A 45,554-nucleotide genomic window follows, 5' to 3' on the forward strand; every position below is an offset into this window, starting at 1 on the left:
TGGGAGGATGCAAACTATTTATTCGATTAAATAGATTCATTAATAAAATTTTTCGGTACTGCTTCTGTTGCTTTATCAATAAAAGCAGCAACTTTACTGGAACTTTCCTTCATACCACTATTAACCCAATTTTTTATTACGGCTATACTGCCATATGCGGTAAACGTATACCAATTATCAAATAACTTTTGATCTATATTTTTTACTTCCTTTTTCCATTTTTCAATATTAAAATCATGGCTGATATAAATAATACGTTCTAATAAATCCTTATCCCCATTTTCTGAAAATAATACTTCGCATATATTTCTATTTGCTTTTATATACTTACAAATTTCATATGAAAGTTTTCCACAAACTTCAAGATTTATGGTATGATCCACAACCCGCCTGATTTCTTCATATAACTCATCTTCAATACTTGATAAAAGTTCAAACTGATTCGCATAATGTGAATAAAAAGTATTGCGATTTATATCTGCTTTCTTACATATATCTGTCACTGTAATTTTGCTGATAGGACGCTCTCTCATAAGTTCCAGTAAACTGTTTTTTATAACCATCTTTGTATATCTTACTCGTTGGTCTGTTTTTTTCGTATGCCATTATATTCTCCCTAAATAAATCAGTAAACGAACAATTAATATATAATTTGTAAGATATCGAACGCATTGTTATCGAACTGACTGTTGATTAAGTAACACTGTATCAGTATAATATATTTGAACGTTCGACTCAATCATAATTTTAGCTGGAGGTAAAACAATGGGAAATATTACAATAGTTCCTGTATGGATAATTCAAGATATTTTAGTTTTAATTATTGCCACTTTAATGATTTTTTATATAATAGAGAATGAAGAGCGTCCGAAGATTGTATTAATGCAATTTATATGCTTTGTCTTTTTATACGCCTCGGCCTTTGAAAATGTTGCTGTATTTATGGGATCTATAGGGAAAGAAGGTTTTTACTCCTATGGGCGCAGTATCCTAATGATATTCAATGTACCATTAACAGTTCCAATTATCGAGTTTCTTATCGTTTACTCAACGTTACGTGTTTTGAAGACGATAAATATACCGTCATGGACGAAACCATTCATTGCTGGACTTAGTGCTATGATTTTTGATTTTTCACTGGATCCGGTCGCAGTAAAACAGATTTTTCAAACTACAGAAGGAATCATTGGCAGGTGGAGTTATTACCCACTCCCTGGTGAACCTGTCATTTATGGGGAACCTGTTATGAATTTTACAGGATGGATCTATATAGCCGGATACTGGACTGCATTTATCTTAATCGGTGAATGGTGGCATAAACAGAGTGGTTACAGTAGGCTAATTGGTTATCTATATCCGGTTTTGGCTTCCATTCTTTCTCTGATTTGTTTGGTTTCACCTATATCCAATTTCTTTAATTATATGGGACCATTTTTCACCAGAACTTCTAATATGCAATGGGTAATGTTGATTGCTCTTTCTGTAATTTCAGTGGGAATTTTAACGTTAGCATTCATCAAACTCTGGGATCGCAAGGTTGTTAGTTCTTTGAATTACAAAAAAGATTTTCCAATTATGTTTACTTTCCTGGGTTTTCCTCTGGTTAATACCTTATTTTGTGTCATTGGTGGGTACATGGAGATACTATGGCTTGTTGTCCTGGCAGAATTGTTATTATTGATAGGCTGGTGTGGAATTTATATTCTGAGTAATAAAGTAATTCCCAAAAGAATAAAGGGCTCCAAACAAGTTGGCTAAATATTCAATAAGCAACCGTAAGGGCTCGCTGCCTGTGTTGAATGTGTAGTGTGTGTGAAGCCTTTAATAGGTATCAAGATTAGAGTATGCCCCCCCTCCTTACCTTTCGGGTTAGGAGGGGGGGCATCACGCTAATAACGCTTATTTTATTCTATGATTACTTTCAGACTGTTTTCAAAACAATAATTAGATAATTCATTCCCTATACCGGGTAAATCTGGTATTGATATAGATCCATCTATTGGCTGATAATCGTGAATACACAGCTTTTTATTATATGGATGCAGATTGTAAACATGATGCTCGTGGATTGTAAAATTAGGTATTGCTGCCTCTAAATGGAGTGCTACCGCTGTAGAAAGAGGACTGGCACAAACATGAGCTTGTATCCCAATATCATATATATACGCCATATCACATATTTTTTTTGCTTCGGTTAAACCTCCGCAATTTCCAATATCAGGCTGAGCTATTTGTATGGAATTATCCTTAAAATATTGCTCAAATCCCCATCTTGTGTAAATCCTTTCACCATGAGCAATTGGAATATTAATATTTTTACTAACATAATTATTTAATGAAGGACTTGGTGTTGTTGGCTCTTCATACATAAAAATATGATATCTCTCAACCAGCTTCCCAAGCTGTACCGCAGACTGAGCATCAAGATACGAATGGTTTTCCATAATAATATCTACATCATCACCCACAGCATTTCGAACTGCTTCGATTCTTTCTGTTACCATTTTTATTTTATTTGGTGGAAGCAAACCTGTGGTATCTTCACTGGTTAACCTGTTTCCATACTCATCAAATGTAAAGAAATCTATTTTTATAGCATCATAGCCCTCAGATATGGCTTTTTTAGAATATTCCACATATTCTCTCGTTGAAGCTGCTGATAATTTCGTATCACCCCAGCCAAATTGAAGCTGACTGGCATAGCACCTTAGTTTATTTCTCAACTTTCCACCTAAAAGTTTGTAAATTGGAACTTCAAAGTATTTACCTTTAATATCCCATAGTGCAATATCAATTGCAGATATACCACTGAAAATTACTGGCCCCCCATTTTGCCCCCAAAATGTTGACCTATATAATTTATTCCAAATCACTTCATGGTCAAGAGGATCCATGCCTATTATAAGTTTTGCTAAATCTTGTATCATTCCATATGCTGCTGTTGAGCCAACCCCATATGCCATGGCCGCTTCACCATCTCCATAAATTCCTTTATCCGTATATATTCTGCAGACGATAGGTCTCCACCCTGGGTTATCTATGGACTTTACATCAACTTGCATCACTTCAACTTTTATGATCTTCATACTTATCTCCCAGCTCCTTTTTTAGAATCCCGGTACATAACAACCTTTGAATATATTATTTATTTCATCTCTCATTCCATCTGATGTATATGCCTTTATTAAGGCAGCCACCCACGGTTCATTTTTTCTATCCGGATTTATAACAAACCCAACCCCGAACTCTGCTAAGTCATCTGATGTACAAATTTCTTTATCTAAAGATATATTGTTACTAACCATAAACATCTTTGCACAACAAATTGCATCCACATCTGGTAATGATGAAACTACTTGGTGAACATGAATTTCATTAAATACCAGATTTTTAGGATTTTCAATTATATCTAATGTTGTAGGTATGGCAACTCCTTCTTGTAATTTTATTAACCCTTGTTGTTCAAGTAAAAGTAATGCCCTTGCCATGTTACTACTGTCTTGAGGTATTGTAAGTGTGGCTCCATCTGGCAGTTCTTCAACAGTTTTGTATTTATCTGAGTACATCCCAAAAACATTGTAATGTATATAAGGTGTTAACATAAATACATCCTTATCTTTCGATTTATTATACGCATCCATCCATGGCTTATGTTGATGCAAAGATGCATTAATATCTCCATTTAAAACAGCTTCATTCATAGTCGTTGCATCCTCTAATACAACTACCTCAACATCATATCCCAGCTCATTCATTTTTTTTATTGCCACTGGATTATTAACCTCATCATAATTGAACGCAACGCAGGATAAAATTATTTTTTCTCTATCTGTAGTTTCATTCAATGTTACATTTGATTTTACATTTGAAGGTGAATTATTACTAACCGTGCAAGCTGTCAGCAAAAATATTACTCCCAGTATTAAAGATAAAACCTTGGTTCCACTTCTTATATTTATCATATTTACTATATTCTCCTTTATCACCTTACTTTTTTATAAACCCGATCCCCGATAAACTGAATTAATATTACTAAAGTCATCAGTACAAAAACTATGGAATACATTACCCTGTCATTAAAACTTTGATATCCATATTGCAGTGCTGAGGCTCCAAGTCCTCCCGCTCCGATTGCCCCTGCGACAGCAGTCAGATTAAGTACATGTATAATACAAAGAATTAACCCAGAGACAAGAGATGGAAGTGCAGAAACGACAACTACTTTAAAGATGATTTGAAAATCAGATGCGCCAAAAGATTTTGCTGCCTCAATTAATGCGGGATTTACCTCCTTAAATGAGTTTTCAAACATTCTCGCCATAAATGGGGTAGATGCTATGGTCAAAGGTACTAAAGCTGATTTCCAGCCTATGCTTGAACCTGTAATAAATCTTGTCAAAGGTATAATTGAAACCATTAAAATAACAAAAGGAAAGGATCTTATTATACTTATTATAGCATTGAGGGCTATGTTGATAACCTTACTTGGGTGAAGTCCATCTTCTCTTGTAATATATATAGTTATTGCAATTACAAATCCGAAAAAAACCGCTAAAAATATTTCTACACAAAGCATTCTTATGGTAGCTAAAAATGACGGAAGAATGATTCTCTCTAAGATTTCACTCCACGGTAAATATCTCATTACGTCTCCTCCTTATCATTCAAAAGTATCTTTCTATATGAGACATTATTGTGTTTAAAATAATTTACAAAGTCACTCTCAAAATCTTCAGGAATACCAATCATATATGTATCATACTTATTTTCTTTAAATTGTTCTGTGCTGCTATAAATTATAGAATACACATTTTTAAGTTCCACTCCCATTCTGGGCATAAAGTCATTATTATTAATATCTTGCTTAAAAGTAATTCTATAATTACATCCACTTTTAATTTCTAATTCATCAACACCCGCAAAGCGCTCAAGTGCCGGAGAATATCTCATGAAAACCTCATCAACATGACCATTTTCCACAACATGTCCATCTTCCAGTAAAATAACATCATCACAAATTTGTCTTACCACAGACATCTGATGCGTTACAACTATTATTGTTATATCTAAACTTTCATTTATCTTTTTTAGTAAATTTAAGATATCTTTCGTTGTTTTAGGATCAAGAGCTGATGTTGCCTCATCACAAAGCAGTATTTCAGGATTCATAGTCAGAGCCCTTGCAATTGCAACTCTCTGTTTCTGTCCTCCACTTAGGTTGCGGGTCTTAACATTAATTTTATCCTCTAAACCAGTAAGCTTTAAGAGTTCTTTAACTCTGGCCTGAATTTCCTTTTTGGGGATATTCCAACAACGCATTGGAAGAGCAATATTATCATATACCGTTTTCCGGTCTATTAAGGAAAAATGTTGGAATATCATACCAATATTTTTCCGAAATGAGTTTAATTCTTTTTTACTTAAACTGCTTATTTCAACACCATTAATGGTAACACTCCCACTTTGATAAGACTCAAGTCCATTTATGCATCTTAAGAGAGTAGATTTTCCTACTCCGCTTTTCCCGACAAGACCACAAATTCGTCCTCTCTCTATAGTGAAAGAAATATCATTTAATATATTTAAAGTTCCGAAACTTTTGTTTAATAGGTTAATTTTAATCATATGTTTTTTTGTAATGACACCCCCCTTTCTATAATTTTAAACAATAATTTGTTAATAAATATATTATTTTATATGCACATTATTGATAATATCATCTTGTTATACATATAGTCCAATTAATAATTCTTATCACAAACATGGAAACTTTTGCTTTTTTTTATATCGCTAAAATGGAGTTTTTAATCAATTTCCTAGCAAGTATCTATTGACGGTGGAATCTTTTTCTATTTGCATAGTTTTATAAAACTTTTTGCACTTTCTGTAAGGAACTTATTTTTATGATGAATTATGTAAAACTCTCTTTTAAATTCAATATCCTTTAAATGAAATACACTGATTTCTTTTCTCTCTAAGGCATCTTTCACCAAAAGATATGGCAGTATGGAGATTCCCAAATTTTCACCTACTGCCCTGACTATTGCCTGGGTACTGGTGCTTTCCCACGCTGGTGAAATCTCAATGTTATGCATTGTCATAATGCTATCAAATATGTTTCTTCCGGCGCTTCCAGACTCTCTCATTATAAAACTTTCATCGCAAAGCTGCGTTAATTCAATCTGATTCTGTTCTGCAAACTTATGGTTGATTGCGCAAATTGGAACCAGCTCATCATCACGAAATTTGTATTTTACCAGATAGGAACTGTGGACAAGCTCTTCAATTAAGCCAATATCTATTTTATTAGATAAAACGTATTGTTGAATTCTATCAGAATTATCAATCACCACTTTTACTTCCATATGTGGATGCATTCCCTTAAATGCCGATACATATCCAGGCAACAGATAATTTCCAATTGTAATACTTGTGCCAATGCGAATGACACCTATACCATCAAGATTTTTCACTTCGTTTTCCATATCCTCAAAAAGTCCAACAATATGTGTTGCATATTGAAGAAAGCGCTTACCGTCTTCTGTTATATAAAGCCTTTTTGCGATACGGTCAAATAACTTAATTCCATAATAATCTTCAAGTTCAGAAATTGCCAGGCTAATAGATGGCTGCGCAATGTAAAGCTTTTCTCCGGCAGCTGTTGCGCTGCCTGTTTCACAGACTGTGACAAATATTTTAAGATGTCTGAGCGTCATTACTTTCTCCCTTTGTTATAATAAATTTATTATGAACTATATATTATAATACTATTTTGAATATATAGTTTCAAGTATTATAATGAATTATAGAGGAGGGCTAAAAAATTGGAAACCAAAACACATATCTACAGAAAACTATTCAGCTCCACATTTTATTTAAGTGCTTTTACCTTTGGCGGCGGCTTTGTTATCATTCCACTGATGAAAAAAAATTTTGTGGACGATCTTCATTGGATTGAGGAAGATGAAATGCTGAATTTAGCAGCAATTGCACAATCCTCTCCGGGAGCTGTTGCTGTCAATGCGTCCATACTTTTAGGGTATAAAGTCGCAGGTATATTGGGAGCATTAGTCACAATTTTAGGCACAATACTGCCGCCGCTTATCATTATTTCAGTTATATCGCTGTTTTACACTGCATTTCGAGACAACACTGTAGTAAATGCTGTTTTGAAAGGGATGCAGGCAGGAGTAGCTGCTGTTATTGCTGATGTTGTAATTAATCTTGGGAGTAACGTAATTAAGGAAAAGAATATCGTATCGACACTTGTTATGGTGTGTGCCTTTGCTGCAACCTTTTTCTTCAAAGTGAATGTCATGTACATTATTTTAGTCTGCGGCTGCATTGGGGCAACAAAAATATTAATTCAAGTAAAAAATTCTCCAAAGGATGGTGATAAGTAATGACAATGCTACAACTGTTTTGGAGTTTTTTTCAAATTGGAATGTTCAGCATCGGCGGTGGGATGGCTGCTATGCCTCTTATTCAAAACCAAGTAGTTGATTTGCATAATTGGCTGACCCTTACAGAGTTTACTGACCTTATTACCATTGCAGAAATGACACCGGGACCCATCGCCATCAATTCCGCTACATTTGTGGGCATCCGAATTGCAGGTGTTCCGGGTGCTTTAATTGCAACTTTGGGATGTATTCTTCCATCCTGCATCATTGTATCGTTATTAGCTTGGATTTATTTCAAATACAAAGAATTAACATTAATACAAGGCATCCTCGAAGGGTTAAGACCGGCTGTTGTGGCGCTGATTGCATCTGCTGGTCTATCTATTTTTACTTTGGCTATATGGGGGAAAGGCGGATTTTCTATAAATGTGCAGTCTATCAATTATATTTCGCTGCTACTCTTTAGTGTGGCCGTATTTATACTGCGCAAGTGGAAACCAAATCCTATTTTTGTAATGGTTGGCTCAGGCATAATTGGCGGAACCGTTTATTTATTGATGTAAGGAGGGGCAGACTATGAAATTACGAATACGAAAAGGTTTATTTTCTTGGAAGCTGCAAGACGAGAACGGTGCTACTTTGGCAAAAATTTGCAACAAAAAGCTTGGAGGGTCAGCAAAAAAAATAATTGACGCAAAGGGGAATACAATATTTACCACAGATATTGTAAACTTGCCAAAACAAACAGAAAGCTGGAATCGTGCGGACTCAAGAAAGTATATGATCTATAAAGATACACAGCCGGTAGCAACTGCAAATCTTTTCTTTGCAACAAATCCAGAACGGACTAAAACACAGAGCTTTACTTTATGCCCTCCTAAGGCAGATAAAATGGAGGTTGAATCTTCATATGGAATATGGGTAGTTCAGCGGCAAAAGAACAATGGATTAAACATTACCCATGATGATACTTCTATTGGAATTATATCTCCATTTTTTTCGTTTAAGCCTATTTTTTTAGAACTTTCAGAAAAATACGAAATAACATTTTGGGCTAGTATCTATATGCTTGTAGAGTATATGATGCATGAAGATGATCTTATCGTGATTTAGTAATTTACAGTATAAAAGCCTGCTGAAAGTCTGAGCATATCTTCTGTTAATATAGACGAGGAGCCATCTTGGGCATTGATAAATAATAAAGAAACGGCGTAAAAGTAAAAAACTCTTACGCCTTATAGTAACCTTTATTCATTTTCAACTATTGATAAATCAAAAAAACTACTTTCTCAGCCGACTGACGTAAATATTCCCTGCCACCGTCTATCAGCTCTATATTGCACCATTCTCTTTGTTCTTACTATTCAAGAGCAGTGCCGCAACCACACCCAGCAAACCGCAAAGTCCTGCGACTAACATAGCTGTCTCATATCCCGCCGCGCGAGCTGCCAGATCTTCCATTCCAGCCGAAACTTTGGTCGCCGTCACTGCATTGCTGATTGCCTGCATAACTGCAAGTCCAACGCTTCCGGCGATACAGATCGCAATATAAGCTACCGCGTTGCCATCTGCAATCCTACTTTTCGGCAGGTATTCTTCTGCAGCATTATAGCAAAGCGTAACAAGACAGCAGTGTCCAAGGCCCCCGAAGGCTGAGATGAAGAAGATTAAGCCTAAGCTGGTGGTTGGTGACAGTGTTATTCCATAAAAGAAGGCGTTCAGTGCAACAAGCAGAGTACACATTGCCAGGAGTCCTTTGCTCTTGCCCCACTTCTTATAAAGTGCACCATAAATAGGACTCATGACAAGAGTTCCAATGGAGAATACCGTAAAAGGTAACGCCGACATTGCTGCTGTTGTACCCATAACCACCTGCATATAATAGATAACAAACACAAACTGCCCCATACATGCTGCGCAGCCAAAAAATGACTGAATAAAGATGTAGGCTACATTACGATTGTCCTTAAATAGTCTGACAGGGAATATCGCGTCTGAACCAAGTCGCACCTCTACTATTATGAATGCTGCCAGCCCTAAGAGACCCACGATCAGAAGAGTAATAATTCTGGGGCTGGCCCAACCCCATGAGTTTCCAAAATTACATGCAAGTACGATACAGCTGATCCAAATTATGAAAATCAAGGTACCAATAGAATCAAATCTCCGTGGAGTGTAATTTCTTTGCTGTGTATTTGACGGTGTAATCGCCAGAGTTAAAACAAGACCAATAGCCTGAATGACAGTCATAATATAGTAGACTGATTCCCAGCCCAATTGATCAACTAACAAACCAGACAGAGTTGGAACTATAATTGCAGCAATTCCCTGTGTGATTCCAATGGAAGAAAGCCACATAGCTCGCTTTGACGGCGGCCAGATCTTGTTCATCATGCTAATCATATTGCTGATCAGTCCCGCATTACCAATTCCCTGCAGCATTACTATGATCAGGAACATGGGGAGATTATTTGCCAACAGTGTACCAAAATTACATAAAATCACGAGAATAAGCGAACCGCCCATAATCTTCTTGATCCCCCATTTAGGAATCAGTCGTGCCGAAACGGAAGTGGCCACCACCATAACTGCGGTCTGTAATGCTTTTCCTGCAGAGTAATATTCTCCTGCATTCCAGTCGGCCATTATATAAGCGGTACACATACTAAAAGCACGCATATAGAAATGGATTCCAAAAAAGCCCACAAGAAGTGAAATCGTAACCATTGCTCTTTTCTTTGGCTCTATGTATACTAAAACATCATCGTCGTCATTTGACCCTTTCAATACTCCAGCATATTGATCTGACATACTTTTCCTCCTGTAATATAATAGATTTAATTAAATATGAAATAAAATGTGAATAAGATATTATTTTTTCAAGATATGTCACGTCTTAACTAAGGCAAATAAGGAAACAGCTGCATGAAGATTGCACAAACCGCCGTACCACAGAGGGTGGCTACACAGCTAGATACAAAAATCGGCGGATACCCGTCTTTCAGTTTGAGATCAGCTATATCCATGTTGATTATAACCGCAGATGACCAGGGAAGCTCATCAATAATGGAGCTTGCAAAGCACGATACTCTATGAATATATGCGAGACTGAGCCCTGCTTCCTGACATCGTTCCATAACCAGTGGAACTGCAATTCGAATTGAGGAGGAAGAACTTCCCGTGATAGCGGCTATTAAACAAACAGATAGGATTAAGATGAAACCTACCGGAACATTTAAATTAAAAATGCCGTCAATCATGCTCTGAAATTCAGGCAAAGTCTGAACGACCGCTGTAAATCCCACAATCGAAGCAACGGAGCCAGTAGGAATAAACGCCATTTTTCCTCCTATCGACACGCTTTCCTTCAATTCACTCATTCCACCAAGATACGGGTAAAACAATATCACCGAAACGATCCAGCTGATCATCGTTGCTGTAAAAATATCAAGTGCAAAAAAGTTGAATAGCAGCAGCAGAAGAAGAAGCGGAGCAAAGGCTTTCATAAATCCTGGTCTTGGCTTGTCTTCTATAGGCAGTAGATCCTTCGATCCATACTCAAATTTGGCACCCCGTTTCACATCATTTTTAATCATCAGGGTCAACAGTGAGGTGGTGACAAAAATTTCAACAATGATGGCAACAATACCTCCATAGAACCCCGAATAAGACGGAGTGCCTAATATTTGCATTGCCAGTATGTTTACGATTTCTGCTGATCCCGGTCCCGTCATAGCAAACGTATAAACTCCGCAGGTCAGAATCCCCATTACAAAACGTTTTGGAATATCCGCTCTCTCCATGATGCGTAGTGCAATGGGATAGGTGGCAATCAGGGTAACCAGTGAGTTCATACCGCAATAGCAGACAATACCACTAACAGCAATCAGTGCAAGGATTGCAGAAATGTATTTTTGAGTCTGAGACGATCCCTCCCGAAACATTGCGTTTGCCATTTTATCTGCTATGGTGATAACCGCTCCGGATCTGTTAAACACTTGAGCCAAAAGACTACCGGAAAAAATTGCAGGAAATAGCGCCTGAAACATATCGCAGAATTTAACAAAATATGTATTAGACATTGTTTCACTATACGGTAACCCGTTCAGAACAATTACCACTGCTGCTGCTACAATTCCGACGATCAAGGGACTCCAATTCCTCATCATCAAAATCATAACAATGGCCATGCCAATAAAAATGCTAATATACCCCAACATATATCTTTCTCCTATTCTTGATGCCAGATGGCTTTTTTAGCACTTGCATTTTATTTTTTTAGTACCTCGGTTCTATTTCACAGCTATATCATACCAATAAAAAAAAAATTGTCAATTGTTTTTGTTAAAATTTTAGCAATTATTTTTAAAAAATGCATTTTATTTCTCAAAAATTGCAGAAAAAAAACTGCAAAATTTGCAGCTTTTTAATTAGACTATATTATTTCTTCTCCTGATCATTCTCTTCCTCAAAACTGATGGCATGGGCTTTCACCGGAAGCAATAGCCCGTTGAATAGATTTTTAAACTTCTCTTGGAGACAGAATCCACCCTGCCCTGCAGCCCAGGAATAGACGATGCCACGGGAACCATAATATAAGGCTTCTGCTATTTGCTCCGGCTGTGACATGTTCTGAATCTCTCCGGATTTCTGGGCTTTTTCAATGAGAATCACCACTGTATTGAATAAAATCAGGTACCTTGGAAAATCTATCTCGTCACAAGTGCTCAAAAACGTGCGGTAAACTTGTCCCACCACGGACGAACCGTACTTGTTATTTTTTGTAATATAAGAATTAAAAATTGCCCATAACTGCAAAATATTTGACTCCAGTGCCATAATTTCTGCAAAATTTTCCTGGGTTGTCCGGGATGTCTGTTCGGTAAATTCTTCGATCAACGATTCCTTTGATGGGAAATGATAATAGAATGTGCTTTTCGTAATTTTCGAGGATTGGCATATTTCCTGAATAGTTACATTATCATAACCCTTTTCCCGAAACAACTCTAAAGCACATTCCACAATCCTTCTATGAGTCTTGTTGTTAATTGATTTTGACATAAGTCCTCCTAAAAAAAGATTGACAAAAAAAAGATAAAGTAATATTCTTAGTACTGTTATACTATTTTTTATTACCTCGGTACTATTTCTTTCACACTATTATTTAATTTTTGTTAATATCACTGCGGTATCCTACCGTCGCATCTACATTTTATAATATTCAAACAAATAAATCAACAAAAGGAGGAATAGTAATCCTATGTTACTTTTTCAAGAAGGTAAAATTCGTAATTTGACAATTAAAAATAGAATTGCATTAGCCCCTATGGGGCAGCCAGCAGATATTGATGGTGGCTTCACACAAAGCAATATTGATTACCTGGTAGAACGAGCGAAAGGTGGCGTCGGTTTAATCATCACGGGCTGCACAGTCTGTAGCGATGAGTATGAACCCAGACCCTGCAATATGCACAATAACTTTCATCAAAATGACCGGTTAGGAACTCTGGCAGACCAGGTTCATATGTACGGCTCAAAGTTGTGCTTACAGCTTTCTCCGGGTATTGGGAGAATGAATTTCATTGATCCCTTTACGCCACCATACTCTTCAAGTCCTGTCCCCAGCTACGCATTTCCTGACTTAATCTGCCGTGAAATGCCAGCGGAAGGGATCAAGAAGCTGGTAAAAGCCATGGGATATTCTGCTCAGCTGGCGATGAGAGCAGGCGTCGACATGGTTCAGGTTCATGCCTACGGAGGTTATTTAATTGACCAGTTTACATCTGCGTATTGGAACAAAAGATCAGACGAATACGGCGGCAGCTTTGAAAACAGAACCCGCTTTCTAAGGGAGATCATCGAAGAGATCAGAAAAATGTGCGGGAACAAATTCCCTATATCTGTAAAACTTACAATCGATAGCGTAGATGGACCAGAACGGCCCCTGGAAGAAGGTTTAGCCGTTGCAAAGATGCTTGATGAGATGGACGTTGATTTGCTTCATGTGGGGCGTGGCGCGTACAATTGCAGATGGCGTATGGTCAGTAGTGTATACCAAGAACCAGGATTTGATATTGAGGCGGTAAAGCAGATCAAGAATATAGTAAAAAATATGCCAGTTATGGTTCACGGCAAATTGGATGGTTACAATATTGCTGAAAAGGCTTTAGCAGAAAATGCTGCTGATTTTGTAGCAATCGGTCATGGTTTGCTGGCAGACCCCCATTGGGCAAACAAAATCAAAGACAATCGCCTTGACGAAATCATTCCTTGTATTGGCTGCGGAGAGTGTCATTATAATGCCATGAACGGAAAAATTCTTTCCTGTGCTGTCACTCCAACAACCGGCTACGAAAAAGAATATGCCCTCACTCCCGCTACGGAGAATAAACGTATTCTGGTAATAGGAGGAGGTCCCGGGGGAATGAAAGCAGCCATTACTGCTGCTCAAAGAGGCTTTCAAGTAACCCTGTGGGAAAAGAATACTTATCTTGGTGGAGAAATGACTGTTGCAGGAGCTCCTAGATTTAAGAAAGATGTTGCCTCCCATGTAGAATACCTGGTTCGCCAGATCTACAAACATGCAATTGATTTGAAATTAGGCTTCAATGGGGGAATAGAAGATGTCATTAAATTCAACCCTGATTTTGTAGTAGTTGCCACCGGTGCAGAACCAATTGTGATAAAGGTTCCTGGATATGATAAGGCACATGTGACGTTAGCAGAAGATGTTTTGCTTCATAAAAAAAATATCGGTAATCAGGTAGTTGTAGTCGGCGGTGGTCTGGTAGGCTGTGAAACAGCCGTAGAATTAGCAATGCAGGGGCATGATGTCACAATTATAGAGATGATGGACGGGATATTAAAAACTGCTTCACATTTCGTGGCAAATGATCAAAACCTTCGTTACTTAGTACAGCAATCTGGATTAAAGATACTTTCGAGTGCAAAGCTTACCGAAATCTTGGATGATGCCATCCTTTATGAAAAAGACGGACAGCAACAGAAAGTCTCATGTGACAGCGTAGTCTTTGCTGTTGGATTCCGCTCCAATCAAGACCTGTACAATCAGATCAAGAATGCAGGCTTTGAAGCTGTCGTAATCGGTGACAATGTTCAGCCCGGCAAAATTCTCGATGCGATTCATCAGGGGTATCATTCTATCCGCGTTCTATAAGAACATAACTTCAATAACATGATTATTGTTTTTTAAAGGAAGGAGCAAATGAGAAAAATGAATAGTGAAAAATACGGAATTGTTACCGGCGCTTCACGAGGGCTTGGTAAACAAATGGCCATTGAGCTTGCAAGAGAGGGCTATGACGTTATCTTTACATATAATTCAAATGTCAGTCTTGCAGAAGATGTCAAGAAAGACTTGTCAGAACGTTTCGGTGTTAGGGTAGAAATTTTTCCGTTACAGGTTGAAAGCTCTAAAGGTGTACAAGAACTCTACCAGTTCGCAGTAAACACGTTCGGAGAAAACCTGCATGTACTAATCAATAATGCGGGAATTTACCAAAATGTCAACCTGGTCGATATGGATCCTAAAGATTTTGACGCAGTAATAGATACGAATTTAAAGGGTACCTTCTATATGTGCCACTACTTCACTCCGCTGATGATAAAGCAGCATTACGGCAGGATCATTAATGTTTCCTCTGCAGTTGGTCTGCGTGGAATGCCAGGCTGTACTGCGTATGCTGCTTCAAAATTCGGCGTAAGAGGGTTAACCCAGTCCCTGGCCTGCGAACTTGGGCCTCATAACATCACAGTAAATGCTATTGCCCCCGGGTCCCATAAAACCGACATGTACTATAGTGCTCCCCCGGAAGTTATGGAAGCAAGATTGAAAAGCACCCCCCTGCAGCGAGCAGGAGAATTGGAAGAGATGGATCTTTTAGTTCGCTACTTCATCTCCTCCAACTTCACCACCGGACAGATTATCTCAGACAATGGCGGAACAACAATGGTTTAACCAACAAAGCTGTAATAGCCTAAAAAGCAGGCAGCATTTCAATTTGAACTGACCGCATGGGTGTGACAAAAACCGAATGCAGACAATAAGAAACTCCTCTTTATTATCATGCCACGATAAGGAGGAGTTCTTATTGTGGTCTTTATTCACCGGAATTATTGTATTATTCATTTATTATGTGCTTTAAAGCCAGATGCATTCAGAAGCACCGTAAATTGATGGATTCCAAAATCATATTCTCGTTGGAATGGGATTTTCTAATGCTACAACTCTTGGCGATGCTGTAATTCAGATTCCTAAAAGACACACTTCATCCTTGTCGTAGACAATTGATCAACTAATGCTTATAGAATAAACAGAATATTTATACAAGAGCCCCACCGCCATCTACGATTATGAACTGACCCTGAACATAACTGGAACTATCACTGGATAGATAGAGAACTGTACCATTTAATTCCCCTTTCCTTCCTGGACGTCCTGCCGGATTCAATGTATTATATTGATTCAGAAAATTTTCTGACTTAAATAAAGTTTCACTCGTCATTTCACTTTCAAAAAGAGCCGGTCCAATGGCATTCACAGTGATACCATATTTTGCATAAGAAGCTGCCATACCTCTTGTTAATCCAACCACTGCAGCTTTGGATGAATTATAAGAATGTCTGATAAATACATCAAACTTATCTGCAACAACTGCATTTACGGATGCAATATTGATAATTTTACCATAGCATCTTTCCTTCATCTGTGGAAGTACATATTTGCTTGCTAAAAAGATACCCTTCACATTCGTATCAAAAGATTTATCCCAATCTTCCATGGACATGCTGTCTACGCCGCCACGAACAGCAACTCCTGCATTATTTAACAAAATGTCAATGTGGCCGAAGGTATCAAGCACGGATTGCATTGCTGTTTTTACACTTGTCTCGTTTGTAACATCACATCCAACTGCAACTACCTTTCTGCCTGTTTTCTCAATTTCTGCTTTTACTTCGTTTAACTTTTCAATACGTCTTGCCAGTAATGCAACGTCTGCTCCTGCTTTCGCATAGGCTAGTGCCGCATCTGCACCTAGCCCTGAACTTGCTCCTGTAACTACAGCTACTCTTCCAGTCAAATCAAAAAAATTTTCCATATTTATATACATCCTTTCTTAGACTCCAGTGTTTATGAGAAACACCTTTTATTCGCCTATACCAAGGTGATTTGAATTCTTTTTATATTTATTCTCTATAAAATAACTTATTCATTTTTCTCCTTCTCTCTGTTTCGATATTCAGTTGGTGTCATACCATATTTCTTTTTAAACTGTGCAGCAAAATATCCCATCTCCGTAAAGCCGCATCCATCTCCGATTTCTGAGATCTGGCAATCCTTCTCTGCCAGATTTTGCGCTGCTACAAGCAGACGATACTGATTGACATACCGGAGCGGTGTTATACCAACAATTTCTCGAAAACATCTCAGACACTCACTTTTGCTGACTGCTGCAGCTTCTGCAATATCTTCAAGAAGAATTGCCTCGAAATAGTGATCCTGAATATATTTAAGCATTTGCTTCATGCGCTGCTCATTTCGATGTATCCTCTGCGGTATTGTAATGAATTCCTTCTGCTGATAATCACTTAGCTGTAGCAGAATCTCAGAAAGTTCGTTTCTCACTCTGAACTCATATCCATGTTTGTCTGCTGCAATCTCAATCCAGGCGCGTCGTATCCTGTCAAGAATGTTCTTCTGCCAGTCAGTATTTCTGGAAAGTAATTGAACCGAAAACTCAACATTATTGATTAACGGATGCAAATACTTCTTCCAATAAATACTATCCTCTATTCCACCAATCAGACGTGGATGAAAAACAATGGAATGAATCAGGGCACCCTGTTTTTCATTGGCAGCACTGGCCGTGTGCAGTATATCGGCATTCACAAACGCGCCATCCCCCTCTTCTAACAGGAACTGTCTTGCGCCAACATAAAGTTTACTTCGGCCTTTTTCAACCATAATCAGCTCCAGCTCACTATGCCAATGCCAGGGCACAGACACGTCTGAAAAATCAACTGAATAACAAGCTGCCGGAAAGAATACAGAGCCATGTGCCTTGGTTTCTCTTTTTGTAACATCAATATAACTTATACTTGATGAAACAGGCATAGCAGTTTCTCCTTTTGGCGTTTTTCTAATAGTATACAGTTATAATTTACTAATGTAAAGATAGATTTAGTGATATTATATTAGTGAAAGCGAGGAAGCAAGATATGAAATCAATATATCGGAAATTTGGAAATAGAATTGGGTTAATGATGACAGGCATTATCGGAATGGGAGTATTTCTTTCTTTTCTGATTGAGGTAAACCTTGGCACCGACACAAACTCTTTTATGAACCTGGCATTATCGGAGCGTTTCGGGATTTCCTTTGGAACCTGTATGGTACTTTCCAATATTCTCTTCTTCATCCCTGAGGCTTTGCTTCAACCTAAGCTGATCAATATCGGAACAATAATGAACATGTTTCTAATCGGTTATATCAGTGATTCTTGTCATGTTCTATGGTCACGCTATTTGCCACAGATAATGTTTACAGTTCAGCCATACCAAACGATTACATTTCTTATGGCACTTCTTCCCTTTCTGGTATCGGTTGCTTTTTACATGAATGCCGATATGGGACAAACCCCATACGATGCCATACCGACTATTATCAGCCATCGTTCTCATCTTCCATACCTTGTCATAAGAATCATTTGGGATTTTAGCGCAATTCTTATTGGTATTCTAGCTGGGAAACATCTTTCAATTGCAACTGTTGTTATGGCACTTACAATCGGCCCTTCCGTTACCTTCATCGGGAACTTCATGAAATCTCTTTCTTGGAAAGATCAAAAACGTGCTTCTGAAAATGAACTATAAGAAGTGAAGAAAGTGACTCTGATGTAATTTATAGGCACTAGCAAATAGCCACCCATAATTCTAGATTTCTGGGTAGAAAAAAATGTGCAGCGAGTAGCGGCGACTTTAATACCGGTACAACCGGTTAGATTATTTTTTGCAGACATAGCCGCGCAACAACAGCACAATAACTGAATTGGAAGTCAGTGGGGCCAGATATTTTGTCTGTAATAAGTCAACTTGATTGCTGAACAGAAATGTCGGCTCTATGCGGATCGCGTAAAATTCAAGGTCATCCGAAAGGCTTTCCAAATAGTGCAGTTCGTTACTGTTGATGACCACGATGCTTCCGGACGACACTTCGAAATGATTATATTATAATCTCCTTACCAATGTCATCTTTTTTCTCTACTCAAAGGTCGCTCTACGTTCAGTTTCTTTCAACACGTCTTATATTTTTTATTTGCAAAGCTTTACCCCCGCTCTATCAGAAAAGAATTCTGTATGCCTTGAGTGTGCAATAATGATAACCAAAGCATACAGTTCCACCTTTGCGCCAACCTATATTTCTTAAGAATTGTTTAAATAAGCTAACTTATATTTCCATCAACAATAGCATAGCATGTAAAAAATATACCCGATAATATCTATGGCCAATCACAGTCATAACAGCTAGATTGGAAGAAGACGCGTACCCTATCAAAAATATCTTACTACTTAAATTTTATTGAATTTGCATAAAACGGTTCACCATGACCTGGATATATTTTGAGAATTTTGTAACTCAGAACTTTTCTGGCACTTTCCTTCATCTCAGCAAAATTATGAGCGATTGATAATTTAAGTTTCTATGTTCCTCTTTTATTGCCTTAAAGTCCATGGTAATATTGACTTGGGAAGTATGTGGTTTTCAAAGTACGAAACTATTGACCTGAATAGAAATTGTTTTTGGACTGCAGTCTTCTGCTGATGCCGTCACAGTGATCATACCTGCCTCTGCTTTTGAGCGGACAACAGCTAAAACCATCCCATCAAAGGTTGTTCTTGCAGTATCAAAGAAATTCTCAGTGCTCTTCGGATCTGCACTTCCAAACCCTTGCAAAACGCCTGATCCCTCTACAGTAACCGATACTTTTCTATCCGCTGAGGTTTGCAGTATTCCTGCTTCATCTGTAAGTGAAATCATAACATATGCCAGGTCTTCTCCCGTTGCTTCCAGCACTTCCCTGTCAACATCCATTTTTAACTCAAGTTCTTTTCCAGCTGTCTCTAAAACCATGCTGCCTGTTTCCTTCCCCTTAGCATATGCAATTGCCTTCAGTTCCCCCGGTATAAATACAATATCAAAAGTTGCTTTGAAATCGCTTTTCTCACCAACGGTGGCTTTGCCCATAGATTTGCCGTTTAATAGAAGTTCTACTTCTTCCGCGTCAGAATATATTTCTACTTTTACCGGCTTTTCTTCAAAACCTGGCCATGTCCAGCTGGATATGGAATCACTCCAGAACCATGGGGATGCAATAGGCTCTTTTCCATAGTGTTCAGGACTCTGTACTGCAATGTACGGCTGATTACGTAAGCCATATACTATTTCACGATAATATGATATCGGGCGGCGATTACCTGTAATGTCAATATCGCCACAATATGCTATCATCCAGGGATAATTACCCATAAAATTTCCTGCACTGCTTTTATCATATTCAATCTTGCCAATCCCAGCCTCCCCCAGATAGTCCCAACCAGTCCATGTAAAATCGCCGATTACATGACCGTTTTCTCTGACAAGCTTCCAATTGCCGGCGATATCTTTTGGGAAAGTCTCGCTGCCACAGATAACCCGGTTAGGGAATAGTTTTTTATCATTTACATATCTGGAATCGGCATAATTATAGCCCGCTATATCTACTACTGCAAAAGATTCGGCTGTGGAATTTGTTACAATTTCCAAGTTCATAATACCTTTTATCATGGCACCAAAATCTGCCATTTGAGAATTAACATCCCCTGTCATGGTGCCTTGCATAACTGACTTCAACAAATCAATGACCGAGACCATTCCATTTATTGAATTAATAATGTACCTGGTACTATCCAGACTGCGGATTTTTTCAGCAAGCTTTCTCCCCCAGACCGTACCATTACTACTTCCAGTATCAGGTATTTCATTTCCTATGGAATACATAATAACACAGGGGTGGTTGAAATCTTTGTCTACCATAGCTTGAATATCTTTTTCCCACCAGGTGGGAAAATACAGAGCATAATCATAAGGGGTTTTATTAGAGGTCCATATATCAAAGCTTTCATCCATCACCAGCATTCCTAAACTATCACAGGCTTTCAGCAGAGCTTTGCTCATAGGATGATGGGCACTGCGGATTGCATTGAAGCCTGCCTCTTTTAAAATTTCCACACGACGCTCTTCAGCACGGTCAAAGGTAGCGGCACCTATCACACCATTGTCATGATGAATACATGCACCACGCAGCTTAACAACCTGTCCATTGATCTTTAAACCCTCTTCTGCATCCAATGACAGGGAACGGATTCCGAAGGTATTTATCTCTTCATCTAGCATCTTCTCTCCTGCCATCACCTTGCTTCTGCAGATATATAGATAAGGTGCCTCCACACTCCAGAGCTTAGGCTGCCTTACATACAGGCGCTGGCGCATTGTTGCGCTTTCTCCGGCAAATGCTGTCAATGGTGCATTATCAATTGCTACTGTATTACCCTCAGCATCAATAATTTCAGTTACAACAGTGGTGGCCTCAGGATTCATACCTTCGTTTTCTACTATTGTTGCTACTGCTACAATTGCATGCCCTTTACCTAAATCCGGTGTTGTGATTTTAATCCCGTCTACAGAAATATGTACTGAATCTGCAACCATAATCCTGGTGTTCCGGTAGATACCTGTCCCTGTGTACCAACGTGAATCATCAGAGCTCTTTGTCACAACCTTGATTTCATTTTCTTCACCGTATTTCAGGAAACGGTCTGCCTTGATATAAAAATTACTATAGCCGTATGGATGCTGTCCGGCAAAATCACCATTGATGTACACCATAGCATTCATATAAACACCCTCGAATTCAAAGGTAACCCTCTTATCCTTATATTCAGCAGGTACAAAAAATTTCTTTACATAGTCATAGCTTCTATCAGGAAAGAATCCTTTCTTGCCCCCACTTTCAGTATGATCATTTCTCTGATTCATAATCATTGCATCATAAGGCAGAGTAATCTGTTTGGGAGGCTCTTTGTTTGAGATGTGAAAAAAACCTGTGTTTGAGCCGATTGTCCAACCTTGGTTGAATGAATTTCTAATCATATTCCATTCCTCCTACTTTTAGAGTGCGTTATCTACATATACAACACTAATTTATCATACTACTAGTTACCTTCATCATCTTTTCCTCCTATGATTCACTTTTGTTATATATTGGCATTAAATTTATCAACTAAACGAATATCTTCGGAAGATGCGCCAACACTGACTGTCCTAGTTCCTGCAAAGAGGAAGAACTCTTTTGAAACTTACAAATTGGTACGTATAATAATAGTTGCGATACAAGTATACATATATCTCTATTTTATTTAAGGCATTTTACTGCTTCCACATATTTTTCTCTTGGACTAAATTTGGGAGCAACTTTGGCGATAACATAAAGAAATAACCATGTCGTGATAAAAACAATGATGGACGCAATATGCGTTACTAAACTTGAGTCTTGACGGCCTAACGGCAGCCAAACGATCCATGTTGTAAACGTCACTACCGCTACGGCCGTACAAGGTACGATCCATAAAATTAATAGTGAACGTACGCCTTTTAAATATGGTTTCAACATATAAACAACAAATCCTATAACGACAGGATTAAGGCCATTACTTATTCCCCACCACATTGGGAATCCGAAGAGCCTGAATGGCTGATTTCCGTAATATATGTAAGTGCCGATTGAACAGCCTGTACACTCAAGTATTATATCCGCAATCATAAAAATTAAATAGAGTATAACAACTTTCTTCGCAGTAACGCCCTTTTCAAACTGAGAATAAGCAATAAATGAACCTCCGCCAGTGAACCAGGAGTAACCAATGGCCACCCACAATGGCAGACTGACCCCAAAACAGTTAAAGACCGTAAAGATACTACCATGCGTGGGGAACCAGACATATCCCACCAGATCATAAATTACCTCTGTAAGTATCGCAATAATGCCGCCCCCGAGCATGAGAAGGCCCATCGGCGATTTCGTCTTTTTCCAGTGATAGACCATAAATGCAATAACAGCAACTAAAACAATGAGACAGCCGATCGTGAAATAGAGCTCAAGCTGACCTGCGGCTTGCATGTTAACAGGAGCAACAGGGCGACCCTCATCATGCAATAAAAAAGAAAATATCGAATTTAACATAGTAAACTCTCCTCTCATAAATTAAAGATATGGTATGTTATTAATTTTATTTCTTCTGTATTTACTTAAGCTCTACAACACTGGGTTCACGTAAATCTCCTAATTCGTGAATCATTTTGCCTTTAACAACCTTGATTCCCTCAAGCAGAGGTATGCTTATTTCTACGTCACACATAAGCCTTATATATCCGGGCTTACGCATTTCGGATGGTAAGGGTACATCTGGAATTAAATCGTTATCTGCCAATTCCGTCTGATTAGATATTACTATCTTCACGTGATCATTGTTATATGGAACTTCTATTTTAATAACATTAGGATATGGGGTTCGGGTAATAGAGGATACAGAAATATTGTCCGTATCTGTATAGGTATCAGTAAACGTACCTGTACTTAATAATATTTGATCTCCTTTGCTCAGTAAGAGTTGCGGCAGAACTTGGAAATCATATTCTTTGGGAGCTATTACGTGTGAAAAATTTAATATAAAATCATCGACTTCCGCACGTCCCCAGTGCCATCGATAATAAGTAGACATCGGAACAACATTACCAAAATTATGGTCATGATATCCGTGCCCGTTCTTGAACTCTTTTGTCTTGCCTGCAACTGTAAGCGTTCCATCAGCAATCGCGCAAGGGACTGCCACAAAATGCGATGAATATTCTGTCAATTTCTCGTTATAATACATTGTACCCGTTCCTGGTTTCCAGCTAGGCATCGTTGCCATTAGATTAACATCAAGAACGACATCGTCTTCCTCGATATGAAGATGCCAATTCGGATATTTTCCTTTACACCAGGCAATATTTCCGAGTTTGAAATCACATTGTTCATAGTCCGCTTCCAATTTCAAATCAGGGTAGCTACGTACAATATCTCTCTTATCCCCATCGGATGTTTCAACGTTAAGGCAGATTCCCGGGGTAGCCGTTTTATCCAAATCGCCAAACATACCGATCCAATCTCTGTAAAGCACTAAAACAGCCATTTTATATCCATCATCAGTATGAACATCGAAATACCAAGACTCAAAATGATGGGGATCATCGTTATAATGAAAGGCATCATCTCTGTCTGTTACAATGTCAGGAAATTGACAATATGCAAGCGCACAAGCGTCAAATTGAGAAGTAATATGTTTATTCTCCATTTTAATCTCCTTTCTGCCGCTACGCGTCAGCACAAATAGGAATGAAAGAAGGTGCTGGCTGGCGACGATTTTTATTGTGTAGAATAAATTGGGGTAAGGAGGCATACTACAACGCACGGTAGGAGGAGTCATTGATACGCTTCCTGTAAAAACAGTATTTTAATCAGTGTTGGAATCATCTGGTCAAGCACAAATAAGTGGCGCTGCGAGCCTCTAGACCGTTATCAAAACTCATTGTAAAAATTTCTTGTGTACCATATCAACTGCCTCTACTCCAATTCGCACGGCCGGATGACCTTTACGCCATATCCCTCTTAAAGTTTCTGTTGTGTTGCATGACCGATGAAACTTTGTATAGATGTACTTCCCACCGGGGAAATACCCGGTAGCCGAGCCGTTTTTTAGTTTTGGCCTGCGTGTTTCGGTCAACATCGCGTCATGCGGTAGATTGACGATAGTCTTTTTCGTATCATCGTTGGCATTATAGACCGTCCAGCCCTGGTTAAAACTTTTCCCAATCATGTTAATCTGTTTGGGAGGCTCTCCGTGAGACATGTGAAAAAATCTGTGCTTGAGCCGACTGTCCAACCATGGTTGAATGATTTTCTAATCATATTCCTTTCCTCCTATTTTTAGAGTACGTTATCTCCATGTACAACACTAATTTAGCACAAAATAAAAAAGGAAGCATTGCTTCCTTTCGATTGATTACTAAAATACTGTGTCCATTTTCGACTAATAATTTATTCAGATACATCCTGCGATCTGTCCCAATGTTTTTGTCTGTACTGTTCAGGGGTCATATTATTTAACTCAAAAAAAATGTTGTAAAAATGATGCCTGTTTTCGTAGCCCACTGATTCTATTATACTGGTAACAGGCATACGAGTATTTACAAGAAGTTCCTCAGCCTTTGAAATGCGGATTTTTCTGAGCAACTCAGAAAACGTAATTCCTGCGTGCTTTTTAATAAGTCTGGCGAAATAATCCTGCTGAAAATGAAACCGTTTGGTAAGCTCCTTTAGAGAAGCATCCTTGTAATTCTTCCTCAAATACTCTTCAACTTCAGAATACAAGAGCTCATTCATTCTTTTCAGTTGTGTTGAAGTTAGATTTATATCATAATCCCTGGTCAATATATCGAATATCCTTATAATGAGCCCTTTAATAATATACTTTGCACCTTTTCTATTTTCAAATTTCTCTTTTGCAACCTGTTCTATTAAAGGAAACAGAACATCTTGTTCATCTCGCGGGGTGAATTGTAAAAACTGTCTCAAACTTTTCTGCTTCATTAAAGCTCTTCTTATAAACTGCTGAACATTATTATCATCCAATTCAGCAAGGAATAACTCATCAAAGAAATCCTCTTTCATGCATATGAATATTACGAAGTTGTCCTGATCTTTTATAAAATCTGCATGCTCACTGTTTTTATCGATAATGCATATGCTTCCTTGGGAAAAAGTACGTTTTTCCCCGGCAATCAGCTGACTGAATTCTCCTTTTGCAACATAAGCAATTTCTATATAGTCATGGCGGTGCATAGGAGTCATACCTGCTCTCAGTTGCTCTTCATCCTGCATTACTAAGGACGGACTGAAATCTAATGAGGTTACAACCTTAGAATCTGATGTGGTTCTCCAGAAAAGGATAACAAAGGATTTGATAAGAATATGAGTCACGCCTTCCTTGTCAGTGCTACTCATCGCAATACCATCAGAATGTAATAATTGCTCCATAATATTCCGGTCTATTTTGGGAATTGAATTAATATCACTCATTGTTTTGTACAGTTCCATTAAATTCATAATGCTCGCCCCTTTGTAGCTACTGTGTTATTTTTTAGCTTTGACGTATTCAATGGCACCATCTGTATGGGAGGCTCTCCGTGAGACATGTGAAAAAAACCTGTGTTTGAGCCGACTGTCCAACCATGGTTGAATGAATTTCTAATCATATTCCTATCCTCCTACTATTAGAGTGCGTTATCTACATATACAACACTAATTTATCATTTCCTGGAACCTATTCAACCCAGGTCTTGGCATAAAAACCCCTTTTTCTGGAATCGATATAAGCCGTATTCTCAATTTGAAATTTAACTCAACTATCCATTTCATCTTAATATCCAAGAAAGCAAATTGATCTGCTTTCATTGAGAAATGAACTGTTTTGGTCTTTCCAGCTTCAACTGCCACTCTCGCAAAGCCGGCTAATTCCTTGTTGGGTCGAATCATACTGGCTAAGTCATCACGTACATAAACCTGTATAACCTCCTCTCCATCTCTGTCGCCGGTATTTGTAATATCGCATGATAGATTTATTACCCCATCCGCTTTTACCTTTTTATCCACCTTCAGGTTTGAATATTCAAAGGTAGTATAGCTCTTACCTTCGCCCAGATAATATAGCGGCTTCTTTGAGCCCTCTACGTATGTACTTAGTATTATTCCTTTACCCTTTGAGTAGCTGCTTCCATTTCTATGCATTGCATAAATCGGTATCTGTCCTGCATTTCTTGCAACTGTCACAGGAAGACGGCCTGCTGGATTATAATCTCCAAACAGAACATCCGCAAGAGCTTCTCCGCCGGTATCACCAGGAAACCAGCTTTCAATGATTGCCGGGTAATTTTCACTGATGAATAAACTGGATAAAGGTCTTGCATCCATATGAACTAATACAGCAGGCGTTCCCGTTTCAAAAATCTCCTTTGCAAGTTCCTCCTGTACGCCAGTCAATCCAATATGGTCGCTGTCTAAACCCTCACCGATAGTACAATTACTGCCCCATCCGTATTTACCTCCAACTTTTCGTAATGACAAATCTCCTGCCATAAAATTCCCTTCCATCCATGGGTATGCAATTTATGATGATTTCGAGGTAGAGAAGATTCTCAAACAATTTATTCATGCTTAATGTAATAGACAAGAACTAGCATAAACTCTTATAGCAAATTCTTCCACTTTATTTTCGACATATTTCAATACAAATCTCGCAATGTGTTGAGGCAGTAATACAGATTCCTAAAAAACGCATTTTGCCCTTGGCGTAGACATTAAATTGACTAATACTTATAGAAAAAAAGATACCCGTTGGAGCCTTGAGCTTAATACTTGCATTTACAATAGCTCCAATGGGTTACCAACCAATTTAATGACTCCTGCAATGATGAAACTGTTTTTGTTTCAATCACACACCTGCAATGATTGCGCCTGGCAATATTAAGCTTTTCAAGTAAATTAATATTTCCTTCACCGAGAGTCAGGTGATTTTGTTTCCCGATAGCATCGTGTATATGAAAATGTTTTAACTTACTTTCATTTTGGATAATATACTTTTCATCAACACTATTGGCAGAATGAGAATGCCCAATATCCCAGGTAAGAGTAAAAATGGAACTATCAAGTAAAATATCAATTGCTTCTTTTTGAAATGCAGTAAAACCCTCTGTATTTTCTATGGAAATATTAATGCCTTCTCCACCAATCACAGTTTTACACATATCTTTGAAATATTGAATATTGTTTAAATATATATCACGATATTTATCAAATAAAAATACTTTTTGATCTGGGAGCGTAAAATAAACACCTCTACTCAAGTGCATGTTTAAAAGTGGAATTCCTAGCTCTTTTGCAACTAATAAAGATTGTTTAACCGTATCCAGGTAAGCCTTGGTCACAGCATTATTGAAATCACTTATATTTAGATTTTCATCAAGATGGATCGTGTAATAGACTTTATATTCCTTAGATATATCTTGAAACATTCCGGAATTTTTCAAAATCACCACTTGATATTGTGGTAAATTCATATTTAATTCAATAAATTTTAGGCCAAGGCTATTACAAAGCCTTGCATTTTCCTCCAAGCCGGCCAGTTCAATTAAAGTGGGCATCCCAAATTCAATGCTCATTACACTCCTCCTTAGTTTTGACAGCTTATCATTAATATAATGGAAATACTCGATTATAACTTTATTCATCTTGTTTTCAACAAACAACTATTACAAAAGGCCAATTCACTTTACTACTCTTGCAGATATTTTTCTGTTTCTAATAATTCTTGCTCATTTGCAAGTTCTCGTTTCAGTTCTTCCTCTGTCGGCATATATAACTTATATTTCGAATCAAATATTTGATTGTTATCTTCTGGCAAGGTATATTTAACAACTGAGTCACTTTTGTCCGCGCAAAGAACGATTCCAATAGGAAGATTATCACCCTCATTCATAAGTTCTCTTGTGTAATAATTTACATACCTTGATGTGTCAACTTACCGATTTTTAAATCAATGATGACAAAGCATTTTAATATATAATTATAAAATACAAGATCAATATAATAATGCTCACCATCAAAGGAAATATGTTGTTGCCTCGACACAAATGAAAATCCACGTCCAAGCTCCAATAAAAATTTTTGCAAATGGTCTATCAAGCCTTGCTCAATCTCTCTTTCATAAAGATTAGGTGTTTGCTCTAATCCTAAAAATTCAAGGACATATGGATCTCGAAATTTGTAACAGTATACCCTTTGCCAAACTCCACAGTCAATTTCTCAGATAAAAATTTCAATAAACCTTTTCCATACTCTGCACGTTCATTTTTACCTTGTGCTTCGTATATCTGTTTACCAATGTCCCAATAAGTTTCTACCATTACAAAATTAACAGTAGAATATACTTTCTGCTGTGCTTTTTTCAGAGTAAGTTTTATATTTTCATAAATCTTACTCTCAGCTAAATATTCCATTAAGATCCCCCAATCCGATAATTTTTCTGTAATACCGTGATTTAATTTCACATTTTACTCACCATATTTTCCCGTTTACTCAAGTTTCTGTCCTTGACTTCTTTTGTTTTCTATTCAACAAATAAATTATAATTGGGATTATTAACATAATCCAAAACAATGCATTATAGTGTAGAATTCTCCATCTTCCAAACCCCTCTGTTAATTCATACTTATTAAAAATATGTATAAACAACCTAAGCCCTGTAATCTGTATTACTTCAAATAAAAAATATGATCTTAAATACATTTTTAAATTAATTTTTCTTGTAAGCAATATAATTCCGATAATAATCAGGAAGAAGTAGTTGGCTAATAAAAATGCATTCGTACAATATTGGGAATATTTTTTAAGATTTTCGGCTTGTACGATCATTTCTTTCCGCTTTTCTACTGTTACTCCATTTGCTTCCTGCATTAATCCTATATAATTATATATAAATTTTAAAGCAAACATATGAAAAGATAACACTAATATGGATAAGGCCGTAACACCACCAAAATACATCTTATTTTTTTTTTTATCATCATTCTTTCAGTTTCCCCCTTCTGCACTCACCGTAAATTGATGGATTCCAAAACAATAAAGCAGGTACACTCAATATTTATACTGAGAACACCTGCTTATTATAAAGTTATAATCTTAAATGTGTTCTCTATTATTTAATACAAGTACATTTTATCATAACTTTAATAGAAAAATATATTGTTCTTACTTTTTAACATGACAAATTTCGACAATTATTTCCGTATACCTAGAACATGTCCGATAACATTATACAATTAAATCAGGAACTTATCCATAACGAATTGAAAGATTTAGTACGTAACAGCGTTGAGGAAACCCTCAACGCCTTGCTGGATCATGAAGCAGATGAACTCGTTAATGCTGAAAAATACGAACGTTCCGGTGATCGCAAAGGATATCGTTCCAGACATTACAGCAGAAACTTTCAAACCACTGCCGGTGAGGTCAAATTAAAGATGCAAAAGTTAAAAGGCGTTCCGTTTGAAACTGCCATTATTGAGCGTTATCGCCGCAGAGAATGCTCTGTGGAAGAAGCCCTCAAAATGTACCTCGCGGGTGTTTCTGTCCGCCGCGTTGAAGACATTACCGAGGCGTTATGGGGAACCAAGGTTTCATCCCCCGGCGCAGATCAACATATCCGGTACAGATATAGATATTCATAAAGCAGGAAGCAGTTGCAAGTCGTATATCCATGTTGAGTTCCTCCTTGAGTTCTGTGTGAAAAGTTTGTTAGCAACTTTTTAAACTTTACATCATTATCTCAATTTTACGAAGAAAGATTCAGCAACTAAATAAAATCTCTAGGGTGTTAAACTTTTTCTTTGCACTTTGTCACACTTTGGGGTTGCAAAAAACACTTGTATATAAATACAATAAATTCCAATAAATTCCATTATTCAAAAAATATTGTTTTAGGTTGTTTTAAATGGTATACTAGATACATAGTCAACATCGTACTGAGCGGAGAGATAGAATGATTAATGTACTTATAGTAGATGACCAAAAGCTTTTGAGAGAAAGCTTTAAACATATTATAGAAAATAATAGTGATATAAAAGTCGTGGGCTGTGTTACAAATGGTAAAGAAGCCTTTAACTTTTGCAATACATTTATCCCAAATGTTATTTTAATGGATTTATCGATGCCTGTATGTAACGGAACTGAAGCTACAAAACTTATTAAATCCAAATATACTAAAGTAAAAATACTTATTTTATCGTCATCCTCCGACGGGTCAGATGTAGTTGATGCAATTAAAAATGGAGCAGATGGATATATAGGCAAGAATATTGGAGCTGAGGAATTAATACTTTCAATCAAGAGTACTGCTGCTGGATTAGCGACCATCGACAGGGAAGTCTTAAATTTTATTTCACTTGAAACAAGTGATAATCAAAACGATAATAAAAAGCAAGATGATAAGCAAAAAAGTACAGTTATTAAAATAAATGATATTGATATTTCATTAACAAAAAAAGAGTTAAGCATTATAAGTATGATTGTGGATGGAAAGGATAACAAGCAGATCGGTACAGCTTTGTTTATGGCAGAAGGAACGGCTAAAAATAAAATCACTGAAATTATAAATAAATTGCAGTTAAAAGATCGAACTCAACTTGCCGTATTCGCACTTAAGAATAACTTGATTTAATGAACAATATCATCTCATAAAGGATGTATGCATTTTATTAGAGACTGTTTCAAAGTTTGTGAAAACTCAAAAAACTGATATAAGATAATCAGTTACCATGGGGAAAAATCATTTTTTCGATATTTCCCCTTTTTTTATTATTATGCAGATTCCGGCCATGTCAAGAAGAGCTGCCTACTGACAGCCTAGAAAGCTTTATAATTAAGATAAACCTTCTTCAAAATAGATCTCCAACGTAAGCGCTTAATAGGTTCTTTCCAACCTAAGTTGATTTTATAATAACATTCATTTAGCAGAAGTTTACTTTTGGTTAATTTAATTTTATTAAGGCTTTCTTCTGCTAGACCATTTAATATAGAAAGCCAGAACAGTTCTTCATTCAGCTCCTCATCAAGAAAACCATCAAGAGCTGAATAGTTTTTCGTATTCTCCTACTTGAAATATTGTAAAATTTCTCGTTTAACTTGGTCAATGGCATCGTTTAGTTCTAATACATATGTATTTATACTAACATAGTCTTGACTCTTTAGCTTAATATCCAAGCTCTTAGCGATTTCATAAACTTCCTGTGCCTTATAACTGCTTGCTATACCTTTAATATCATGTACGACTTTCATCAACTCTGTAAAATTTTCGAAACACAATTGCATATTTGCAGTATGTTTTCCATGTTCTAACTCTTCAACGAATACCAGATAGAGTTCTTTTATTGTATCACAATCTAAACCAACATCTTTTTGAAATGCTTTAATATCTACTATTTTCTGTTCCATTGTTTTAATTACTCCTCGTATTATATAGTCATAGACCTTCTTTACCTTTTCTATAGGTTAGGCTATGCTGTTTTAGATACTGTGGATTAGTTAATTTCTCCTACCACACAGATGGTTTTAAAAAGGTGCGGTATGCTTTATACAATGCCACAAAATTTGTATGTCACTGGGATAATACGTTTTCTACATATCTTGCAAAAAAACGCGCTTTCAAGGTTCAAATATATCTGAAATGCATTTCTGCAGTTCATTCAAAAATTCCATTTTTAGACTTGACTTTTAATAATTAGTCTTTTTATTCATTATATCTATATAGGCGTCTGACTAATTCCATTTCCTTGTCTGTAAGAATGTTATTTGATTGTCTCATTTTGATAACCTCCGTTTTGACTGTTAGTGAGATTATTCCCATTTACACGGATAAAAATTCAGCCTCGCTGCTTAACTACCTTTATAATAATTCTGCTAAAGATGTATTAAATCTCACGAAACAAAATATTGACGGATATCGAAGTCAATTTACTTCTTCACGTCCCAGAACTATTCATAATAATATTATATACGCCAATACGGTCTTTTCTTAAAAAGAAAGGAATATGACCCGTATATATCCTGTTTTCTTACGCATTCTATATGCTTGTGGTCCAGGTATATTACTGATCCAGTTATAAAAGGTGCCTGGAAGCGTCAAATAAAATTGTGTATTTAAAAAGAGCCAACCTTCCGTTATAATGAAAGGTTGACTTTATCGGCACAGTTTCTGAATCAGCGAATCCCCGGGCATGTATTCTTCCAGATATTCAGGATGTTCTAGGAATGAAGTTCCAGGGATGTCACCAAGAATAGACTGAATATATTCATGGGACTCAGACCATTGGCTTTTGCCGTTTCAATTAGAGTGTATATACCAGCACTTGTCTCGGCTCCTTTGGGACTGCCAGAGAACATCCAGTTCTTTCTGCCAATTGTAAAAGGACAAATGCTATTTTCTGCCTGGCTCTGCTCGTTTTTGGATCTTTAATACGGTACCGCCGAACCGAATCAAAACTGCAGTGCCTTCTGTCGGTGCTTAACTATGCTTTGGAAGTTGGCGGAGTCTCAAATGCCTACCGTTTTATCTTTCGCATCCAATAATAAGAAGATTTTATACCAATCCCATTATGTTCGCACCAGCAAGAAACTTTCTGTCCACTTGCTCTGCAGTCGCGAATTCGGGAAAGCCTGAATGGATCATTATCCCATAGGTAAAACAAAAATCTATACACGTACTTATAAGACGCTTACTTTATTTCGATACTCCTATTATACCAGAAAAGTGCCTCCAAGTCCTTATAGACACTAAACTTTTTGACACATTTCAAATACAAAAACCCAGACGGATGCCCGGGACTTTGACTACAGTCTGAGAGTGATACTTTATGTATCGCTCTGATGACATAAATATTTACTTAACCACTTTTGTATAATATTATTAAGTTTAATCATTGTTATAGGTTTACTTATATAGTCATCCATTCCTGCTGCTATGCACTTGGCACGATCACCTTCCATTGCATGAGCGGTCATTGCGATCATAATGGTATTCTGATTTAATTCACCGTTTGTCTTTATTATATAAGCTGCTTCATATCCATCCAGTAAAGGCATCTGACAATCCATTAAAATTATATCGTATTTTTTATTCTTACACATGAAAACTGCTTGTTGTCCATTTTCAGCTAACTCCACTTTGTATCCGAGCTGTTTTAACATGGCAGTGGCAAGCTTCTGATTTGCTACTGTATCTTCTACCAGCAACACATTGTAATATTTATTCTGTGTTATTTGATTCGAAGTTAAATCTGTTATCCCTGTAACCTGTTTGTTCATGTTACTCAAGAATAACGGCATAGGTTCACTAAGATTAACAGGTGATTGAATCACATTTTTTTCTATCTTAGGCCAGTTGTTTGCACTAAACTCATCTTGGATTTTGTATTTTTCAAGATCTAATTCAACATAGAAAGTTGAGCCTTTACCCAATACACTTTCTACACTAATTACTCCACCCATTAGCATGATAAGTCGCTTAGAAATCGCAAGTCCAAGACCAGTTCCACCATATTTTCTAGTTGTCGTAGCATCTGCCTGAGTAAATACATTAAATAGTTTTAATAACAGCTCTTGGCTCATTCCAATTCCTGTATCACTTACCTGAAATTGGAGCTTTATATACTTTTCATTATTTTCTAAAACTACAAGTCTTACGATTATATTACCGACTTCAGTGAATTTCACTGCATTACTAATAAGATTATTTAATACCTGTCTTATTCTCCCTGGATCACCATATAAAATTTCCGGAACTTCGGGTGAAATTAATAGCTCCATTTTTATTTTCTTTTCATTTACTTTTGAAGAAAATAGCTTCACCGATTCTTTTATGAGAGCATGAACATCAAACAAAGCATGCTCTAATTCCAGCTTACCTGCTTCTATCTTCGAGTAATCTAAGATATCATTTACAAGAAAAAGTAAAATATCAGAAGCTGAATTTATTTGCGTTAGATAATCCGATTGTTCTTCGTTCAAGTTAGTCCTCATAAGAAGATCAATAAATCCAATAATGCCATTCAATGGTGTCCTAATTTCATGAGACATATTTGCAAGAAATTGGCTTTTTGCACTGTTCGCTTCCTCTGCAGCTTTCTTAGCATTAAATAAATCTTCTTGTGTTTTTCTTTGCTCAGTAATATCCTGTGCCGTGCATACCAGGTATTCAATATTACCAATTAAATCAAATTTTGGTTTACTTTTAATCTGTAAGAGCCTGTTTATCCCCCTACTATCTTCTATCCAAATTTCATTTATAGCCTCTCTCTTTTGTTGAAACATATCCCAGTATAATTTGCATAATAAATTGGCTGTTTCGGGTGAAAACACCTCATATAGGTCTTTATACTCTAATTCTTCTTTACTCTTACCAAAAAATCGTGCATGAGAATTGTTCACAGCTCCATAAACTGTGGTATTCTTTAAGAACCAAATTTGAACATCGGAGTTATCCAGAATTAGCATGCTGTCATTCAATTTCGACCTTAGAATCCTTTCTTGCTGTAATCTTTCAATATAAGCGATCCATATCTCTCCAAGATTCTGAACCATATTTATAGCTTCCTGCTGCCATATCATTGAACTACATACGCTATCCAGACCTACATAACCTTGTACTACTTTATTCACTGTCATAGGAACTATGAAACATGCCTTAACGCAATGTTTCGTCATCATATCCCTTTCTGAATAGGCTTCATCAGGAATATCTTCAACATTGTTAATTACTACACACTCATTATTTTTAATTTTTCTCATTAACCAGGGATATTGATAAGCTAGCTCTTCTTGTGTAGAATCTCTTCTAGAAGGAATTCCCTCTCTGAGCCATTCATAAGAAAGTTGCATGATAGTCGCATCATCTAAAAACTTATAGATATATACTCTGTCTGTATTTAGAAAAAGGCCTAAAGCAGCAATACTTGATCTAATCTCAGACTCTATCTGCTCTCCTTTCAATTTCAGAAATCTCATGTAAGTCTGCTTGATATATTCTTCTTTTATTGTTTTGTCTATCTGTTTTATGTTGGCATGAATATTTTTCATATATATCTCCATTCAGCCGCCATTCGGCATTTCCATCAGTGTGAGGGTGATTTTGTTTTAACATTTAACTCTATAAATCATATACACCTGTTATAAGAAGCGTAAGTTCCTTGATAAGATCAATCTCATAGGGTTCGTTTACTTTATTTCCGTTTTTATCGTAAATAACCTTAAGTACCGGACGCATAGGAAGATCTTTATTCTGCCTTATCACCAGGCACATCTCATTCGTATTAAGTATAACACCACTCCCTGAAGGGTATGCAGCAATGTGTTCGACAAACTTACTTACGATGTCCTTGTCGAAAAGGTAACCACTCATTGCCGTCAGATACTCCATCACTTCATAAACGTGCATGATCGGCATATCTTTGTTACCTGATACCATATTGTCAAACACATTACAAATGGTTATAAGTTTTGCTACCTCATGGATTTCATTCCCTTTTAACCCTAGAGGATACCCACTGCCGTCTACATGCTCATGATGCATAAGTACTGCAACATTTGCTACAGCACTGAATGAATTATTTGATCCTAATAGATCAAATCCGACTTTGGGATGTAATTTTTCTATATTAATAATTTCTATTGATTCTTTCTGGTCCTTCAATAACTTTATCTTTCCCACATCATGAAGAAGGGCACCAATGGCAACCTCTTTCAATTTCTGCATGTTATATCCCATATGAATCCCTAATATAACTGCAAGTACACAAACATTAACAGAATGAGAAAAAAGGTAGTCATCCTTTGCCCTGATCTCCAATACGTTAAACATTACATCTTTTTGATCAAGAATCTCGTCGATAATAGAATTAACAGATTTTATAATACCATCATTATTAAGCGTACCATCTCGTACATACTTTTCCACCATTTTCTTCACTGCGTGTTTACTCATCTGCCTGGTCTTTTCACTGATGTTATCATCTATCTCGACATCCATTGATATAGCATCATCAATATATATTGAGTGAATTCCTAGATTTATAAGTCTTTCAATATACGCAGGCATCAGCTTCACATCTTTGGATAACAATATTCTTCCCGATTCATCATATATTGGTCTGCCGAGCACCTCGTTCCCTTTCAGGCTATTGACAGATACTAACCTCATATGTCATCCTCCATAAACATTGTAAATGATTCAATGATATAACACATTCTAATGCTTGTTTGTATATTTTTAACACGCCTAATGCTTCAGCCAATATTATAATATGGAAATTAAAATTATTCAAACAAAAAACTCATAACAATAGGAATATCATTATCACACTATACTGGAGCCTATTCTTTTCTATAAATAGATGGCATGATGTATTTAAATCGTGTGTCTTCCATACACAAGGCCTCTGAATGTCCGATGAAAAGATAACCTCCATCCTCTATAATATCATAAAATTTATTTACTAGCTCTCTTTTTGTTTGCTCATCAAAGTAAATCATTACATTTCTGCAAAAGATAACATGAAATCTTCTTTTAAAAGGGAATGCGGTCTCCTTAAGATTAAACTTTCTATATATTACCTCACTTCTTATTTTATCTGTCAGAATATAATTATTAGTGTCATACTTTTTAAAATAGTTTATCTTCCATTGTGAAGGTAATGGAGCTATTCTTTCACTGCTGTAAATTCCTTTTTTTGCAATATTTAAAATCCGTTCTGAAATATCAGTTGCTAAAACCTTAGTATCCCATCCCTGCTTCTTTTCTCCAAAAAACTCATCTATGACCATAGCAAGTGTATAAGCTTCTTCTCCAGATGAACATGCGGCACACCAAATGCGTAAATCTTTTTTATTCACTGTATTAGCAAGATACGGGAGCACTTTATCCCTAAAGTAGTCAAAGTGAATTGCTTCTCGCATAAAAAAAGTATGGTTTGTAGTTATATGATTCAATAAAGTAGTAGCCGCATCGCCTGAGTTATCTGATATTATATATTTAAAATAATCTGAAAAATTATTAAACTGTTTATTATCCAGCACTGTATGTAGTCTACCTAAAACAAGAGTTTTTTTCTCTTTTTTGAGAAATATACCATAGTTTGATTTTATATATTCTGATAATTGATTAAACTCTTTATCCGTAATGGTAACCATATTCTCACCTTTCATTATTATCCCTATTTTAGGCGTTTGCAAAACGCCAAATGCAGCATAATCTGACAAACCTCAGTTTCTGTGTCTTCTTGAAACCCATATTGACCTTGATGAAATGGGTCTTTATTATCCAACTCGCTGTGGTCGTATGATTTACATTTGGATTTATGTGCTTATCCCGAAACGCTTCGTGCAACGGAGACCTGGAACAAAACTTACAAAATAAGAACAACCTTTATCACTATTATAGATGGAGAGCGTTGCTACACTCTCCCCATCTGCAAATTACTATCATATTAATCACTTGTTGTTAATAATTAATATTTTCCAAATTCCTTATCACTTAATATTATTTTCTTGGAACTACTTGTTGATTCTTCACTCTTCTTTTTTACTGGTTCTGGTTTTTTCTTATTAAATAAGCTTTCAAGCATTGGTCGAACTTCTTGATCTGTATTCTCATGTCTACTGTAGCCATTGTACTGATACGACTCTCTAAGTTTAAATTTTGAAACCTGTTGTTTTAATAGCTCTGCCTGTCCAGCAAGTTCTTCACTGGCTGCTGCACTTTCCTCCGAGGTAACAGAGTTGGTCTGCACTACTTCAGATACCTGTATAATCCCTTGATTTGCTTGTGCAATGCCCATAGCCTGTTCATTGGAAGCAGTCGCAATATCTCCGACAAGATTCGCTACCTTCGCTACCCCTTCCACAATCTTATTAAGTGCTTCGGCAGTTTGGTTAGCAATTTTAGTTCCATCCTCAACCTTCCTGATGGAGCCTTCAATCATTGCAGTAGTTTCTTTCGCTGCATTTGCTGATCTAGCAGCAAGATTTCTTACTTCTTCTGCAACAACTGCAAAACCTTTTCCATGTTGTCCCGCCCTTGCAGCTTCTACCGCTGCATTAAGTGCAAGGATATTGGTCTGGAATGCTATTTCATCTATTACCTTTATAATTTTCGATATATTCCCTGAGGAATCATTAATTTCATCCATTGCCTTAAGCATCTGTTTCATCTGCTCATTCCCTTGAACCGCATTTGTCTTTGCTGCTTCAGCCAATTCATTTGCTTGATTTGCACTCTGAGCGTTTTGCCCTGTCTGTGACGATATTTCTTCAAGAGAAGCCGTTAATTCTTCGATAGCACATGCCTGTTCTGTTGCTCCCTGTGACAATAATACACTGGAGTCTGACAACTGTTTTGATCCGGACACAACCTGTTCAGATGTTGAGTTGATATTGGACATTACTTCATTTAAATTATTAGCCATTTTTCCAAATGCAGCTGCGAGTATTCCCATTTCATCTTTTGTATCAATCTTTACCTCTACATCCAAATCCCCATCCGATATTTTTTCTGCAACAGTTACTAGTTTTTTTATTGGATTACTAATAATACGGGAGAGAAAGAAACCAAGAAAAACGGCTATAACCATCGCGATGACTACTATAATTATCATCGTTATTATGTTTTTATCCCCCTCGACAGTGTATTGACTTGATAGCGATTTACCATTTTTGTTTTTATTTGCAAACAGGTTATCGATCGTGCTGTTTATCTCGTCTGATAAAGCTTGTCCTTCACTATGTAAAACTTCAAGACCTTGATCTTCTTGATTTGAAAGCGCTAGAGCAATTACTTTTTCCTGTACCGGAGCATATTTCTCTATCGCAGTCTTCAGATTTGATAATTCTTTTGCTGTTTCTTCCGATTGTACTGATTGTTCAAAACAAGCCAATGAATCTTGTACCTGCTTATCATATTCGTTGATCTTATCTACAATATTGTTTTTATCTTGTATATCTTTCACTAATAATAATTCTCTTAAGTTTACTCGATTACGTTGATAAGAAATTGAAACATCAGCTATATCACCTAATGCGATACCATAATTAGTATATAAATCTGTATATAGATTATCATTTTTATTAAGATTATATACTCCAATACCTCCTACGACACCTGCAATCAATGCAACGAATAAGAATCCCATGATCAGCTTTGCGCCGATTTTCATATTGTAAAACCACTTCATATATTATTCCTCCTTGTTTTATATGGTAGCGAGATACTCTACGTCTTGTTCATTCAGCAATTTGTCACAATTTAGAAGCATTTTAACTTCATTACCTACTTTACCTATTCCTTGTATGTACTTATTGGATACTCCACTTATATCCGGAGGTGATACAATATCATGATCAGGTATGGTTAATACCTCTGCTACACTATCCACAATTAATCCAATCGATACATCATCAATGATTATGACAATAATGCAGGTCCTATCATTATATTCTATCGATTGTTTCTTAAATCGTATTCTAACATCCATTACCGGGATAATCTTCCCTCGTAGATTAATAATTCCCCGGACATATTCCGGGTGCTCCGGCATCTCCGTTATGGGTTGTATGCCAATAATCTCGGACACATACTGTATTTCTATACCATAGCATTCACTACCTAACGTAAAAGTAAGAAACCTTCCCTTTTGAGTATCCTCTTCCTGGTCAATCAATTCTTGTATTATTGATTCTGTCATATCGCAACTCCTTTCTACTACAATATATTTATGGTTAATATTCCTTACAGCCAGTAAGGTATTATCCATCTTGTTGCTAGTTTGTTTTATTTAGTAAAAATAATCCTAACTTCTTATCAGCATCCATAATATGTTTTGACAACCATTCAACTAGATATGCAAGTAAATCAGCATAAAACTCGTATGATTTTTCAATTTCAAAGACATTCAGTTGTGACATCTTGTATCTTAATTGCTGATGTTGCAATATATGTTCTTTCATGGTTGGATAACAACTCTTTTTCATAAGTTCTTCTTCATATTCAAGGTGTTCTATAATATACCGGTCCAATTCAATAACCACCTCGTAGACATTTGAAAATTTATCATCATAATTATTTAATAATGCAGCAACTATGTATATTAGTTCTATTAGTTTTTTATGCTGCTCATCTATAACATAATCTTGTACACTAAAATTCTCGCTCCAGGTAAACATCTTACCCCCTAGTAAATATTATTCTTAGGCGTTTGCGAAACGCCACATACCTTGATTTTACTGGCTTTTTTACTCTTAAAAATAGAATAACCCCTCAGCTTTCATTGGCAGATGTTTTTTCAGATTGCCAAGATATTTATGAATCTGACAAACCCGAGTTCTTATCTCTACTTCGTCAGGGATGAAACTGGTAAATATACTTTAATTAATATTACCTTTTAAAAGCCCTTCAATATCTAAAATTAAACTGATATTACCATCCCCTAATATTGTACATCCGCTTAGCCCTACTATTTTTTTTCTTTGTTTAATGTAGCTAGGCAGTGCTTTTACTACTACTTGTTGCTGTCCTAATAATTGATCCACAAAGATACAAAGTTTTTTTTCTTCATGCTCTAACATAATAACAATTCCTTCATCTAATCGGATTACATCTGTTTTTATTCTATAAAACTCATGTATTCTTAGGATAGGATGACACTGACCTCTAACCATTATCATTTCATTCCCATCTGGATCACAAATAATATCTGCGAGATTTGCTCTAAAAGACTCTTTAATTGATGTTGTCGGAATGGTATAACGAGATTTTCCAACGCATACATTCATTCCATCAACAATAGCCAATGTTAGCGGAATTTTAAAAGTAACTGTTGTACCCAGATCTTCTGTGCTGTTTATCGACACAGTGCCTCCGATGGTCTCAATATTTCTTACAACTACATCCATACCAACGCCACGACCAGAGAATTCAGTAATATTCTCACATGTAGAGAAGCCTGGCAGTAAAATCAAATTATATATTTCGCTAATAGACATTTCCTCTTCGGGCTTATAAAGCAAACCTTTTTTCTTCGCTTTATCAATTATTTTTCTTTTATTTAGTCCCCTCCCATCATCTTTGACAGTAATAAGTACATCACTACCTGCATGCCTGGCTTCTAAAATAATCCTACCTTCTTGGGGTTTTCCTTTTAACAATCTATCTTCCTTTGATTCAATACCATGATCAATTGCATTTCGGATCAAATGCATCAATGGGTCCGAAATATGATCAATTATATTTTTATCCACTTCTGTTTCTTCACCGATCATTTCAAATTTTACTTCTTTATCCAACTTTTTGCACATATCCCTTACGATTCGATGCATCTTATAGAATATCGTAGAAAGAGGTACCATTCGTATCGACATTACAACATCTTGCAGTTCATCAGTAATTTTATGGAGTTGTCTTACTGACTTATCAAAATTATTTAACTCCAATCCTTTAAGATCCGGGTTTTGAGTAACCATTGCTTCGGCAATAACTAATTCACCAATTAAATCCATTAACCGATCAGTTTTTGATAGATTGACACTAATCATTCCTTGATTTTTAGTAGAATGTAAATGATTCTGTACACTCAACTCTTTATTGGTTATAAGCTCCTGTTTTAGTAAGTTAGTCTGGCATTGTGAAGAGTTGTCATTTTGAGCTTCAATCATATTCACAATGTCATTTTGAGCAGATAATTCCAGATTTTTCACGGAAACCGTATTCTCAAGTAATTCCCGAATAGATTCAATACTTGTTAATGTTTTAAAAGATATTTTAAATCCCTCTTTTTTGATTTGCTCTATTGTAGTATCATCATCAATTATATTTTCAGGATAATAACTTAAATCAGAGGTAATATCGGAAAGCATATGAATAATAGAAAAAGCTCGTATGTTTTCCATCTCACAACCATCCTCGAAAAAAATAACAACTTCATATTTTCGTTTATCAGATAAGTCTGTTTCTTTTACTGAATTTATGAAGGGTTTATGCATAGCAGGTTGTGAAATACTATTGTCTTTTTTTGAAATGTAGCAGTCTCCATTTAATTCTTTAAGATTGATTAGAAATTGCTTTATACCATCAATTATTTCTTTGGCATCTCCATCTGCTGGACAGCTTTTTTCAATCTTTGACAATTCATTTTTAATGAAATCTACAGACTCAAGAACAATATCACTTAAGGCTTGGTAGTCAACCTGTTCAGGCTCATTTTCTCGGAGATAATAGAACAAATCTTCAACAACATGTGAAAGCTCTGAGATATTGTTAAATAGCATCATAGCTGAAGAGCCCTTTATGGTATGCATAATTCTAAAACTTTCATCAATTGATAGTAAAAATTGATTACTTTTTTCTCCATGAAGAATTAATTCTTCCATTTGTTCAATTAAATGATTTGTCTCAAAAGTATACATATCTAGCATTGGCTCATTTATAATTGTATCCGCCATCTTATACCTCTCCTGCCTTATTTTGCTTAATAAAATGCTATACTTTTATTGTTTTGCTGTTACCAATTTTAGTGATTTTTCTATAAACGATTCATTAAAAGGTTTTAATATAAATGCGACCGCACCAGCTCTTATGGCCTCTCCTACTTTATCCTTATGTCCTAAAGATGTGATCATAATTATTCTGGCATTATTGTCTAGACTTTTTATCATCTTAAGAGCATCAATACCATTTAACTCCTGCATTGTAATATCCATTGTGACAATATCGGGCTTTAATTGCCTGTATAGCTTTACAGCAGCTAGTCCATTTTCAGCCTCTCCTATAACTTCGAAGCCACTTTTTTCAATAATTCTTCTTAAAGACAATCTCATAAATGCAGCATCATCAACAATTAATACTTTTTTCAAATTCTCACTCTCCTGTGCTTTTTGTTATAATCTGATTATAGTTAATAACTTCACATAGTTGTAGTGTCACAAGTCACAATCGTCAATGCAAAAAGCATTATATAAATCTTAAAAATGCAAATGGCATGGGAAGAAGCTACATTATTTAACCATAAACATCCTTAGGGCAATAAAAGGCCATCCTGCGTAAACTTGATTTTTCAAGGGAGCAATTTGAAAAAAGACTTGAAGATTTTAGTGAAGGCCAAAAGAAAAAAGTTCTAATTGCAAAAAGCCTTTGCGAACAAGCGCATCTGTATATCTGGGATGAGCCATCAAATTATATCGATGTCCTGTCTCGAATGCAGATTGAAACCTTACTGCTTGAATATCAACCAACATACCCATTCAGCTCCCCCTATAACTCCAAGTTTACCGGCTTAAACTAATACCGACTTGCTTTCAAAGAAGAAAAAGGCATACGGGCAGTACCATTCAGCGAAAAAAGAAATGCAAGATATTTTGACTGCCAAGGCAAATATCGACCGCCTTTTAGGACTGGAACAGGAACAAAAGGCAAAAGAAAAATCACAGGAACAGCGGTAAGCTGCTCTGTGATTTTATCAGCTCCCAAAGGGAGCGTAGCACGATGATTTATCATCGTTTCAGTGGAGATTGGGGATACTCCCCAACAAGCAAAAGCATACGGTGGTCACCCGTATGCCCTGCTTGCCACTTTTGTTTGCAAACATATCACTGATTTCCGTCGTTGGATTTCCAGGTGTTTCTATATGAATCAATCGTGTATTGGGACGAATTGCAGCACGTATCGCCTCTGTATCAGTTGAATCTACAAAGGTTACCTCTATATTATACTTTTCCGGCAAAAACTTACGAAACAACAAATTTGTTGCACTGTAGCAGACTTCGGAGACAACTGCGTGATCACCAGTGTTCAAAAACGGTACAAATACACCAGTAAGCGCCGCAACACCACTTGCAAATATTGCGCAGTCTTCTGCATCAGTTAGAGCACAGAGTTTGTCTTGTAAAACCATTTGGTTAACATTGCGATTTCGAGCATAAATATTGCTTTCTACCACGGTATAATCAATCTGTAAAACAAATGGTTTTGATTATATCAATCACTTTTTTTGATTGATATAGTCACCAAAATATTGTATTATGAAACCATTGAATACATTGGGAGGCTGTCATGGAAATTCGGAATCTAAATACCTTTTTGAAAGTAGCTGCTCTGCAAAACTTTACACAGGCAAGTCGGGAGCTAGGTTAATTTGACTTTTTGATGTAAGTATGATATTTTTAATTTATATTATTATTTTGCCGTCGGGTAAACGTCTTGACACCATTCCATTAGGCCTTAGAAGGAATGGGTGTTAAGGCGTTTTTTTATTGGAGGTATATTCTAAACAGCTCGGTGTATCAAGTAAGGAGGAAAAGAATCATGTTTAGAGAAATGCGTAGGACTGATAGAAAGTACTTCAAAAGTATAGTCCAGAGTACTTGGAAAATGGAGAAAAATATATTTCTGCTTCAATGAAAAATGTAACGGTCTATGAATTTGAGATTTTATCTATGACCGGCAAGGCAAGAAAAAATAGTTAGATCAATTTGTATATAATAAAAAATTGCAAAAATAGAGAATTGTTTGAGGAGGCTAAACTATGCAAGGATTTGATTATAAAGATATTTATATTGAGGACGGTAAAAGAGTATTAGAAATAAATATTCTTCCTGAAAAGTACTGTAACTTTGATTGCATTTTCTGTCCGATTGGAAGATCAAAAAACAAGATTGATACTCAAATTGCTTTTGGTAATGTGACAGATTCGTTAACTGAGTTAGAAAAAATTATTGAGCAAACAAATGCAGATCTGATTTTTATTAACTCAAAAGGAGAAGCTCTTATACATGACCAAATCTGCAACATTATCGGTTTCATAAAAAATAAGGGGCTGCCTGTCCGATTGCTATCTAATGGTTATTTACTCAATAAAAAAGACTATATAGAAATTGCAAATATGTGTGATGAGGTTATTGGTGAACTAAAAGTGATTACCGAAGAAGCTTTTCAAAAAGTTCAGAGGCCAATACAAGGCTATACATTATCCGAATATATATCCAATATGGTAAACTTTCATAATCAGTACAATGGGAAGTTTATCTTTGAAGTCACAATTATAAGAGGATATAACGATGATGAAGTATCTGTTCAAAAGCTAAAAGATATTATTCAGGATATTTCTCCCGACAAATTGATAGTCGTTAGGCTTGAGGAAGAAAAGTTTCAAAAAAAACTTGGAATAACTGATGAGCGCTTTACAGAGATTACAAATATGCTTCAAAGTGTTGCCCAATAGAATTCGGCACATAGATAAGAATTGTCAAATTAACATCGGTATAGAACCAATATTATTACTTTTTAAATAACAAAATCAACCCGCCGGGGTTTCTATTGTGTAGTAGGGGCTGTAAAAAAACTCCC

General features: G+C 36.4%; 38 protein-coding genes and 4 pseudogenes. 11 read left to right on the forward strand and 31 right to left on the reverse strand.

Going from position 1 to position 45,554, the window contains the following annotated elements:
* Positions 1-26: 26 nt before the first annotated feature.
* Entirely contained in the window at positions 27-563 is a 537-nt protein-coding gene (locus tag DS742_RS02310; RefSeq protein ID WP_117415429.1) for a TetR/AcrR family transcriptional regulator, read from the reverse strand.
* Between the two features lie 202 nt (positions 564-765).
* Here DS742_RS02310 and DS742_RS02315 point away from each other — a divergent pair, with 202 nt between their 5' ends.
* Positions 766-1,758, forward strand: a complete 993-nt coding sequence (locus DS742_RS02315; protein ID WP_117415430.1) for a carotenoid biosynthesis protein — start codon at positions 766-768, stop codon at positions 1,756-1,758.
* 146 nt (positions 1,759-1,904) lie between these two features.
* Here DS742_RS02315 and DS742_RS02320 read toward each other — a convergent pair whose 3' ends face one another.
* From DS742_RS02320 to DS742_RS02340, 5 genes are all read right to left on the reverse strand, one after another.
* Positions 1,905-3,086 (reverse strand): mandelate racemase/muconate lactonizing enzyme family protein, encoded by a 1,182-nt coding sequence (locus DS742_RS02320; protein ID WP_117415431.1) that lies wholly within the window; start codon positions 3,084-3,086, stop codon positions 1,905-1,907.
* Positions 3,087-3,107: 21 nt separating this feature from the next.
* A complete protein-coding gene (locus DS742_RS02325) occupies positions 3,108-3,962 on the reverse strand; it encodes a MetQ/NlpA family ABC transporter substrate-binding protein (protein WP_117415432.1) in 855 nt (284 codons plus the stop codon).
* Between the two features lie 20 nt (positions 3,963-3,982).
* Positions 3,983-4,645: a methionine ABC transporter permease gene (locus DS742_RS02330; RefSeq protein ID WP_117415433.1), complete on the reverse strand. Its 663-nt coding sequence runs from the start codon at positions 4,643-4,645 to the stop codon at positions 3,983-3,985.
* Positions 4,645-5,625 (reverse strand): methionine ABC transporter ATP-binding protein, encoded by a 981-nt coding sequence (locus DS742_RS02335; RefSeq protein ID WP_117415434.1) that lies wholly within the window; start codon positions 5,623-5,625, stop codon positions 4,645-4,647. The genes DS742_RS02330 and DS742_RS02335 overlap by 1 nt, the downstream gene beginning before the upstream one ends.
* 224 nt (positions 5,626-5,849) lie before the next feature.
* The gene (locus tag DS742_RS02340) at positions 5,850-6,716 is read right to left on the reverse strand and encodes a LysR family transcriptional regulator (protein ID WP_117415435.1); all 867 of its coding nucleotides are present in this window, start codon (positions 6,714-6,716) and stop codon (positions 5,850-5,852) included.
* A 108-nt stretch (positions 6,717-6,824) separates the two neighbouring features.
* Between DS742_RS02340 and DS742_RS02345 the strand changes: the two genes are divergently transcribed.
* From DS742_RS02345 to DS742_RS02355, 3 genes are read left to right on the forward strand one after another with little or no spacing between them, the layout of a single operon-like run.
* Positions 6,825-7,403, forward strand: a complete 579-nt coding sequence (locus tag DS742_RS02345) for a chromate transporter (protein WP_117415436.1) — start codon at positions 6,825-6,827, stop codon at positions 7,401-7,403.
* A complete protein-coding gene (locus DS742_RS02350; RefSeq protein WP_117415437.1) occupies positions 7,403-7,966 on the forward strand; it encodes a chromate transporter in 564 nt (187 codons plus the stop codon). Before DS742_RS02345 ends, DS742_RS02350 begins: the two co-directional genes overlap by 1 nt.
* A 13-nt stretch (positions 7,967-7,979) precedes the next feature.
* Positions 7,980-8,516 carry a hypothetical protein gene (locus tag DS742_RS02355; protein ID WP_117415438.1) on the forward strand — a complete coding sequence of 179 codons (537 nt, stop codon included), beginning with the start codon at positions 7,980-7,982 and terminating at the stop codon, positions 8,514-8,516.
* A 219-nt stretch (positions 8,517-8,735) separates the two neighbouring features.
* Here the strand turns inward: DS742_RS02355 and DS742_RS02360 are convergent, their stop codons facing one another.
* The 3 genes from DS742_RS02360 to DS742_RS02370 all read right to left on the reverse strand — a co-directional run bounded on the left by DS742_RS02360 (position 8,736) and on the right by DS742_RS02370 (position 12,464).
* Positions 8,736-10,214 (reverse strand): MFS transporter, encoded by a 1,479-nt coding sequence (locus tag DS742_RS02360; protein ID WP_117415439.1) that lies wholly within the window; start codon positions 10,212-10,214, stop codon positions 8,736-8,738.
* Positions 10,215-10,303: 89 nt separating this feature from the next.
* Entirely contained in the window at positions 10,304-11,623 is a 1,320-nt protein-coding gene (locus DS742_RS02365; protein WP_117415440.1) for a GntP family permease, read from the reverse strand.
* Between the two features lie 220 nt (positions 11,624-11,843).
* Positions 11,844-12,464, reverse strand: a complete 621-nt coding sequence (locus DS742_RS02370) for a TetR/AcrR family transcriptional regulator (protein WP_117415441.1) — start codon at positions 12,462-12,464, stop codon at positions 11,844-11,846.
* A 199-nt stretch (positions 12,465-12,663) separates the two neighbouring features.
* On the opposite strand from DS742_RS02370, the gene DS742_RS02375 reads away from it, so the two are divergent.
* Positions 12,664-14,580, forward strand: a complete 1,917-nt coding sequence (locus tag DS742_RS02375) for an FAD-dependent oxidoreductase (protein ID WP_117415442.1) — start codon at positions 12,664-12,666, stop codon at positions 14,578-14,580.
* Positions 14,581-14,628: 48 nt separating this feature from the next.
* Positions 14,629-15,381, forward strand: a complete 753-nt coding sequence (locus DS742_RS02380; RefSeq protein WP_117415443.1) for an SDR family NAD(P)-dependent oxidoreductase — start codon at positions 14,629-14,631, stop codon at positions 15,379-15,381.
* A 364-nt stretch (positions 15,382-15,745) separates the two neighbouring features.
* Here DS742_RS02380 and DS742_RS02385 read toward each other — a convergent pair whose 3' ends face one another.
* Both DS742_RS02385 and DS742_RS02390 read right to left on the reverse strand, forming a co-directional pair.
* Positions 15,746-16,522: an SDR family NAD(P)-dependent oxidoreductase gene (locus DS742_RS02385; RefSeq protein WP_117415464.1), complete on the reverse strand. Its 777-nt coding sequence runs from the start codon at positions 16,520-16,522 to the stop codon at positions 15,746-15,748.
* A gap of 107 nt (positions 16,523-16,629) precedes the next feature.
* Positions 16,630-17,538, reverse strand: coding sequence for an AraC family transcriptional regulator (locus tag DS742_RS02390; protein ID WP_117415444.1), 909 nt, complete (start codon positions 17,536-17,538; stop codon positions 16,630-16,632).
* 104 nt (positions 17,539-17,642) lie between these two features.
* On the opposite strand from DS742_RS02390, the gene DS742_RS02395 reads away from it, so the two are divergent.
* A complete protein-coding gene (locus DS742_RS02395) occupies positions 17,643-18,296 on the forward strand; it encodes a YczE/YyaS/YitT family protein (RefSeq protein WP_117415445.1) in 654 nt (217 codons plus the stop codon).
* A gap of 129 nt (positions 18,297-18,425) precedes the next feature.
* Here DS742_RS02395 and DS742_RS02400 read toward each other — a convergent pair whose 3' ends face one another.
* From DS742_RS02400 to DS742_RS02440, 8 genes and pseudogenes are all read right to left on the reverse strand, one after another.
* A complete protein-coding gene (locus DS742_RS02400) occupies positions 18,426-18,635 on the reverse strand; it encodes an AraC family ligand binding domain-containing protein (protein ID WP_341457590.1) in 210 nt (69 codons plus the stop codon).
* 550 nt (positions 18,636-19,185) lie between these two features.
* On the reverse strand, positions 19,186-21,612 hold the full coding sequence (locus tag DS742_RS02405) for a glycoside hydrolase family 2 TIM barrel-domain containing protein (RefSeq protein ID WP_117415446.1): 2,427 nt from the start codon (positions 21,610-21,612) through the stop codon (positions 19,186-19,188).
* 262 nt (positions 21,613-21,874) lie between these two features.
* Positions 21,875-22,702, reverse strand: coding sequence for a hypothetical protein (locus DS742_RS02410; RefSeq protein WP_117415447.1), 828 nt, complete (start codon positions 22,700-22,702; stop codon positions 21,875-21,877).
* Positions 22,703-22,763: 61 nt separating this feature from the next.
* Complete coding sequence (locus DS742_RS02415) at positions 22,764-23,855, reverse strand: hypothetical protein (RefSeq protein WP_147325716.1); 1,092 nt, start codon at positions 23,853-23,855, stop codon at positions 22,764-22,766.
* A gap of 743 nt (positions 23,856-24,598) precedes the next feature.
* Positions 24,599-25,666, reverse strand: a complete 1,068-nt coding sequence (locus tag DS742_RS02425; protein ID WP_117415450.1) for an AraC family transcriptional regulator — start codon at positions 25,664-25,666, stop codon at positions 24,599-24,601.
* A gap of 195 nt (positions 25,667-25,861) precedes the next feature.
* Entirely contained in the window at positions 25,862-26,695 is an 834-nt protein-coding gene (locus tag DS742_RS02430; protein ID WP_242996365.1) for a glycoside hydrolase family 3 C-terminal domain-containing protein, read from the reverse strand.
* A 272-nt stretch (positions 26,696-26,967) separates the two neighbouring features.
* Entirely contained in the window at positions 26,968-27,777 is an 810-nt protein-coding gene (locus DS742_RS02435; RefSeq protein ID WP_242996366.1) for a sugar phosphate isomerase/epimerase family protein, read from the reverse strand.
* A 113-nt stretch (positions 27,778-27,890) separates the two neighbouring features.
* Positions 27,891-28,614, reverse strand: a pseudogene (locus DS742_RS02440) (PDDEXK nuclease domain-containing protein).
* A gap of 801 nt (positions 28,615-29,415) precedes the next feature.
* Here DS742_RS02440 and DS742_RS02450 point away from each other — a divergent pair.
* Positions 29,416-29,805 (forward strand): annotated as a pseudogene (locus DS742_RS02450) (transposase); the annotation flags it as partial.
* A 350-nt stretch (positions 29,806-30,155) separates the two neighbouring features.
* Positions 30,156-30,833, forward strand: a complete 678-nt coding sequence (locus DS742_RS02455; protein WP_117415452.1) for a response regulator transcription factor — start codon at positions 30,156-30,158, stop codon at positions 30,831-30,833.
* Positions 30,834-31,264: 431 nt separating this feature from the next.
* Here the strand turns inward: DS742_RS02455 and DS742_RS02460 are convergent, their stop codons facing one another.
* The 11 genes and pseudogenes from DS742_RS02460 to DS742_RS02510 all read right to left on the reverse strand — a co-directional run bounded on the left by DS742_RS02460 (position 31,265) and on the right by DS742_RS02510 (position 43,066).
* Positions 31,265-31,606: an Hpt domain-containing protein gene (locus DS742_RS02460; RefSeq protein ID WP_117415453.1), complete on the reverse strand. Its 342-nt coding sequence runs from the start codon at positions 31,604-31,606 to the stop codon at positions 31,265-31,267.
* Between the two features lie 745 nt (positions 31,607-32,351).
* Positions 32,352-32,599 (reverse strand): annotated as a pseudogene (locus tag DS742_RS02470) (transposase domain-containing protein); the annotation flags it as partial.
* Positions 32,600-32,712: 113 nt separating this feature from the next.
* Positions 32,713-32,871: an IS66 family insertion sequence element accessory protein TnpA gene (gene tnpA, locus DS742_RS30115; protein WP_437126096.1), complete on the reverse strand. Its 159-nt coding sequence runs from the start codon at positions 32,869-32,871 to the stop codon at positions 32,713-32,715.
* A gap of 151 nt (positions 32,872-33,022) precedes the next feature.
* A complete protein-coding gene (locus DS742_RS02475; RefSeq protein ID WP_170313341.1) occupies positions 33,023-35,245 on the reverse strand; it encodes an ATP-binding protein in 2,223 nt (740 codons plus the stop codon).
* A gap of 70 nt (positions 35,246-35,315) precedes the next feature.
* Positions 35,316-36,365 carry an HD-GYP domain-containing protein gene (locus tag DS742_RS02480; protein ID WP_117415455.1) on the reverse strand — a complete coding sequence of 350 codons (1,050 nt, stop codon included), beginning with the start codon at positions 36,363-36,365 and terminating at the stop codon, positions 35,316-35,318.
* Between the two features lie 173 nt (positions 36,366-36,538).
* On the reverse strand, positions 36,539-37,423 hold the full coding sequence (locus DS742_RS02485; RefSeq protein ID WP_367575491.1) for a CheR family methyltransferase: 885 nt from the start codon (positions 37,421-37,423) through the stop codon (positions 36,539-36,541).
* A 248-nt stretch (positions 37,424-37,671) separates the two neighbouring features.
* Complete coding sequence (locus DS742_RS02490; protein WP_117415456.1) at positions 37,672-39,393, reverse strand: methyl-accepting chemotaxis protein; 1,722 nt, start codon at positions 39,391-39,393, stop codon at positions 37,672-37,674.
* Between the two features lie 18 nt (positions 39,394-39,411).
* Entirely contained in the window at positions 39,412-39,903 is a 492-nt protein-coding gene (locus tag DS742_RS02495; protein WP_117415457.1) for a chemotaxis protein CheW, read from the reverse strand.
* Between the two features lie 76 nt (positions 39,904-39,979).
* Entirely contained in the window at positions 39,980-40,381 is a 402-nt protein-coding gene (locus tag DS742_RS02500) for a bacteriohemerythrin (protein ID WP_117415458.1), read from the reverse strand.
* Positions 40,382-40,582: 201 nt separating this feature from the next.
* Entirely contained in the window at positions 40,583-42,655 is a 2,073-nt protein-coding gene (locus tag DS742_RS02505; RefSeq protein WP_117415459.1) for a chemotaxis protein CheA, read from the reverse strand.
* A 45-nt stretch (positions 42,656-42,700) separates the two neighbouring features.
* Positions 42,701-43,066 carry a response regulator gene (locus tag DS742_RS02510; protein ID WP_117415460.1) on the reverse strand — a complete coding sequence of 122 codons (366 nt, stop codon included), beginning with the start codon at positions 43,064-43,066 and terminating at the stop codon, positions 42,701-42,703.
* Between the two features lie 173 nt (positions 43,067-43,239).
* On the opposite strand from DS742_RS02510, the pseudogene DS742_RS02515 reads away from it, so the two are divergent.
* Positions 43,240-43,494, forward strand: a pseudogene (locus DS742_RS02515) (ATP-binding cassette domain-containing protein); the annotation flags it as partial.
* Positions 43,495-43,710: 216 nt separating this feature from the next.
* Here the strand turns inward: DS742_RS02515 and DS742_RS02525 are convergent.
* Positions 43,711-44,148, reverse strand: coding sequence for a PLP-dependent transferase (locus DS742_RS02525; RefSeq protein WP_242996367.1), 438 nt, complete (start codon positions 44,146-44,148; stop codon positions 43,711-43,713).
* 585 nt (positions 44,149-44,733) lie between these two features.
* Here DS742_RS02525 and DS742_RS02535 point away from each other — a divergent pair.
* Positions 44,734-45,429 (forward strand): radical SAM protein, encoded by a 696-nt coding sequence (locus tag DS742_RS02535; RefSeq protein WP_117415463.1) that lies wholly within the window; start codon positions 44,734-44,736, stop codon positions 45,427-45,429.
* The last annotated feature ends 125 nt before the right edge of the window (positions 45,430-45,554 follow it).

Origin of the sequence: Lacrimispora amygdalina (assembly GCF_003432035.1) — a bacterium.
Lineage (GTDB): Bacteria > Bacillota > Clostridia > Lachnospirales > Lachnospiraceae > Lacrimispora > Lacrimispora amygdalina.

What these genes read in the sequence shown, in the direction of transcription:
- DS742_RS02310 (WP_117415429.1), bottom strand. Translation starts at nt 563, where the DNA reads ATGGTTATAAAAAACAGTTTACTGGAACTTATGAGAGAGCGTCCTATC.
- DS742_RS02315 (WP_117415430.1), top strand. Translation starts at nt 766, where the DNA reads ATGGGAAATATTACAATAGTTCCTGTATGGATAATTCAAGATATTTTA.
- DS742_RS02320 (WP_117415431.1), bottom strand. Translation starts at nt 3,086, where the DNA reads ATGAAGATCATAAAAGTTGAAGTGATGCAAGTTGATGTAAAGTCCATA.
- DS742_RS02325 (WP_117415432.1), bottom strand. Translation starts at nt 3,962, where the DNA reads ATGATAAATATAAGAAGTGGAACCAAGGTTTTATCTTTAATACTGGGA.
- DS742_RS02330 (WP_117415433.1), bottom strand. Translation starts at nt 4,645, where the DNA reads ATGAGATATTTACCGTGGAGTGAAATCTTAGAGAGAATCATTCTTCCG.
- DS742_RS02335 (WP_117415434.1), bottom strand. Translation starts at nt 5,625, where the DNA reads ATGATTAAAATTAACCTATTAAACAAAAGTTTCGGAACTTTAAATATA.
- DS742_RS02340 (WP_117415435.1), bottom strand. Translation starts at nt 6,716, where the DNA reads ATGACGCTCAGACATCTTAAAATATTTGTCACAGTCTGTGAAACAGGC.
- DS742_RS02350 (WP_117415437.1), top strand. Translation starts at nt 7,403, where the DNA reads ATGACAATGCTACAACTGTTTTGGAGTTTTTTTCAAATTGGAATGTTC.
- DS742_RS02355 (WP_117415438.1), top strand. Translation starts at nt 7,980, where the DNA reads ATGAAATTACGAATACGAAAAGGTTTATTTTCTTGGAAGCTGCAAGAC.
- DS742_RS02360 (WP_117415439.1), bottom strand. Translation starts at nt 10,214, where the DNA reads ATGTCAGATCAATATGCTGGAGTATTGAAAGGGTCAAATGACGACGAT.
- DS742_RS02365 (WP_117415440.1), bottom strand. Translation starts at nt 11,623, where the DNA reads ATGTTGGGGTATATTAGCATTTTTATTGGCATGGCCATTGTTATGATT.
- DS742_RS02370 (WP_117415441.1), bottom strand. Translation starts at nt 12,464, where the DNA reads ATGTCAAAATCAATTAACAACAAGACTCATAGAAGGATTGTGGAATGT.
- DS742_RS02375 (WP_117415442.1), top strand. Translation starts at nt 12,664, where the DNA reads ATGTTACTTTTTCAAGAAGGTAAAATTCGTAATTTGACAATTAAAAAT.
- DS742_RS02380 (WP_117415443.1), top strand. Translation starts at nt 14,629, where the DNA reads ATGAGAAAAATGAATAGTGAAAAATACGGAATTGTTACCGGCGCTTCA.
- DS742_RS02385 (WP_117415464.1), bottom strand. Translation starts at nt 16,522, where the DNA reads ATGGAAAATTTTTTTGATTTGACTGGAAGAGTAGCTGTAGTTACAGGA.
- DS742_RS02390 (WP_117415444.1), bottom strand. Translation starts at nt 17,538, where the DNA reads ATGCCTGTTTCATCAAGTATAAGTTATATTGATGTTACAAAAAGAGAA.
- DS742_RS02395 (WP_117415445.1), top strand. Translation starts at nt 17,643, where the DNA reads ATGAAATCAATATATCGGAAATTTGGAAATAGAATTGGGTTAATGATG.
- DS742_RS02405 (WP_117415446.1), bottom strand. Translation starts at nt 21,612, where the DNA reads ATGATTAGAAATTCATTCAACCAAGGTTGGACAATCGGCTCAAACACA.
- DS742_RS02410 (WP_117415447.1), bottom strand. Translation starts at nt 22,702, where the DNA reads ATGTTAAATTCGATATTTTCTTTTTTATTGCATGATGAGGGTCGCCCT.
- DS742_RS02415 (WP_147325716.1), bottom strand. Translation starts at nt 23,855, where the DNA reads ATGGAGAATAAACATATTACTTCTCAATTTGACGCTTGTGCGCTTGCA.
- DS742_RS02425 (WP_117415450.1), bottom strand. Translation starts at nt 25,666, where the DNA reads ATGAATTTAATGGAACTGTACAAAACAATGAGTGATATTAATTCAATT.
- DS742_RS02430 (WP_242996365.1), bottom strand. Translation starts at nt 26,695, where the DNA reads ATGGCAGGAGATTTGTCATTACGAAAAGTTGGAGGTAAATACGGATGG.
- DS742_RS02435 (WP_242996366.1), bottom strand. Translation starts at nt 27,777, where the DNA reads ATGAGCATTGAATTTGGGATGCCCACTTTAATTGAACTGGCCGGCTTG.
- DS742_RS02455 (WP_117415452.1), top strand. Translation starts at nt 30,156, where the DNA reads ATGATTAATGTACTTATAGTAGATGACCAAAAGCTTTTGAGAGAAAGC.
- DS742_RS02460 (WP_117415453.1), bottom strand. Translation starts at nt 31,606, where the DNA reads ATGGAACAGAAAATAGTAGATATTAAAGCATTTCAAAAAGATGTTGGT.
- DS742_RS02475 (WP_170313341.1), bottom strand. Translation starts at nt 35,245, where the DNA reads ATGAAAAATATTCATGCCAACATAAAACAGATAGACAAAACAATAAAA.
- DS742_RS02480 (WP_117415455.1), bottom strand. Translation starts at nt 36,365, where the DNA reads ATGAGGTTAGTATCTGTCAATAGCCTGAAAGGGAACGAGGTGCTCGGC.
- DS742_RS02490 (WP_117415456.1), bottom strand. Translation starts at nt 39,393, where the DNA reads ATGAAGTGGTTTTACAATATGAAAATCGGCGCAAAGCTGATCATGGGA.
- DS742_RS02495 (WP_117415457.1), bottom strand. Translation starts at nt 39,903, where the DNA reads ATGACAGAATCAATAATACAAGAATTGATTGACCAGGAAGAGGATACT.
- DS742_RS02500 (WP_117415458.1), bottom strand. Translation starts at nt 40,381, where the DNA reads ATGTTTACCTGGAGCGAGAATTTTAGTGTACAAGATTATGTTATAGAT.
- DS742_RS02505 (WP_117415459.1), bottom strand. Translation starts at nt 42,655, where the DNA reads ATGGCGGATACAATTATAAATGAGCCAATGCTAGATATGTATACTTTT.
- DS742_RS02535 (WP_117415463.1), top strand. Translation starts at nt 44,734, where the DNA reads ATGCAAGGATTTGATTATAAAGATATTTATATTGAGGACGGTAAAAGA.